Annotated in this window: 39 protein-coding genes (2 of these 39 running past the window's edge); 22 read left to right on the top strand and 17 right to left on the bottom strand. The window is 72.3% G+C overall.

What is annotated here, in order from left to right:
* Together ACFVT1_RS23635 and ACFVT1_RS23630 are read right to left on the bottom strand one after the other, a co-directional pair.
* On the bottom strand, nucleotides 1-839 hold the 5' portion of the coding sequence (locus tag ACFVT1_RS23635; protein ID WP_389798656.1) for a carbohydrate ABC transporter permease. The gene continues 4 nt to the left of window position 1, outside the view; the window shows 839 of its 843 coding nt (coding positions 1-839); it begins with the start codon at nucleotides 837-839; its stop codon lies off the left edge, out of view.
* Nucleotides 836-1,786 (bottom strand): carbohydrate ABC transporter permease, encoded by a 951-nt coding sequence (locus tag ACFVT1_RS23630; RefSeq protein ID WP_389798653.1) that lies wholly within the window; start codon nucleotides 1,784-1,786, stop codon nucleotides 836-838. Before ACFVT1_RS23630 ends, ACFVT1_RS23635 begins: the two co-directional genes overlap by 4 nt.
* Before the next feature lie 127 nt (nucleotides 1,787-1,913).
* On the opposite strand from ACFVT1_RS23630, the gene ACFVT1_RS23625 reads away from it, so the two are divergent.
* The gene (locus ACFVT1_RS23625) at nucleotides 1,914-2,780 is read left to right on the top strand and encodes a phosphotransferase enzyme family protein (RefSeq protein WP_389798651.1); all 867 of its coding nucleotides are present in this window, start codon (nucleotides 1,914-1,916) and stop codon (nucleotides 2,778-2,780) included.
* Between the two features lie 243 nt (nucleotides 2,781-3,023).
* Here ACFVT1_RS23625 and ACFVT1_RS23620 read toward each other — a convergent pair whose 3' ends face one another.
* Both ACFVT1_RS23620 and ACFVT1_RS23615 read right to left on the bottom strand, forming a co-directional pair.
* Nucleotides 3,024-3,752, bottom strand: a complete 729-nt coding sequence (locus ACFVT1_RS23620; protein WP_389798649.1) for a 3'-5' exonuclease — start codon at nucleotides 3,750-3,752, stop codon at nucleotides 3,024-3,026.
* A gap of 93 nt (nucleotides 3,753-3,845) precedes the next feature.
* On the bottom strand, nucleotides 3,846-5,078 hold the full coding sequence (locus tag ACFVT1_RS23615) for an SAV2148 family HEPN domain-containing protein (protein ID WP_362197860.1): 1,233 nt from the start codon (nucleotides 5,076-5,078) through the stop codon (nucleotides 3,846-3,848).
* Between the two features lie 358 nt (nucleotides 5,079-5,436).
* On the opposite strand from ACFVT1_RS23615, the gene glgX reads away from it, so the two are divergent.
* Nucleotides 5,437-7,611: a glycogen debranching protein GlgX gene (gene glgX / locus ACFVT1_RS23610; protein ID WP_389798647.1), complete on the top strand. Its 2,175-nt coding sequence runs from the start codon at nucleotides 5,437-5,439 to the stop codon at nucleotides 7,609-7,611.
* Nucleotides 7,612-7,712: 101 nt separating this feature from the next.
* Entirely contained in the window at nucleotides 7,713-10,109 is a 2,397-nt protein-coding gene (gene treY, locus ACFVT1_RS23605) for a malto-oligosyltrehalose synthase (protein WP_389798645.1), read from the top strand.
* Nucleotides 10,110-10,394: 285 nt separating this feature from the next.
* Here treY and ACFVT1_RS23600 read toward each other — a convergent pair whose 3' ends face one another.
* A complete protein-coding gene (locus ACFVT1_RS23600; protein ID WP_389798642.1) occupies nucleotides 10,395-10,964 on the bottom strand; it encodes an FHA domain-containing protein in 570 nt (189 codons plus the stop codon).
* A gap of 183 nt (nucleotides 10,965-11,147) precedes the next feature.
* Between ACFVT1_RS23600 and ACFVT1_RS23595 the strand changes: the two genes are divergently transcribed.
* Nucleotides 11,148-12,110 carry a GNAT family N-acetyltransferase gene (locus tag ACFVT1_RS23595; RefSeq protein ID WP_389798640.1) on the top strand — a complete coding sequence of 321 codons (963 nt, stop codon included), beginning with the start codon at nucleotides 11,148-11,150 and terminating at the stop codon, nucleotides 12,108-12,110.
* Nucleotides 12,111-12,159: 49 nt separating this feature from the next.
* Here the strand turns inward: ACFVT1_RS23595 and ACFVT1_RS23590 are convergent, their stop codons facing one another.
* On the bottom strand, nucleotides 12,160-13,281 hold the full coding sequence (locus tag ACFVT1_RS23590) for an alpha-L-fucosidase (RefSeq protein WP_389798638.1): 1,122 nt from the start codon (nucleotides 13,279-13,281) through the stop codon (nucleotides 12,160-12,162).
* 15 nt (nucleotides 13,282-13,296) lie between these two features.
* Entirely contained in the window at nucleotides 13,297-14,760 is a 1,464-nt protein-coding gene (locus tag ACFVT1_RS23585; RefSeq protein WP_389798636.1) for a GH1 family beta-glucosidase, read from the bottom strand.
* A gap of 169 nt (nucleotides 14,761-14,929) precedes the next feature.
* On the opposite strand from ACFVT1_RS23585, the gene treZ reads away from it, so the two are divergent.
* Complete coding sequence (treZ, locus tag ACFVT1_RS23580) at nucleotides 14,930-16,708, top strand: malto-oligosyltrehalose trehalohydrolase (RefSeq protein WP_389798634.1); 1,779 nt, start codon at nucleotides 14,930-14,932, stop codon at nucleotides 16,706-16,708.
* Nucleotides 16,709-16,728: 20 nt separating this feature from the next.
* On the opposite strand, the gene ACFVT1_RS23575 is transcribed toward treZ, so the two are convergent.
* The 3 genes from ACFVT1_RS23575 to ACFVT1_RS23565 form a co-directional block, all read right to left on the bottom strand.
* The gene (locus tag ACFVT1_RS23575) at nucleotides 16,729-17,856 is read right to left on the bottom strand and encodes a M24 family metallopeptidase (RefSeq protein ID WP_389798633.1); all 1,128 of its coding nucleotides are present in this window, start codon (nucleotides 17,854-17,856) and stop codon (nucleotides 16,729-16,731) included.
* Nucleotides 17,857-18,165: 309 nt separating this feature from the next.
* On the bottom strand, nucleotides 18,166-18,825 hold the full coding sequence (locus ACFVT1_RS23570) for a response regulator transcription factor (RefSeq protein WP_362197889.1): 660 nt from the start codon (nucleotides 18,823-18,825) through the stop codon (nucleotides 18,166-18,168).
* Complete coding sequence (locus tag ACFVT1_RS23565; protein WP_389798632.1) at nucleotides 18,813-20,042, bottom strand: sensor domain-containing protein; 1,230 nt, start codon at nucleotides 20,040-20,042, stop codon at nucleotides 18,813-18,815. The genes ACFVT1_RS23570 and ACFVT1_RS23565 overlap by 13 nt, the downstream gene beginning before the upstream one ends.
* 156 nt (nucleotides 20,043-20,198) lie before the next feature.
* Between ACFVT1_RS23565 and ACFVT1_RS23560 the strand changes: the two genes are divergently transcribed.
* On the top strand, nucleotides 20,199-20,936 hold the full coding sequence (locus ACFVT1_RS23560) for an ABC transporter ATP-binding protein (RefSeq protein WP_389798630.1): 738 nt from the start codon (nucleotides 20,199-20,201) through the stop codon (nucleotides 20,934-20,936).
* Nucleotides 20,933-23,596 (top strand): ABC transporter permease, encoded by a 2,664-nt coding sequence (locus ACFVT1_RS23555; RefSeq protein WP_389798629.1) that lies wholly within the window; start codon nucleotides 20,933-20,935, stop codon nucleotides 23,594-23,596. Before ACFVT1_RS23560 ends, ACFVT1_RS23555 begins: the two co-directional genes overlap by 4 nt.
* Nucleotides 23,597-23,862: 266 nt before the next feature.
* Here the strand turns inward: ACFVT1_RS23555 and ACFVT1_RS23550 are convergent, their stop codons facing one another.
* The 3 genes from ACFVT1_RS23550 to tdh form a co-directional block, all read right to left on the bottom strand.
* Nucleotides 23,863-24,795: a LysR family transcriptional regulator gene (locus tag ACFVT1_RS23550; protein ID WP_362197898.1), complete on the bottom strand. Its 933-nt coding sequence runs from the start codon at nucleotides 24,793-24,795 to the stop codon at nucleotides 23,863-23,865.
* A 55-nt stretch (nucleotides 24,796-24,850) separates the two neighbouring features.
* A complete protein-coding gene (locus tag ACFVT1_RS23545; protein ID WP_389798627.1) occupies nucleotides 24,851-26,044 on the bottom strand; it encodes a glycine C-acetyltransferase in 1,194 nt (397 codons plus the stop codon).
* Between the two features lie 80 nt (nucleotides 26,045-26,124).
* Nucleotides 26,125-27,153 (bottom strand): L-threonine 3-dehydrogenase, encoded by a 1,029-nt coding sequence (gene tdh / locus ACFVT1_RS23540; RefSeq protein WP_389798625.1) that lies wholly within the window; start codon nucleotides 27,151-27,153, stop codon nucleotides 26,125-26,127.
* A gap of 589 nt (nucleotides 27,154-27,742) precedes the next feature.
* Between tdh and ACFVT1_RS23535 the strand changes: the two genes are divergently transcribed.
* From ACFVT1_RS23535 to ACFVT1_RS23505, 7 genes are all read left to right on the top strand, one after another.
* Nucleotides 27,743-28,666 (top strand): helix-turn-helix transcriptional regulator, encoded by a 924-nt coding sequence (locus ACFVT1_RS23535; protein ID WP_389798622.1) that lies wholly within the window; start codon nucleotides 27,743-27,745, stop codon nucleotides 28,664-28,666.
* Between the two features lie 189 nt (nucleotides 28,667-28,855).
* Entirely contained in the window at nucleotides 28,856-29,857 is a 1,002-nt protein-coding gene (locus ACFVT1_RS23530) for an ABC transporter substrate-binding protein (RefSeq protein ID WP_389798620.1), read from the top strand.
* 20 nt (nucleotides 29,858-29,877) lie between these two features.
* On the top strand, nucleotides 29,878-30,960 hold the full coding sequence (locus ACFVT1_RS23525; protein WP_389798618.1) for a FecCD family ABC transporter permease: 1,083 nt from the start codon (nucleotides 29,878-29,880) through the stop codon (nucleotides 30,958-30,960).
* Nucleotides 30,950-31,822: an ABC transporter ATP-binding protein gene (locus tag ACFVT1_RS23520; RefSeq protein ID WP_389798616.1), complete on the top strand. Its 873-nt coding sequence runs from the start codon at nucleotides 30,950-30,952 to the stop codon at nucleotides 31,820-31,822. Before ACFVT1_RS23525 ends, ACFVT1_RS23520 begins: the two co-directional genes overlap by 11 nt.
* On the top strand, nucleotides 31,819-33,276 hold the full coding sequence (locus tag ACFVT1_RS23515) for an MFS transporter (RefSeq protein ID WP_389798613.1): 1,458 nt from the start codon (nucleotides 31,819-31,821) through the stop codon (nucleotides 33,274-33,276). The genes ACFVT1_RS23520 and ACFVT1_RS23515 overlap by 4 nt, the downstream gene beginning before the upstream one ends.
* Nucleotides 33,277-33,537: 261 nt before the next feature.
* Entirely contained in the window at nucleotides 33,538-35,280 is a 1,743-nt protein-coding gene (locus ACFVT1_RS23510) for a glycosyltransferase family 2 protein (RefSeq protein ID WP_389798610.1), read from the top strand.
* Between the two features lie 15 nt (nucleotides 35,281-35,295).
* The gene (locus ACFVT1_RS23505) at nucleotides 35,296-38,328 is read left to right on the top strand and encodes an SGNH hydrolase domain-containing protein (RefSeq protein ID WP_389798607.1); all 3,033 of its coding nucleotides are present in this window, start codon (nucleotides 35,296-35,298) and stop codon (nucleotides 38,326-38,328) included.
* A gap of 318 nt (nucleotides 38,329-38,646) precedes the next feature.
* Here ACFVT1_RS23505 and ACFVT1_RS23500 read toward each other — a convergent pair whose 3' ends face one another.
* Nucleotides 38,647-39,531 carry a peptidase S1 gene (locus ACFVT1_RS23500; protein WP_389798605.1) on the bottom strand — a complete coding sequence of 295 codons (885 nt, stop codon included), beginning with the start codon at nucleotides 39,529-39,531 and terminating at the stop codon, nucleotides 38,647-38,649.
* Nucleotides 39,532-40,062: 531 nt separating this feature from the next.
* Here ACFVT1_RS23500 and ACFVT1_RS23495 point away from each other — a divergent pair.
* Both ACFVT1_RS23495 and ACFVT1_RS23490 read left to right on the top strand, forming a co-directional pair.
* Nucleotides 40,063-42,540 (top strand): GTPase-associated protein 1-related protein, encoded by a 2,478-nt coding sequence (locus ACFVT1_RS23495; RefSeq protein WP_389798603.1) that lies wholly within the window; start codon nucleotides 40,063-40,065, stop codon nucleotides 42,538-42,540.
* A 161-nt stretch (nucleotides 42,541-42,701) separates the two neighbouring features.
* On the top strand, nucleotides 42,702-43,184 hold the full coding sequence (locus ACFVT1_RS23490; protein WP_389798602.1) for a hypothetical protein: 483 nt from the start codon (nucleotides 42,702-42,704) through the stop codon (nucleotides 43,182-43,184).
* Nucleotides 43,185-43,226: 42 nt separating this feature from the next.
* Here the strand turns inward: ACFVT1_RS23490 and ACFVT1_RS23485 are convergent, their stop codons facing one another.
* Complete coding sequence (locus ACFVT1_RS23485; RefSeq protein ID WP_389798600.1) at nucleotides 43,227-43,913, bottom strand: RES family NAD+ phosphorylase; 687 nt, start codon at nucleotides 43,911-43,913, stop codon at nucleotides 43,227-43,229.
* A 4-nt stretch (nucleotides 43,914-43,917) separates the two neighbouring features.
* Nucleotides 43,918-44,634: a hypothetical protein gene (locus ACFVT1_RS23480; protein ID WP_389798599.1), complete on the bottom strand. Its 717-nt coding sequence runs from the start codon at nucleotides 44,632-44,634 to the stop codon at nucleotides 43,918-43,920.
* Nucleotides 44,635-44,876: 242 nt separating this feature from the next.
* On the opposite strand from ACFVT1_RS23480, the gene ACFVT1_RS23475 reads away from it, so the two are divergent.
* From ACFVT1_RS23475 to ACFVT1_RS23450, 6 genes are all read left to right on the top strand, one after another.
* The gene (locus ACFVT1_RS23475; protein WP_389798597.1) at nucleotides 44,877-46,193 is read left to right on the top strand and encodes a hypothetical protein; all 1,317 of its coding nucleotides are present in this window, start codon (nucleotides 44,877-44,879) and stop codon (nucleotides 46,191-46,193) included.
* Nucleotides 46,183-48,303: an AAA family ATPase gene (locus tag ACFVT1_RS23470; RefSeq protein WP_389798594.1), complete on the top strand. Its 2,121-nt coding sequence runs from the start codon at nucleotides 46,183-46,185 to the stop codon at nucleotides 48,301-48,303. Before ACFVT1_RS23475 ends, ACFVT1_RS23470 begins: the two co-directional genes overlap by 11 nt.
* Before the next feature lie 19 nt (nucleotides 48,304-48,322).
* The gene (locus ACFVT1_RS23465; protein WP_389798592.1) at nucleotides 48,323-48,997 is read left to right on the top strand and encodes a 4Fe-4S single cluster domain-containing protein; all 675 of its coding nucleotides are present in this window, start codon (nucleotides 48,323-48,325) and stop codon (nucleotides 48,995-48,997) included.
* 368 nt (nucleotides 48,998-49,365) lie between these two features.
* Nucleotides 49,366-49,734 carry an FHA domain-containing protein gene (locus ACFVT1_RS23460; RefSeq protein WP_389798590.1) on the top strand — a complete coding sequence of 123 codons (369 nt, stop codon included), beginning with the start codon at nucleotides 49,366-49,368 and terminating at the stop codon, nucleotides 49,732-49,734.
* Between the two features lie 75 nt (nucleotides 49,735-49,809).
* Nucleotides 49,810-53,073: a hypothetical protein gene (locus tag ACFVT1_RS23455; RefSeq protein ID WP_389798588.1), complete on the top strand. Its 3,264-nt coding sequence runs from the start codon at nucleotides 49,810-49,812 to the stop codon at nucleotides 53,071-53,073.
* The gene (locus ACFVT1_RS23450; protein ID WP_389798587.1) at nucleotides 53,070-57,233 is read left to right on the top strand and encodes a CHAT domain-containing protein; all 4,164 of its coding nucleotides are present in this window, start codon (nucleotides 53,070-53,072) and stop codon (nucleotides 57,231-57,233) included. Before ACFVT1_RS23455 ends, ACFVT1_RS23450 begins: the two co-directional genes overlap by 4 nt.
* Before the next feature lie 70 nt (nucleotides 57,234-57,303).
* Here ACFVT1_RS23450 and msrB read toward each other — a convergent pair whose 3' ends face one another.
* Nucleotides 57,304-57,671 carry the 3' portion of a peptide-methionine (R)-S-oxide reductase MsrB gene (gene msrB, locus ACFVT1_RS23445; RefSeq protein ID WP_362197960.1) on the bottom strand. It continues 40 nt past the right edge of the window, so only the last 368 of its 408 coding nucleotides appear in the window; its start codon lies off the right edge, out of view; it ends in the stop codon at nucleotides 57,304-57,306.

Here is a 57,671-nt window from a genome sequence, read left to right as displayed (position 1 = left end):
CTCTTCACCGCCCCGGCCAGCATGGAGCCCGTGATCCGCCGCTGGATGAGCGCGAAGACCACCAGCGAGGGAAGGGTCGCGAGGAACGCGGCGGCGGCGAGCGGTCCGAGATCGGCCGCGCCCTCCGCGCCGAGGAAGTGGGTCAGCACGACCGGCAGGGTCTGCTTCTCCGGTGTCTTGAGCAGGACGAGCGCGAAGAAGAACTCGTTCCAAGCGGTGACGAAGGCGAAGAGCGCGGTGGCGACGATACCGGGAGCCAGCAGCGGTGCGGTGACCGAGACGAGCGTCCGCAGCCGGCCCGCGCCGTCGACCGAGGCGGCCTCTTCGAGCTCGGCGGGCACGGCCCGTACGTACCCGGTCAGCATCCACAGCGCGAACGGCAGCGCCCAGACCACGTACACCATGCCCAGCCCCCACAGGGTGTTGATCAGATGGAGGTTCTTCAGGATCAGGAAGAGCGGGATGATCAGCAGGACGAAGGGGAACGCCTGACTGACCACGACCCAGCCGGTGGTGGCCGTCGAGAGCCTGGAGCGGTGGCGGGCCGTCACATACGCCATGGGCGTGGCGACGAGCACCGCGACGACGGCGGCGCAGGCCGCGACGGTCAGCGAATGGGCGGCGGCCTGCACCAGCGGCTGTTCGTCGAACGCCGCGCGGAAGTTGTCCAGTGTCGGATGCTCTGGGATCCAGGTCGGGTGCAGGGAGCCCAGTTCGCGCGCCGGTTTGAAGGCGGTGGAGATCAGCCACAGGAACGGGAACGCCAGAAAGACGAGATAGCCGAGCAGGGCGGCGTACTGTCCGGCGCGCGCGGGTCTGCTGGTGCGCAGGCTGCTCACCGGTCCTCCCCTCCCCGGAGCCGTCCGACGAGATGCACCGCGAGGATCACGGAGATCACCGCGACCATCACACAGCCCATTGCCGCGGCGTAGCCGAACTGTCCGTAGCGGAATGCCTCTTCGTAGGCGAAGAGCATCGGCAGCCGGGTGCGGCCGCCCGGTCCGCCGTTGGTCAGTACGTAGACCAGGGCGAAGGAGTTGAAGTTCCAGATGAAGTTGAGCGCGGTGATGGAGAGCGCGACCGGCCTGAGCGCGGGCCAGGTGACGGTACGGAAGCGGCGCCAGGCGCCCGCTCCGTCGAGCGCGGCGGCCTCGTGGAGTTCGTGCGGGGTGTTCTGCAGTCCGGCCAGCAGGGCGACGGTGGTCTGGGGCATACCGGCCCAGACGCCCACGACGATCACGGCGGGCAGGGCGGTGGCGAGCCCGGTGAGCCAGGCCCGGCCGTCACCGAGGCCGAGGTCGCGGATGGTCTCGTTGAGGACGCCCGCGTCCGGGTTGTAGACGAGCCGCCACATGATGCCGACGACCACTTCGGGCATCGCCCACGGAATGATCGCCAGCGCCCGTGCCAGCCAGCGCATCCGCAGATTCTGGTCGAGCAGCAGGGCGAGGCCGAGCGCCAGCACGAACTGCGGCGCGGTGACGCCGGCGGCCCACAGCAGGCCGATCCGGAACGACTCCCAGAAGAGGGTGTCGTGGAGCAGGTCCTGGAAATTCAGCCCGCCCACCCACTGGGTGGAGCGGGTGCGGCCGGACTGGGCGTCGGTGAAGGCCAGGGCGATGCCGTAGAGGAGCGGGCCGACGCTGAGGATCAGGATCGGGATCAGCGCCGGCAGCACCAGGAACCAGGTGCCGGCGTTCCGGCCGGCCCGCCGGTTCTGCTTCTCGCGCGGGCCACCGGGCGGACTGTGTGTCCCGGATCGTACGGTCGCACTTACTAATGTCATAGATGCGCCCCCTTCGCGTCATTCGATCGGTTTCATACCGTTCTGGCCGCTCAGGTTGGCCCTCGTCATCGTGCTGACGGGCCATCGGTTCGTCAAGCCAACCTGCACGGATGCGAAAATCGGAGCCATGAATGAGAAGCGTGCGCGCGAGGTGCTGACCGCTGCCGGACTGTCCGGCGGCGCGGAGCTGCTCGCGCTGGGTGAGAACGCGGTGTTCGCCGCGGACGACCTGGTGGTCAAGGTCGGCCGGGACGCCGTGCGGAACCCGGAACTGCGGGACCGGGCCGAACGCGAGGTGGCCGTAGCCGAATGGCTGGCCGCCTCCGGTGTCCCCGCCGTACGGGCCGCGGAGCCCGGGGCGCGGCTGGTGGAGGGCCACCCGGTGACGCTCTGGCACCGGCTGCCCGCCGCCGTGCGCCCTGCCGGGCCGCAGGATCTGGCACGGCTGCTCACCCTGGTCCACGCGTTGCCCGCCCCGGACGGATTCGCCCTTCCGCGCCGTGAGCTGCTGGGCGGCGTCGAGCGCTGGCTGCGGCTCGCGGGCGATGCGATCGACCCGGCCGACGCAGCTTATCTGCGCGAGCGCCGCGACGGCTTCGCGGCGGCCGCGGCCGCACTGGTCCCCCATCTGCCGCCCGGTCCGATCCATGGCGACGCCCTCCCCCGCAACGTCCACATCGGCCCGGACGGACCGGTGCTGGTCGATCTGGAAACCTTCTCCGCCGATCTGCGCGAACACGATCTGGTGGTGCTCGCGCTGTCCCGGGACCGGTACGGGCTGGCGGCCGAGGCGTACGACGCCTTCACCGCCGTGTACGGCTGGGACGTCCGCGAATGGGACGGCTGCACGGTACTGCGCGGGGCTCGGGAGACGGCCAGCTGTGCCTGGGTCTCCCAGCACGCGCCGACCAATCCGAAGGCGCTCGCGGAGTTCCGCCGCCGGGTGGCGTCCCTGCGCGACGGTGACGCGGCGGTGCGGTGGTATCCGTTCTAGGACGCGGACTGCCGGGTCCGGTACGCGGACTGCCGGGTCCGGTACGCGGGCGCCCGGCGCCGCCCGGTGACCACCGCTCCGGTCTCGCACACCGGACGAGCTCGAACGACGCCCTTCATCACCGGACGGGCACGGTTCTCGCGCAGGCCGGACCGGCTCTCCGGCGCTTTCCCGCTCCGGGCGGGCACGGGATCCCCGCACACCGGACGGAGCGGGTTTCCGTCCGCCGGGCCGGCTGATTCCTCAGCCGGTGACCCGGGCCGGCTCCCGCACCGGCCAGTGGCCGTCGATCACCGCGTCCGCCGTGCCCTTGCGGCGCAGGAACTGCTGGAAGTCGGCCGCCCAATGGGCGTACCACTCCACCTGGCGCTCATGCAGTTCGGCGGCGGTCAGCCCGGCCACCGAGCCGTGCCGCTCGGCTATCGCGTACGCCACCCGGACCGCGGCCAGTGCGTCCGCCGCCGCGTCATGGGCTCCGCCGTGCACCACGCCGTACTCGACGCAGACCGCTTCGAGGGTCCGCTTGCCCTTGCGGTAGCGGTCGACAGCCCGGTCGATGGTGTACGGGTCGACGACCGGCCCGATCCCCGCCCCGTCGAGCCGGTCGCTCAGCGACGGCAGCCCGTGCCGCCGCAACTCCGCCGTCAGCAGCGTCAGATCGAAGGCCGCGTTGTACGCGACGACGGGCACGCCGCGGCGCCAGTACTCCGTGAGTGTCCCGGCGATCTCGTCGGCCACCTCGCGCACCGGCCGGCCCTCCGCCGCCGCCCGCTCGCTGCTGATGCCGTGGATCGCCGAGGCCTGCGCGGGGATCCGGATGCCCGGATCCGCCAGCCAGGTCTCCTGCCGCACCGGCTCCCCGTCCCTGCCGCCGACGCCGACGACCGCGGCTGTCACGATCCTGGCCTCCAGCGGTTCCGTGCCCGTCGTCTCCAGGTCGAAGCCGACCAGCGCCTCCCGGTGCCAGCTCATCCCGTACCTCCTTCGTGGTGCTCTCCCCCAGGTGATGACCACCCTCGCACGCACCACTGACAACGCACGGACAGCCCCTCAGGAAGCAGCCCCTCAGGAGACGGGCCGGGAGTCCGTCCACACGGACTCGAATTCCTCGCGGTACGTCTCGAACAGCCCGCGCTCGTTGTCCTGCCCCGCCCGGACCACCGCGCGCCCGCCGCCCCGCAGCACCAGCACGGGCGCCTCCATGCCGCGTGCGCGCCGCAGATACGTCTGGACGACCCCGACCGCGTCCGTCCCGTCACCGTCCACCAGATAGGCCGTGAAGCGCGGCGTCTCGTCGAAGACGTGGATCTCGAACGCGCCCGGGTCACGGAGCTTGGAACGGACCCGGCGCATGTGGAGGATGTTCATCTCCACCGACCGGCTCAGCTCGCCCTTCTTGAGGCCCAGCTCCCGCTCGCGGCGCTTGACCGCGCTGCTCGCCGGGTTGATGAAGAGCAGCCGGACCCGGCAGCCCGACTCGGCGAGCCGGATCAGCCTGCGGCCGGAGAAGTTCTGCACCAGCAGATTGAGTCCTATGCCGATCGCGTCGAGCCGGCGCGAACCGCCGAAGAGGTCCTCGGCGGGCAGCTGGCGCTGGAGCCGCACCCGGTCGGAGTGGACGGAGACCACATCCGCGTAGCGGTCGCCGACCAGTTCCTCGACGGCGTCGACCGGGAGCCGGTCGGCCGAGGGGACCGCCGCGCCGTTGCCCAGAATCTCCAGGAGCCGGGCCGAGGCGCGCTCGGCCTGGGCGAGGACCGCCTCGTTCAGCGCCCGGTTGCGGGAGACGACATTGCGGGCGACCTCCAGTTCGTCGAGCGCCAGCTCGACCTCGCGCCGGTCGTCGAAGTACGCCTCGAAGCACGGCCAGTGCTGGACCATCAGCTCGCGCAGCTGCGGCAGCGTGAGGAAGCTGAGCACATTGTCGTCGGCCGGATCCAGCAGATAGCCCTTGCGGCGGGAGACCTCGCGTACCGCGACGGCGCGCTGCACCCACTCCTGCCCGGCGGGCCCCGCGGCGGCCACCACCCAGTCCTCGCCGTGGACCGGCTCGTAGATGGGCCGGAGAACCGCGGCGACCACGGCACGCAGCCGCTGCTCCACGAGATTCAGCCAGATGTAGGCACGCCCGGCCCGCTGGGCGCGCGTACGCACCTCGCTCCAGGCGTCCGCCCCCCAGTCCAGTTCCGCGCCGATCTCCATGGGCCGCGCAAGTGAGACCGCCCCGGGCGGGGCATCGGTGGATTCCCCCTCGTGACCTGTGTCACCTGGAGGCAGCTCGAACCCTCCCGAGCTCACCTGCGCACCGCCTTCCACTCCCCCACCAACGATCAAGGAAGGGTACTCCGCGAGCGGGATCCGGTGCAGCCGGATGAGCAGGCTGCTTCGTCAACTCACCTGTGACGTAGGTATGTTCCCAGGGGCAAGTTCTGCCGTAGTGAGCGGATTCATAGTGATTGGGCCCCCTGTCCGGGGCTCCGCACAGGGCCTGCGACCGGCTCGGGCCGCCGGATTCCGATTCCGGGCGACACGGAGAGGCCCGATGTTGACCGGACCGCGCGACGTCCTAGGTAGCCGCACCTCTTTCGGGGAAGATCTGGCTCAAGCAGCCCGAAAGCCCCCAGACACCCGGATCAGAAGTGGAAGAGTCGAACCTATGCAGGTCTGGCCGGGACAGGCGTATCCCCTCGGTGCCACGTACGACGGCGCCGGGACCAACTTCGCGGTCTTCTCGGAGGCCGCCAACCGAATCGAGTTGTGCCTGCTGCACGACGACGGTTCCGAGACGGCGGTGGAACTCAGGGAGACCGACGCGTTCGTCCGCCATGCCTACCTGCCCGGGGTGATGCCCGGTCAGCGGTACGGATTCAGGGTCCACGGTCCCTGCGAACCGGAGCGCGGTGTCCGCTGCAATTCGGCCAAACTGCTGCTCGATCCGTACGCCAGGGCCGTCGCGGGGCAGATCCGGTGGGGCGAGGCGGTGTACGGCTATCCCTTCGGACGGCCCGACGCGCGCAACGATCTCGACTCGGCGCCGCACACCATGACCTCCGTCGTGGTCAACCCGTACTTCGACTGGGGCGACGATCGCAGGCCCCGTACGGACTACCACCGCACGGTGATCTACGAGGCCCATGTGAAGGGCCTGACGATGCTCCATCCGGCGCTGCCGGAGGAGCTGCGCGGCACGTACGCGGGGCTGGCCCATCCGGAGGTGATCGCCCATCTGACGGAACTGGGCGTCACGGCGATCGAATTGATGCCGGTGCACCAGTTCGTGCGGGACCACCGGCTGGCGGACGCGGGGCTGGCCAATTACTGGGGTTACAACACCATCGGTTTCTTCGCCCCGCACAACGCGTACGCCTCCTGGGGCGACCGCGGCGAACAGGTGCTGGAGTTCAAACAGGCCGTGCGGGCGCTGCACCAGGCGGGCATCGAGGTGATCCTCGACGTGGTCTACAACCACACCGCGGAGGGCAACCACCTGGGTCCGACGCTCTCCTTCCGGGGCCTGGACAATGCCTCGTACTACCGGCTCGCGGACGACCAGCGGTACTACATGGACACCACGGGGACCGGGAACTCCCTGCTGATGCGGTCGCCGCACGTACTCCAGCTGATCATGGACTCCCTGCGGTACTGGGTCACGGACATGCACGTGGACGGCTTCCGCTTCGATCTGGCGGCCACTCTGGCCCGGCAGTTCCACGAGGTCGACCGGCTGTCGTCGTTCTTCGACCTGGTGCAGCAGGACCCGGTGGTCAGCCAGGTGAAGCTGATCGCCGAACCGTGGGACGTGGGCGAGGGCGGCTACCAGGTGGGGAACTTCCCGCCGCTGTGGACCGAGTGGAACGGCAAGTACCGGGACACCGTGCGGGATCTGTGGCGGGGCGAGCCGAGGACCCTCGCCGAGTTCGCCGGGCGGCTGACCGGGTCCTCGGACCTGTACCAGGACGACGGACGGCGGCCGCTCGCCTCGATCAACTTCACCACCTGCCACGACGGATTCACCCTGCACGACCTGGTCTCGTACAACGACAAGCACAACGAGGCGAACGGCGAGGGCAACCGGGACGGCGAGAGCCACAACCGGTCCTGGAACTGCGGTGCGGAGGGCGAGACGGACCAGCCGGAGGTGCTGGAGCTGCGGATGCGGCAGATGCGGAATTTCATCGCCACGCTGATGGTGTCGCAGGGTGTGCCGATGCTGAGCCACGGAGACGAGTTCGCGCGCACGCAGCGGGGCAACAACAACGCGTACTGCCAGGACAGCGAGTTGTCGTGGGTGCACTGGCCCGACCCCGCCGAGGCCGCGGAGCACGGCGCGCACGACCCGGACGAGGACGCTCCGGCCGAGGGGGACGGCCTGGGCAGCAGCCTGCTGGAGTTCACCCGGGCGATGGTCTGGCTCCGCCGTGACCATCCGGTCTTCCGCCGCCGCCGGTTCTTCCACGGGCGGCCGGTCGAGGGCACGCACGACGAACTCTCGGACATCGCGTGGTTCACACCCGAGGGCCGCGAGATGACGCAGCGGGACTGGCAGGCCGCGCATGCCAAGGCGCTGACGGTCTTCCTCAACGGCCACGCGATCTCCGAGCCGGGGCCACGCGGCGAGCGGATCTCCGACGACTCGTTCCTGCTGATGTTCAACGCGAGCGCCGAGACGCTGGAGTTCTCCGTTCCGGTGAACCACGGGCGGCAGTGGCTGGTGGTGGTCGACACGGCCCGCCCCGCCGGGGTCCTGCCCGGCTCGGGGCCGAAGGTGTCGGCGGGCGAACGGGTGACACTGGTCGGGCGGAGCATGGCGGTGCTGCAGCGGCCCGCGTAGCTCCCGGCCGACGGCCGGACCGGTGGGCGACGACACCGCCGGTCGAGCCCTTTGCGGCGTTCCGTGACACAGAAGGCCGCGGTCTGGGTACGTAACGGCGCATGACGCCCACCGCCACCTACCGGCTTCAGCTCCAGCCGGACTTCCCGTTCTCGGCCGCCGCGCACGCCGTGCCGTATCTCGCCGGGCTCGGCGTCTCCCATCTGCATCTGTCCCCGGTCCTCGAAGCCGTTCCCGGCTCCAGACACGGGTACGACGTCGTCGACCACGGCCGGGTACGCGCCGAACTCGGCGGGGAGGAGGGCCTGCGGGAGCTGGCCCGTACGGCGCGTGCGCACGGGCTCGGGCTGGTCGTGGACATCGTGCCGAACCACATGGCCGCCGTCCCCCGTCTCAACCGCGCGCTGTGGGCGGTGCTGCGCGAGGGCGCCGAGTCCCCGTACGCCCGCTGGTTCGACATCGACTGGGCGGCGGGCGGCGGCAAGGTGCTGCTGCCGGTGCTCGCCGGGCCGGTCGGCGACGAGATCGGCAGGCTCCGGGTCGACGGGGAGGTGCTGCGCCACGGCGAGCAGGAGTTCCCGCTCCGGGCGGGCACCGCACACCTGCCCGTGCCCGAACTGCTGGATGCCCAGCACTACCGGCTCGGCTGGTGGCGGCTGGCGCGTACGGAGCTGAACTACCGCCGGTTCTTCACCATCTCCGAGCTCATCGGGGTGCGGGTGGAGGACCCGGAGGTCTTCGCCGCCACCCACGGCAAGATCCTCGAACTGGTCCGGGACGGGGTCGTCGACGGGCTGCGCGTCGACCACCCCGACGGGCTCGCCGATCCCGCGGCCTATCTGGAGCGGCTCTCGGCGGCGGCCGGCGGGCGGTGGACGGTGGTGGAGAAGATCCTCACCGGTGCCGAACCCCTGCCCGCGGACTGGGCCGTCGCGGGGACGACCGGGTACGACGCGCTGCACCGGATCGACGGCCTCTTCGTCGATCCGATGGGCGCGGCGGAGCTGATCGGCCGTTACCGGGAGTACGCGGGGCCGGCCGGTGACCGCGGCGGTGACTGGACGTCGACCGTCCGCCGGGCCGCGTACCGGGTCGTGACGCATGAGCTGGCCGCCGAGACCGCGCTGCTGACCCGGCTCGCCGTACGCATCTGCGCCGGGGACCCCGCGCTGCGCGACCACGCCCCGTGGGCGCTGCACGCCGCCGTGCGCGAACTGCTCGTGCGCGTGCCCGTCTACCGCCCGTATGTGACGGCCGACGGCCCCTGCACGGAGGCGGCCCGGGAGACACTCCCCGACGCGGTCGTACGGGACGCGAAGGCGGCGTTCTCCGTTCCGGAGGAGGCGTCGGCCGTGGATGTGGTGCGGGACCTGGCGCTGGGGCGGCTGGGCGGGGGGCCCGACCGGGCCGCGTTCTGCACCCGGTTCGCCCAGACGGCGTCGGCGTCGCGCGCCAAGTCGGTCGAGGACATGGCGTTCTACCGGTACGTTCCGCTGATCTCGGCGAACGAGGTCGGCGGCGATCCCGGGCATCCGGCGGTGGCACCGGACGAGTTCCACGCGTTCTGCGCCCGGCTGGCGCGCGACTGGCCTGCCGCGGGCACGGCACTGACCACCCACGACACCAAGCGGAGCGCCGATGTACGGGCCCGGATCGCGGTGCTGACGGAGTGTCCGGAACAGTGGTCCTGGCTGCTGGTGGAGCTGGAGCGGGTGACTCCCGCGACCGCGCCCGACGCGCACCTGGCCTGGCACGCCTGGCAGACGGCCTACGGCTGCACGGAGCTGCCGCCCCGGGAGATGGCGGCGCGGCTGGAGCCCGCGCTGCTGAAGGCGGTCCGCGAGGCAGGGCTCAGCACGAGCTGGACCGAGCCGGATCCGGCGTACGAGCGGGCGGTGACGGACTTCGTCGCCGCGGGACCGGCCGCGAGCAACGGTCCGGTGCGCGAGGCGCTGGAACGGTTCGCGGGCACGCTCGACCGGTACGTACGGGCCAATGTGCTCGGTGCGGCACTGGTGCAGCTGACCATGCCGGGTGTGCCGGACCTGTATCAGGGCACGGAGCGGGAGTACGTGGCACTGGTCGACCCGGACAACCGGAGGCCGTTTCGCCACGCACCGGAGAACGGGGCTTCCAACGAGAAGGTCGAGCTCACGGCGGTGGCGTTGCGGCTGCGGCGCGAACGGCCCGAGGTGTTCGGCGAGTCGGGTACGTACACCCCGCTGAGCGCCCGCGGTCCGGCGGCCGCGCACTGTCTGGCCTTCTGCCGCTCGGGCGAGGTGGTGACCGCGGTGACCAGGCTGTCGCTGCGGCTGGCGGAGTCGGGCGGTTGGCGCGGGACGGAGCTGGCGCTGCCGGACGACGGGCCGTGGACCGATCTGCTGGCGCCCGGCCGGAAGTTCACCGGGGCCACGGTCACGATGGCCGAACTGTTCGCCGGGAGGCCGGTGGCACTGCTCAGCCGGGTCGGACGAGAAGGGCCCGCGGCCCGCGCGTGAGCAGCCCGGTGCCGGTGCGGAGCAGCCGGGGCACGTACGGGCGGGCGGGCACACCGGGCGCGGAACCGGCGGGCAGCCGACGGCAGAACTCCTCGACGAAGTCGGCCTGTCGGCGGCCTGCGCTACGGCGTGCCGGCACGTAGGCGGTCCACCGGATCCGCTCGGCCATGTGCCGTGGCACCGGTCCGGGGCCGGTCATGTGATGTGGCACTGGTCCGGGATCGGACATGTGACGTGGCACCGGCACCGTCGGTACCGGTCCGGTCGCCTCGGGGCTCCGGCCGGCTAGCGGGCAGGAGGCCCGAGGACGGGCGCGGAGAGCCGGAAGCTCATACGGCCGAAGCTCACCTGGTCCCCCTCACGGACCGGGACCGTGCCGATGACCCGTTGTCCGTTGACACAGGTGCCGTTGGTCGAGCCGAGGTCGCGCAGCAGCCAGCTGCCGCCCTGCGCGGTGAGTTCCGCGTGGAGCCGGGAGACGGTCTCGTGGTTGAGCCGCAGTCCATTGCCCGGATCGCGGCCGATCCGCAGGGGGTACGGACTCGGGGCCGGGAGCAGGAGCTTCGGAAGCCGTTCGGTCCGCCAGACCCTGCGTACCCGGCCGGGAAAGCCGGACACGCCGCTCACGACCCGCAGTACGCGCCGTGACCAGCGGCCTTCGTGCTCCAGGTCGGCGGTGAGCGCAGCCAGTTCCTCCGAGCGCCGGGCGGTGAGGGCCAGCTCCATGCGCCGCATGAAGGTGTCGTGGGACAGCTTGCCCTGTGCCGCGCCGTCTCTGAGCACGCCGAGAACACGGTCGCGCTGGGCGTCGGACAGCCGCGCGGGGTACGTGTGGAACTCGAAGGGGGACGTCACACGGCCAATTGTCGGCCCGACCGCCCCGGGGTGTCCAGAAGAACCCCGTGTTCCGCCCGCCTGACCTGCGTGGAACGCCCGCTCGGTAATTCCGCGGCGCCGTCGGGCAGGCGTTGCTACTGTCTGCCGCCGCGGGTCCTCCGGCGACCGCCGGAAGGCTTCCGCACACCAAAAGGAGACTGTATGACCTCTGCACCACCGGAATTGACCCTCCGTCCGCTCGCCGGCGCGCAGGAGCTCGGGCTCTTCCGCCGGCTTTCGTACGTCCTCGATCACGAGCTCGTGGAGGACCTGGAGAGCGGGCGCCGCCGACCCGAATGGATGTGGGTGGCGTTGCGCGGCGAGCGGGTGGTGGCGCGGATCGCGTGGTGGAGCCGGGACGGTGACGCGCCGCAGATCCTCGACATCTTCGACCTCGACGACAGCCTGCCCGAGCCCGGACGCAGCGAGGCGGGCCTGGCGCTGCTGGAGGCGGCAACGTCGGCAGTCGTGCCGGCCGGCGCCCCGCGGCCCGAGTACGGACTCTACGTGCCGGCGGACTGGCGCGAGGACCCGGCGGCCCGCGATGCCGTCGAGGCCCGGATCCGGGTCATCGAGCGCTCCGGCGCGCGGATGCTGGTCGAGCGGCTGCGCCTGGAGTGGCGCGCCGGTACACCCGTCCCCGCCGACAGCGGCCGACTCCGGTTCCGCCCGGTCGAGGGGCGGGAGGACCTCCTCGCGCTGATGACACCGGTGATGGAGGGCACTCTCGACGCCCACGGCCGGGCCGACCTGGAGTCCGGTCTCAGCGCCCGGGAGGCGGCCGAGAAGCACTACGACGAGGAGCTGGCGGGATACACGACACCGCGGGAGTGGTGGCGTGTCGCCGAACTCCCGGACGGTCGGCCGGTCGGGTTCGTGATCCCTGCGCGCAACGACTACAACCCCATCATCGCGTACATCGGCGTGCTCCCCGACCGGCGCGGCCACGGGTACATCGACGACATCCTCGCCGCAGGCACCAGGGTGCTGGCCGCACAGGACGGTGTGGAACGGATCCGGGCCGCGACCGATCTCGGCAACGTCCCGATGGCGAAGTCCTTCGAACGCCTCGGGTATGTGAACTTCGAGCGCGCCTTCAACATGGTCTGGGACAGCAGCTCCTGACACCCTGTCGTTCCCACACCGCTCCCACATCGACGGCCTGCGGCGGCGATCACTCCCGCACCGGATCGGCGAGTCCCGGCCGCTCCGCCAGCCAGTCCAGGCGGAGCCGCTGCTCGGCGGGGATCGTCGCGTCCTCGCCGCGCGGTCCCACGTTGAGCAGCAGGTTGCCGCCCGCGGCCGCCGTCTCGCGCACCAGTGCGTCCAGCGCGTCCCGGCCCAGGAACGCTTCGGGCGGGGAGTTGCGGTTGTAGCCGAAGCTGTGGTCGATGCCGCGGGTGATCTCGTACGGGTCGGGGCCGGTGTACCGGGCGAATTCGGGGGTGCGGAAGTCGTAGTACGGCGGTCTGCGCGGGACGAAGCCCTCGCCCCGGGCGATGGTGCGGCGCTCCCACCGGTCGTACAGGGCCTTGGCTCCGGGCAGTTGCAGTGTGCGCCACATCGGGGCGTACGGGAACAGCCGGTCGTTCACGACGCCGTGCGGGACGGTGAAGCGGTAGTACTCGACGAGCCGCTGGACGTCGGTGCGTGAGGCGGGCCAGGCTATGTCGTTCCAGAGGATGTCGGGGCGGTGGCGGCGGATCAGTTCGCGCACCTGGGCGTTCGCGTACGCGGGGTAGCTGCCGCGCGGGACCGCGGAGACGGTGTCCGCGCCGGTTCCGATGGGGCGGTCGTCGAAGGTCCAGTCGAGTCCGCCGGAGTAGTAGACGCCGAAGCGCAGCCCCTCGGCCCGTACGGCTTCGGCGAATTCACCGACGACGTCGCGTGTGGTGTGCCAGCCGGAGCGGTGCGGGTTTCGGACCTCGGAGGGCCAGAGGCAGAAGCCGTCGTGGTGCTTGGTGACGAGGACGGCGTAGCGGGCACCCGCGGCGCGGAAGCCGCGGGCCCAGGCAGCCGGGTCCCAGGTGTCCAGGGCGTCGTTGAAGTCGCCCCCGAAGGCGGTGTACGGGCGGGTGCCGTACACCGCGCGGTGGTGGGCGGAGACGGGGCTGTCGGGGAAGCGGAGCGCGTTCTCGTACCACTCGGCGTACGACGTCCAGCCGAGCGGTGCCCGGCGGCCCGCCAGGGGCAGTTCGTCCGCGGGCAGGTACGGCGGGGCCCACCCCGGTACGGAGGCGGGCGTCCAGTGCACAAAGATCCCCAGTCGGGCCCGGGACCACCATGAAGCAACCATGGCGCGAAGTATTGATCACGCGGGGGGCCGCCCGTAAGGTCCGGACGCCTCCGGGGCACCGTGTCCGGTCGCGAGGGCCTTCTGCCTACGGATCAGGTCCCTGTACCAGGTGTACGAGTCCTTGGGGGTCCGGCGCAGAGTCTCGTAGTCGATGTGGACCAGACCGAACCGCTTGCTGGCGCCCTCGATCCATTCGACGTTGTCGGTGAGCGACCAGGTGAAGTAGCCGCGGACGTCGACTCCCGCGTCGATGGCCGTGTGCAAGGCCCTCAGGTGCCCTTCGAGGTACGCGATCCGGCGGGTGTCCCGGGCGGGTTCGTCGACGGCGCAGCCGTTCTCCGTGATGTAGAGCGGCGGCAGCCGGTCGCCGTAGCGGCCGTGGAGCTGGACGAGGGTTTCGCGCAGGCCGTCGGGGACGACGGGCCAGCCGAAGTCGGTCCTCTCGTAACCCTCTATCTCGCGGATGCCGAAGGGGAGTTCGGCGGGCATCCCGAAGCCGGAGAAGGAGTCCAGGGCCTGGGGATCGGGAGCGCCCACCAGGGTGGGGTTGTAGTAGTTGACCCCGTACCAGTCGACCGGGGTGGAGATGATTCCGAGGTCGTCCCCGACCGGGCCGGGCATCAGCGCGGCGAAGTTCTCGTCGGGGTAGCGGCCGGCGAGGACCGGGTCGGCGAACAGCCAGTTGGTGACCGTGTCGTACAGCTCCGCTCCCAGGCGGTCCTCGTCGCGGTCCCCGGCGGTCCAGACGGGGGTGTGCGAGACGGCGATGCCGATGTTGTCCGCGCCCGCGCCGCGCAGGGCGCGGACGGCCAGGCCGTGGGCGAGAAGCTGGTGGTGGGCGGCGGGCAGGGCGTCGAAGAGGAGGGTGCGGCCCGGTGCGTGCTCACCGAGGGCGTAGCCGAGCATCGTGACCTCGGCCGGTTCGTTGATGGTGATCCACATCGGTACGCGGTCGGCGAGGCGCTCGGCGACGATGCCCGCGTACTCGGCGAAGCGGTAGGCGGTGTCGCGGTTGAGCCAGCCGCCCTCCTCGTCCAGCGGCAGCGGGGTGTCCCAGTGGTAGAGGGTGGGGGCCGGGGCGATGCCGTGGGAGCAGAGTTCGTCGACGAGCCGGTCGTAGAAGTCGAGCCCCTGCGGATTGACCGGTCCGCTGCCACCGGGCACCACACGCGGCCAGCTGATGGAGAACCGGAAGGCGTCGGCGCCGAGGCCGGCCAGGAGGGCGACGTCCTCGCGGTAGTGCTCGTGGAAGCCGGTTCCGCGCGTGGTGTCGGTCCCGTCCTTGATCCGTCCGGGCTGTGCGGCGAAGGCGTCCCATCCGGAGGGGCCCTTGCCGTCGGTGTCGGACGCGCCTTCGGTCTGGAAGGCGGAGGCGGAGGCTCCCCAGAGGAATCCGGGCGGGAACGACGGCACGTTCGAGGGCGGCACATTCGAGGGCGGCACATTCGACGGCGGCACATTCGACGGCGGCACATTCATCTCGGCCTCCACAGCCGTAAGAGGGAGTGCGTATTGAGCAGAACCTGACGGGGCAATGATCAGAACCAGACCTTAATCGCCAGTAACGGGCTCGATCCAGTGTCGTGAGTCAGCCGTCGCGGCTACTGCCGACCATGGAGCACGGGGGCGAGGAGACGAGGAGCGTTGCATGCTGTTCGAGGTATGGGCACCGGATGCGGACTCGGTCGGACTGCGACTGGCGGGCGCGCCGCGCGCGATGGGGCGTGATCCCCTGCGGGACGGCTGGTGGACGGTCGACGCGGAGGCGTCGGACGGGGACCGCTACGGCTTCGTGCTGAACGGGGACGGCGGGGCCGGGGACGGCGGGAGCGTGCTGCCCGATCCGCGCTCGCGCCGCCAGCCGGACGGGCCGGACGGCGAGAGCGCCGTCGTCGACCACTCGGCGTACGCCTGGCGCAACGACTGGGCAGGCCGGGAGCTCCCGGGCGCCGTCCTCTACGAGCTGCACATCGGTACGTACACCGGCGAGGGCACCTTCGACGCCGCAGCGGCCCGGCTCGGCCATCTCGCCGAACTCGGCATCACCCACGTGTCGCTGATGCCGGTCTGCCCCTTCCCCGGTACCCACGGATGGGGGTACGAGGGCGTGTCGCTCTGGGCCGTGCACGAACCGTACGGCGGCCCGGAGGGGCTCAAGCGCTTTGTCGACACGGCGCACGGCCTCGGCCTCGCGGTCGTCCTGGACGTGGTCCACAACCATCTCGGCCCGTCCGGCAATCACCTCCCCGCCTTCGGCCCGTACTTCACCGAGACCCACCACACGCCGTGGGGTGCGGCGGTCAACCTCGACGCGCCGGGTTCGGACGAGGTGCGGGCGTATCTGCTGGGCAGCGCACTCGCCTGGCTGCGCGACTACCGGCTCGACGGGCTGCGGCTGGACGCCGTACACGCCCTGGCCGACGACCGGGCACTGACCTTCCTGGAGGAGCTGTCCGCGGCGACCGACGCGCTCGCCGCCGAACTCGGCCGTCCGCTCTCACTGATCGCCGAGTCCGACCGCTGCGACCCGCGGACGACGACACCGCGCGACTCGGGCGGCATCGGGCTGCACGCCCAGTGGAACGACGACTTCCACCATGCCCTGCACACCGCGCTGACCGGCGAGTCCCAGGGCTACTACGCCGACTTCGCCGTGGCCCCGCTGGCCGCGGTCGCCAAGACCGTGACGAGCGCGTTCTTCCACAACGGTACGTACTCCAGCTTCCGCGGCCGTACCCACGGCCGCCCCGTCGACATCGCCCGCACCCCGGCCCACCGTTTCGTCGGCTACGCCCAGACCCACGACCAGATCGGCAACCGCGCCCGGGGCGACCGGCTCTCCGCCACCCTCTCCCCCGGTCTGCTGGCCTGCGCCGCGGCCCTCGTACTGACCGGCCCGTTCACCCCGATGCTGTTCATGGGCGAGGAGTGGGGCGCGCGTACGCCCTGGCAGTTCTTCACCGACCACACCGACCCGGCGCTCGCCCAGGCCGTCCGCGACGGCAGACGGCGGGAGTTCGCGGCACACGGCTGGGCGGCGGACGACGTTCCCGACCCGCAGGACCCGGCCACCCGCGACCGTTCCCGCCTGGACTGGAGCGAACCCGCACAGGAACCGCACGCCCGTCTGCACGCCTGGTACCGCGAGCTGATCGCCCTGCGCCGCACCCTGCCCGACCTCTCCGACCCGGACCTGGCGTCGGTGCGCACCGCCCACGACGAACAGGCACGCTGGCTGGCGTACCGGAGAGGGGAACTGCGGATCGCCGTCAACCTCGGCGGAAAACCGGCCGCGATCCCGCTGGGCGGCCGCCGCCGGGGCGGCGCGGACCGGGTCGTGGCCGCGTGGGAGCCGGTGGAGACGCCGAGCGGCGACGGACTGCTGCATCTCCCGCCGGAGTCGTGCGTGGTCCTGGCCGACGACTGATCCACGGCCCCCGCGTCCGGCTACTCGACGATCACCAGTTCGCGCGCAGTGCTGTTCAGGCGCCGGCCGCCGTCCTCGGTCACGGTCACGATGTCCTCGATCCGGACCCCGAACCGGCCCGGCAGGTAGATGCCCGGCTCCACGGAGAAGCACATTCCGGGCATCAGCGGCTGCTCCTCGCCCTCGATCATGTAGGGCGGTTCGTGAGTGGTGACGCCGATGCCATGGCCCGTGCGGTGGATGAAGCGCTCGCCGTAGCCGAACTCGGTGATGACGGCGCGGGCCGCCCGGTCGATCTCCTGGCAGGCGACGCCGGGCCGCACCGCGTTGCAGCCCGCCTCCTGTGCCTCACGCACGATGTCGTGGACCCGCTGCTCCTCGGCGGTGGGCTCGCCGACATGGACCGTGCGGGAGGTGTCGGAGCCGTAACCGTGCTTGAGGCCGCCGAAGTCGAGGACGACCATGTCGCCCCGCTCGATGGTGCGGTCGCCCGCCTCATGGTGCGGATTGGCACCGTTCGGTCCGGAGCCGACGACAGTGAAGTCGACCTGGGAGTGCCCGAACTGCTTCAGCAGGCCGGCCAGATCGGCGGCGATGTCGGTCTCCTTGCGCCCGGCGAAACGGACCTTGAGGATCTCACCGTACGTGGCGTCCGCGGCGGCCCCGGCTGCCGCGATCCGCTCCAGCTCATGGGCGTCCTTCACCGCGCGCAGCATCGGCAGCGCCTCGGTGAGGGAGACGTACGAGGTGCCCGGGAGCGTCCGCTGCAGCCCGAGCAGATGCATCGCCCAGGCGTTGTCGCTGATCCCGAACCGGCCCCCGCCGTCGAGCAGCGGGGCGGTGACGGCGTACGGGTCCTTGCCGTCGGTCCAGTCCCGCAGGGTGAGGGCCGGGGCGCCGACGGCCTTCTCGGCGTCCGGGGCCTCCAGGGTCGGGACGACAAGTACCGGGTCCTGGCCGGCGGTGAGGACGAGGACGGTGAGGCGTTCGGTGTTCACGGGCCGGTAGCCGGTGAGGTACACCAGATCGGGACCGGGGGCGACCAGCACTCCCGCGAGCCCGGCCTCGGCCGCGGTCTCGGCGGCGCGCGCCATCCGGGCCCGGTAGTCCTCGGCGGTGAACGGTACGGGCTGGTTCGGGCTGGACATGCGGGACCTCCTGGCTACGCGACACGGCATACAGCATCCTGCCCGCGCGATCCGGTCCGCGCGAGCGGGAATCGCCAGCGGGAATCAGGCCTCCCGGTGCGGCTGCACGACAAGGTCGGCGTACGCGTCGGAGGCCTGGCCGCCCTGCCTGGGCCCCGCTCCGGTCTCCGTGCCGGGAAACACCAAGGGCGAGGGGTCGGGGCAGCCCCGGCGGTCCGCGTCCGTGCGTACAGCGGTTGGAGCTCAGGCAGTCCCGGCAGACCTGTGCCAGGCGGTCCGCGCCCGTGCGTACAGCGGGGCCGGCAGGCGTCAGCGTGTGCCCTTGCCCTCCAGATACGCCAGCACCGCGAGCACCCGCCGGTGCACGGCGCCGTCGTCCGGTTCGAGGCCGAGCTTGGCGAAGATAGAACCGATGTGCTTGCTCACGGCCCGTTCCGTCACCACCAGTTCGGCGGCGATGGTGCCGTTGGCCTTGCCCTGTGCCATCAGCTCCAGGACTTCGCGCTCACGCGGAGTGAGGCTCTGCAGGGGTTCCGCCGACGACCTGCGGGTCAGCAGCTGGGTCACGACCTCGGGGTCGAGTGCCGTGCCGCCGCCCGCCACCCGGTCGAGCGCCTGGAGGAACTGGTCGACCCGGCCCACCCGGTCCTTCAGCAGGTAGCCGATGCCCTGGGCACCCTGGGCGAGCAGCTCGGCGGCGTACGTCTCCTCGACGTACTGCGAGAGGACCAGGATCGGCAGATCGGGCATCTCCGCGCGGGCGGCGAGGGCAGCGCGCAGCCCCTCGTCGCGGAAGGTGGGCGGCAGCCGTACGTCGAGCACGGCGGCGTCCGGGCGGTGCTCCAGCAGGGCGGGCAGCACCTCGGGGCCGGTCGCCGCGTCGGCCACCACCTCGTGACCCGAGCTGGTGAGCAGCAGGATCAGTCCCTCCCGCAAAAGCGCGTTGTCCTCGGCGATCACGATCCGCACGGCAGCTCCACTTCGATTTCCGTCGGCCCCCCGATGGGGCTGTTGATGCGGGTGGTGCCGTCGAGGGCGGCGATCCGTCGCCTGATTCCGACCAGCCCGCTGCCGGCGCGTTCGTCCGCACCGCCGTGACCATCGTCGCCGATGGTCACCCGCAAGGTGCCGGGGGGCCGCTCGATCCGTACCGTCGCGGCTGTCGCGCCGCTGTGTTTGCTGATGTTGGTGAGGGCCTCGGCGATCACGAAATAGGCGGCGGCCTCGATCGCGGCCGGCAGCCGCCGCCCGTCCTCCACCCCGTCGAGTCCGGCGGTGACGGGCACACTGACATCGGCGGCCAACGCCCGTACCGCTCCCGCCAGTCCGCGGTCCGTCAGGACGGGCGGATGAATGCCGCGCACCACGTGCCGCAGCTCCGCGAGGGCCGCCTCCGCGCCGTCCTGCGCCTCGTCGAGGCGGATGCGCGCGGCGGCCGGGTCGCGGTCGAGGATCTGCTTGGCGAGGCCGATGCGCATCGACAGCGCGACGATCCTGGCCTGGGCACCGTCGTGCAGATCCCGTTCGATCCGCCGCAGTTCGGCACCGTGTGCCTCGACCGCCCCGGCCCGGCTCTCGGTCAGCTGGGCGATCCGCTCGTCGAGTGCGGTGGACCGCGAGGAGGTGAGCAGGGAACGGGTCCAGCTCGCCGACAGATCGGCGAGTACGGGATGCCAGCGCAGCACCAGTCCCTGCCGCATGGACGGCGGCGTCCCGTACTCGTCGGTGGCACGCCGGTCCAGCAGGTGCACGACGGACAGGAACACCCCGTCGACGAGGAGCCCGACCGGCCACAGCACCATCGTCAGGTAGCCGAGGGCATTGCCCATGAGCGCCTGGACGGGCAGCCAGAGCGCGTCGCGCCAGACCGTCGGGTCGGTGAGGACCCGCCGCACCCGCTCGGAGAGTTCACCGCTGTCCAGCGGCGGATACGGCGTCGGCGTGAAGGGAACACCGAGCCTCGCGGCCGCCCTGCGTCGCTCGAACTCCGCGAACCGGCGCAGCACTTTGGCGGCCTCGGGCAGCGCGGGCAGCCCTACGAGCACGGCGGCGAAGATCAGGGCCGCCACCACCAGGAACGTGCCCACATACGAGGTCAGCGCGATCGCGATACCGATGAACAGATAGCGCGAGGCATCCCAGGAACGCCGGATGGCGGCCGTCAGCGGGGCGGGAGTGGTGCTCATGACGCCTCACGTTACGGGGGTTCGTCCGCCGCAGGAGTGGGGGCCTCTCCCCAGCCCTGGTGGAGCCGGCTACACCCCGGTCGGGGAGCGCGCACTCTCGCCCGACCGCTCCCTCCCTCATAGCGTTTACCCAGGTCAGAGGGGGCGAAGTCGAGCATGAAGCGAGAGGGAACGGTGAAGTCGACGGTGGACACGATCACGGCGGTGCGGGCGGCCGCGCTGAGTCTGGAGTCGGTGAGCCGACGTTACGGGGGCCGCGGCGATCGTGGGGCGGTCGCACTCGACGCGGTGAGCTGTGCGGTCCCGGCCGGGAGCTTCACCGCGGTGGTGGGTCCTTCGGGATCGGGGAAGAGCACGTTCCTGCAGTGTGCGGCGGGCCTGGACCGCCCGACGTCGGGGACGGTACGGATCGCGGGCACCGATCTCGGTGCGCTGTCCGAGGCCGCGCTGACCCGGCTGCGCCGGGACCGGATCGGTTTCGTCTTCCAGTCGCACGCCCTGAATCTGGTGCCTTCGCTGAACATCGAGGAGAACGTCGTGCTGCCGCTGGTGCTGGCGGGCGCCGATCCGGCGGACGAGCGGGTGCTGACCCGCGGCCGGGATCTGCTGGCCCGGGTCGGCCTGGCGGGTCGCGGGGCGCAGGGCCCCGCGACGCTCTCGGGTGGCCAGCAGCAACGGGTCGCGGTGGCGCGGGCGCTGGTGACCGAGCCCGATGTGATCTTCGCGGACGAACCGACGGCGTCGCTGGACCCGGAGTCGGCGACGCTGGTTCTCGGTCTGCTGCGGGACGCGGTACGGATCGACGGCCGGACGGTCGTCATGGTCACCCATGATCCGGTCGCGGCGGGCTGGGCGGACACCGTGCTGACGATGGACGGCGGTCGGCTGCGATGAGCACGAAGACGCACACGGACACCCGCACGGGCCCGGATGCGGACGCGCAAAGGCCGCACGCCGACGTGCGGCACGGGATGCGGCGGGCGTCGGCGTTCCTCGCCCGGCGTTCGCTGAGGACCCATCGCCGGGCGTGGGCCGCGGTGTTCGCGGCGACGACGGCCGCGGCCGCGCTGGTCGGCGCGTTCGCCTTCGTCCTGGGTTCGCTGCTGCTGGCCCAGCCGCCGGTGGAACGTCAGGCCGGGGCCGACGCGGTGGTGGTGGCCGACCAGCAGGTGACGTACACGGCGAAGCCGTGGGGCAGCAAACCGCGGACCGTCACGGCGTATCTGCCGGAACGGGTCCGCCTCGACCGCTCGGTGGTGAAGAAGGCTGCCGCCGCCGACGGGGTCGCGAAGGCGGTCGCGGACGACTCGGTCCCGGTGGCCGTGGGCGGTGGGAGCGCCGGTACCGGGGCAGGTGCGGCTTCGGCTGTCGGCCGGTCCTGGGAGTCCGCCGTGCTCACTCCGTACCGGCTGACGGACGGGCGGGCGCCGAGGTCGTCCACCGAGGTGGTCGTCGACAGCGCGCTGGCGGCCGCCACCGGAAGCAGAACCGGCGACCGGGTGGCCTTGCAGATCGACGGCCCGCCCCGCCCCTTCACCATCAGCGGCGTCGCCGACACCGCGCACCGGGGGGCCGCACCCGCCGTCTTCTTCACCGAGCGGCGGCTGACCGCCCTGACCGGGCACCCCGGCACGGTCGACGCCATCGGCATCGTCGCCGAGAAGGGCGTCTCGGCCGACGCGCTGCGGGCATCGCTGGACTCCGCACTGCCCGACCGCGCACACGGCGACCGCGATGTCCGGGTCCTCACCGGCCCGGAGCGCGGTCAGGCCGAGTACGTCGAGGCGCTCGGCGCCCGCGGTGATCTCCTCCCGCTGCTCGCCTCCATCGCCGCAACCGTCCTCATGGTGGCGCTCCTGGTGATCGCGACCACCCTCTCCCAGGCGGTGCACCAGCGCTCCGGCGAGCTGGCGCTGCTGCGCGCGGTCGGGGCGACTCCCCGTCAGCTCAGGTCGGCCGTCGGACGCGAGGCGGGCCGGGTGACCGCCGCCGCGGCGGTGCTGGGCGGAATCGGTGCCGTACCGCTGGGGCTGCTGATGCGGTCGTTGCTGACCACGGACCCGTTGCCCCTGCCCGTGCCGGTGTGGCTGCCGTTCGCCGCGGGTGCCGCGGCCGCGCTGCTCGTCACGCTCGCGGCGCGTCCGGTGTCGATGCTCGCCGCCAGGTCCATCACCCGGCTGAGCCCCGCCGCGGCGCTGGGCGCGGCCCGTGCGCCCGAGCCGAACGAGCCCGGTCGGCTGCGTACCGTCGCCGGAGTGGTGCTGGCGGTCGCGGGCGTCGGTTCGGCCGGTGCGGCGACGGCGCAGGGCGGGCAGGCCGCCGCGGTGGCCGCCTCGGGGGCGGCGACCTCACTGATCATCGCGGTGGCGCTGCTCGGTCCGTGGATCGCCCGGGTGGCGATGCGGGTGCTGGGGACCCCGGTACGGCGTGCGGGCGGGGTCTCCGGGTTCCTGGCCGCCAGGTCCGCCGCCGCGCACAATCGGCGGCTCGGTGCGGCGATCACCCCGATCGTGCTGGTCGTCGCGTTCGTCTGCGTACAGCTGACGGCCGGTTCGACGATGGAGCGGGCCGCCGACCGGCAGGCCGCGGCCGCGCTCCGGGCGGACCTGGTGGCGACGGGTCCGGCCGCCGGACTGCCGGCCGATGCGGCGCGGGCGGTGCGCGCGGCCCCGGGGGTGACGGCGGCGACGGGTGTGCTGCGCTCCGGCGTCGTCCTCGCCCACCACGACATGGGAGACCCGGCACTGGACCGGTTCCCCGTGCTGGGTGTGACGGCGGACCAGTTGTCCGGCACGCTGGACCCGCAGGTCACGGCCGGTGACCTGGCGGACCTCACCGGCAGGGGCACGGTCGCGGTCGGCAAGGACCGGGCCGCCGACCTCGGCCTCGGCACCGGGGACACGGTGGAGCTCCGCCTCGGTGACGGTACGGAGGTACGGCTCCGAGTGGTGGCGGTCTACGAACGGGCCCTGGGCCTGGGCGAGTTCATGCTGCCGCGCGAAGCCCTGGCCGGGCATGTCTCGGCGCCGCGCGATCAGCTGATCCTGATCCGCTCGGCGGACGGCGGGGCGGCGTCGGCCGAGGCGGTACGGCACGCCCTCGCCCCGTACACGGGTGCGCGGGTCCGCACCGCTACGGCGGACGACGTGCGGATCGCCCCGGCAGTGTCGGACCAGGACAACGCGATGGCCGTCATCGGTGTCGGGGTGATCGGCGGCTTCGCGCTGCTCGCGGTGGTCAGCACCCTGTCCCTGATCACGGTGGGGCGCCGCCCCGAGTTCCGACTGCTGCGGATGGTCGGCGCGGACCGTCACCAGGTGAGGCGGATGCTGGTCCTGGAGACGGGCCTGGTGGTGGTGGCGGGCCTGGCCATCGGCACGCTGGTCGCGGCGGTCCCCCTGGTGGCGTTCGCGGCATCGGTGACCGGCTCGGTGCCGTATCTGCCGCCGGTGCGGTACGGGGTGCTGGCGCTGGCCGTGACCGTGGCGGCGGGCGCGGGGACGCTGTGGCCGGGCTGGTCCGGCGGCCGCTTCGCCTTCGGGCGTCGGCGGTGAGCCCGTGAGGCACCGCGGCCCGTACCCGTTGCTGCGCGGCAACGGCTGCTGACGGTACATGCGGCCCCGTGGCGACAGGGCCCAGTGGCGGGCATCCGTCGGCCGAGAACGGTCCGATGGATGCCGACTCCCGGCAGCCAGTCGAATCGGCGGAAGCGCCTTCCCGCCGCCGGGCCCACGTCACGGGAGCCGGACACCCCCACACCCCCGCCCCGGGCCCACCTCACGGGAACCGGACACCCCCACACCCCCGACCCGGTCCCACGTCACGGCGACGCCGGCAGTGGCAGTGCCCCTTCGCGTGCCGCGGCCCCGGCCAGCGCGTCAAGGACCGGTGCGATCAGCGGATGGCCCTCCGCGCCGTGCCGCACCGCGGCGAAGACCCGGCGGGTCGGTGCGCTGCCTTCCACCGGCCGGACCACCACCCCCGTGAGGTCCATGCCCCGCAGCGCCGACCGCGGCACCAGCGCCACCCCGGCGTCCGCCCCGGCCAGCGCGACCACCGCGCGGAAGTCGTCCGAGGAATGCTCCAGCCTCGGCTGGAACCCGGCGAACTCGCAGGACAGGACCACCACGTCGTGGCACGGGTTGCCGGGATAGGGGCCGATCCACGGGTCCTTCTCCAGGTCGGCGATCGCCACCTGCTCCCGGTCGGCCAGCCGATGGCCGACCGGCAGCACCGCGTCGAACGGTTCCGAGTACAGCGGCACCCGGGTCAGCCGCCGGTCGTCCTCGTCCGGCGCGCCCCGGTACTCCACGGCGACCGCGACATCGACCTGCCGGTCCAGCACCATCGGCACACTCGCATCGCCCTCGGCGTCCTGGACCCGCACCCGGATGCCCGGCGCGGTGCGCGTCAGTTCGGCGATCGCGGGGGCGAGAACCAGGCCGATGCCGGTGGCGAACGCGGCGACCGTGACCGTACCGGCATCCCCCGCGCTGTACGCGGCGAGCTCTGCCTCGGCCCGTTCCAGCTGGGCCAGCACCGCGTTGGTGTGGGTCAGCAGGATGTCCCCGGCGGGGGTGAGCCGGGCGCCGCGCGCGCCCCGTTCGACGAGCCGGTGCCCGGTCTCCTGCTCCAGTGCGGCGAGCTGCTGGGAGACCGCGGAGGGCGTGAGATACAGCGCGGCGGCCGCAGCGGTCACCGTGCGGTGGTCCGCCACCGCACGGAGAATGCGCAGCCGCCGTGCATCGATCATGTGACCCATTGTCCCAGGTCACAGCCGGAACCCCGGCGCCCGGGTGGGGCAGGTGCTACTCCCCCAGCGCGGCCCGCGCGTCGATGAACGCGTCCACGGCCCGGTTCACGTCCGCCGTGGAGTGCGCGGCGGACAGCTGGACGCGGATACGGGCCGCGCCCTGCGGGACGACCGGGTACGAGAACCCGATCACGTACACACCGCGCTCCAGGAGCAGCTCCGCCATCCGGCCTGCCTTCGCCGCGTCCCCGATCATCACGGGGGCGATGGCGTGGTCGCCGGGCAGGATGTCGAAGCCTTCCTCGGTCATCCGGGTACGGAAGAGCTCGGTGTTGTCGTCGAGCCGCTCGCGCAGGTCACCCGCCGCCTCCAGCAGGTCCAGGACCTTGAGCGAGGCCGCCGCGATGACCGGGGCGAGGGTGTTGGAGAAGAGGTACGGGCGGGAGCGCTGGCGCAGCAGTGCGACGATCTCGGCGCGGGCCGCGACGTAGCCGCCGGACGCACCGCCGAGCGCCTTGCCGAGGGTGCCGGTGATGATGTCGACGCGGTCCATCACGTCGTGCAGTTCGGGCGTGCCCCGGCCGCCGGGGCCGACGAAGCCGACGGCGTGCGAGTCGTCGACCATGACCATGGCGTCGTAGCGCTCGGCCAGGTCGCAGATCTCGCGCAGCGGGGCGACGTATCCGTCCATGGAGAAGACGCCGTCGGTGACGACGAGGCGGCGCCGGGCCCCGGACGCCTCCTTGAGCTGCGTCTCCAGGTCGGCCATGTCGCGGTTGGCGTAGCGGAAGCGCTTGGCCTTGGAGAGGCGGATGCCGTCGATGATGGAGGCGTGGTTGAGGGCGTCGGAGATGACCGCGTCCTCCGGGCCGAGGACGGTCTCGAAGACCCCGCCGTTGGCGTCGAAGCAGGAGGAGTAGAGGATCGTGTCCTCCTGGCCGAGGAACGAGGAGAGCCGCTGCTCCAGTTCCTTGTGGACCTCCTGGGTGCCGCAGATGAAGCGGACCGAGGCCATGCCGTAGCCCCAGCGGTCGAGGGCCTCGTGGGCGGCGGCGATCACCTCGGGGTGGTCGGCGAGGCCCAGGTAGTTGTTGGCGCAGAAGTTGAGCACCTCACCGGGGCGGCCGCCGGCGGTGACGGCGACGGTCGCGGACTGCGGGGTGCCGATCACCCGCTCGGGCTTGTGCAGTCCGGCGGCCCGGATCTCGTCGAGGGTGGTGCGCATGTCGTCGCGTACGGAGTCGAACATGAGGGGTGTCTCCCAGCTGTCTACGGAGGCGTCGCTGTCTAAGAGGACATCGGGTCGGCGCTGTCCACAAGGGCGTCGGGTCAGGAGGTCCAGTCGAGGATGACCTTGCCGCCACGGCCGCTCGCCGCGTCGTCGAAGGCCGCTTCGAAGTCGCGGTAGCCGTACCGGCCGGTGATCACGGGGGCGAGGTCGAGGCCGCCCTCCAGCAGTACGGACATGGCGTACCAGGTCTCGTACATCTCACGGCCGTAGATGCCCTTGATGGTGATCATCGAGGTGACGACGCGGGACCAGTCGACGGGGAACTCCTCGGACGGGAGTCCGAGCATGGCGATCCGGCCGCCGTGGGTCATGTTCGCGATCATGTCGCGCATCGCCTCGGGCCGGCCGGACATCTCCAGACCGATGTCGAAGCCCTCACGGAGTCCGAGGCGCTTCTGGCCCCCGGCGATGGTCTCCTCGCCGACGTTCAGGGCGAGGCTGACGCCGACCTTCCTGGCCAGTTCCAGCCGGGCCTCGCTGACGTCGGTGATGACGACGTGACGGGCGCCGGCGTGCCGGGCGACGGCGGCGGCCATGATGCCGATCGGTCCGGCGCCGGTGATCAGTACGTCCTCGCCGACCAGCGGGAACGACAGCGCGGTGTGCACGGCGTTGCCGAACGGGTCGAAGATCGCGGCGATGTCGAGGTCGACGGGGACCCGGTGCACCCAGACGTTGGACGCGGGCAGGGCGACGTACTCGGCGAACGCCCCGTCCCGGCCGACGCCGAGCCCGAGCGTGGAGCGGCACAGGTGGCGGCGTCCGGCCAGGCAGTTGCGGCACTTCCCGCAGACCAGGTGGCCCTCACCGCTGACCAGGTCGCCGATGTTGATGTCGACGACGTCGGCACCGGTCTCCGCCACCTCGCCGACGAACTCGTGTCCGAGGACGAGCGGGGTGCGTACGGCCTGCTGGGCCCAGCCGTCGTAGTTCCGGATGTGCAGATCGGTGCCGCAGATGCCGGTGCGGAGCACCTTGATCAGTACGTCCGAGGGGCCGATCTGCGGCTCGGGCACGTCCATCAGCCAGAGTCCCGGCTCGGCCTTCTGCTTCACGAGTGCCTTCACGGCTGTGGCTCCCTGCGCTGTACGGCGTTGAGTACCCCGGGCCGGGGGCAGCCTTGGGGAAGCCTGCGGCCCGGGGAAGAATGAGAGGGACGGCATGGCAGCGCGCGTCGATCGGCCGCCGCGCACCATCCTCTGCCGTCACGGAGAAATCTGCCGCACCCCGCGCCACAGGTCCATCGAGGTTTTCTTAAGCGCGCCCGCAGCTCCGCTTCATGCCCCGCACCGCCCGCCCGCGGGCCGGGCGCCCCCTGAGCAGGCCGGACAGGCGGCCGGCCGCCGCGAACGCGCCCGTGGTCAGTCGCCGGGCTCCTGCGGCAGGTCGTCGCGGCCCGGTGCCTCACGGGGTGCCAGGACGCGTCCGTCACGGGGGTACGGCTTGGTCCATCCGGTGGACACGCACCGCGCCCCACAAAGCAACTTAGGTTACCCTAAGTTGTGTCACGGTGGTTGATTCTTCGTCTCTGGAGGCGGTGTGGCCAGGCGCTTCTCGCTCACGTCCGCGCGTGGGTACACGGATCTCGGACGGCAGTACCGGGATTTCTACGCGGCGATCGGGAGCCGCCGCGCAGGCGGCGCGGAGGGTACCCGGGTGTATGACCTGCATGCGGGGACCGGGTCCGGGAGCATCACCGTTCATGAGCTGCTCCACGGCGTCACCCTGACGCTGTACGACCTGACGTTCCACGACGAGCTGGTCCTCGACTTCGATCTCACCAGCGACTACTTCGAGTTGGAGTACTGCCTCGACGGCCTTATGCGTCTGGAGGAGCGGACGACCGGGGCGACGGTCTTCGGGGCCAACGAACTGTCGATCTCGCATTCGCGGGCTTCGGCGGGGCGGCTCGTCCGTCCGGCGGGCCAGCGCTACCGGGGGGTGTCGATCGCGGCCCGGCGGGAGGCCACCGCCGTGTTCTTCGGGAGCCTGGGGGCGGCGGCATGGGAGGAGAGCGTCGAGGAGATGCCGGCCGAACTGCGCGACGCGCACTATCTCGGGAGGCAGGCACCGCCCGAACTCGCCGCCGCGTTCGCCGACTTGTTCACCTGTGCGCTGCCGGCCCGGTTCCGGGTGCTGTATCTCGAATCGAAGGTCATGGAGATCCTCGCCCGGATCGTCGCGGGCGCGGATTCCCCGCACGGCCCGGCTCAACCGCCCATGGCGGAGTACGAGATCGAGCGGATCCGACGGGTTCCGCAGATGCTGATGGAGAACCTCCACGAGCAGCACACGGGGGAATCGCTCGCGCGCGCCCTCGGCATGTCCCCCAAGCGGCTCAACCACGGATTCAAGCAGCTCTACGGCGACACCGTCTTCAGCCACCACCGCAACGAATGTCTGCGCCGCGCCTCGATGCTGCTGGTGGAGTCCGCTCTCAGCGTCGCCGCCGTCGCGCTCCGCAGCGGCTACTCCAGTCCGAGCAACTTCTGCTACGCGTTCAAGAAGCGCTACGGGCAGACGCCCCGGCAGTACCGGGCCGCACGGACTCCGGCCGGAGTCCAGGCGGCGCATTCCTGATCCCCGGGAGAGCGTTCGCTCCACATTTCCCGGCAGCGCTCTCCGTACATGTTCCGCGACGTTCCTTCCGAGGATGGCCGGGTGGCCCGAACGCCACGCCTTCCCCGAGAGGACATCGTGAACGTCTCCCCGCCCCCGGCCCACCCGACGCCCCGGACATCCCGAACATCCCGGATACCCCGGAATCCGATGCGCACCCGCGCGGCCCTCGCCACCGGCGCGGTGCTCCTGCTCGCCGGCTGTACGCACGTCGCGCGCCCCGCTGCCGCGCACGGCAGCGCCGACCCGGCGGCGAGGGCCTACTACCCGGTCACCGTCGACGTCATGGACGACGCCGGCAAGAAGCTGACACAGACCGTCGGGGCCGAGCCGGAGCGGGTCGTCGTGATCGGACAGGCCCTGGCCGAGCTGCTGATCGAGTTCGGGCTCGAAGACCGGATCGTGGGCGTCGGCTACCTCGACAACTCGTACTCGAAGTACGCGGACCGGATCGCGAAGCTGCCGAAGATCTCCGATCAGCTCCCCTCCAAGGAGGCGGTCCTCGCCCGGCGGCCCGACCTCGTCCTCACCATGTCGTTCGCACTGAAGCCGGACCAGATCGGCGAAGTCCCCTTCTGGAACGAGCGGGGTGTGAACGTGCTGCCCGCCGTCAACTACACCGCGGGCCGTGACTTGGACAGCTACTACGAGGATGTCCGGCACCTGGGAGAGGTCTTCGGCAGGACGGAGCGGACCGAGGCCCACATACGGGAGCAGAAGAGCCGGATCGCCGCCATCGAGCACCGGGCGGAGAAGGCCACGGATTCTCCGGAGGTTCTCCTGGTCGCCGGCGGGGGGCGCGACACGTACGACTACTACGCGCCCTCTCTGGGGCTGGTGGACGAGATGGTCGACGGCGCGGGCGGTACGTACCTGGAGCTCGCCGAGGACACCTACGCCCAGCTCTCGCTCGAATCGATCGTCGCGGCCGACCCGGACAAGATCATCGTGACCGAGTTCCAGAAGTCGGACGGCGCCGAGTCCCGCGACCGTCTGCTGCGCGACCCGCGTCTGAAGAACGTCACGGCGGTCAAGAACGGCGATGTGATGACCGCCGACTACACGACCGCGATCCGTGGCTCGCTCGCGCTCGCGGACCTCAGCGAGGACATCGCCGCGTTCGTCCGTCCCGACCTCTTCCCGGCCCCGTGAGCAGGGGCGTGTTCGCGACGGTGAGCGAGGAACGGAGGACGGCGGCAGGCCGCGGCGGCGGGGCGAAGCGGCACACGGTCCATCTCGCCCTGGTGGCCGCCCTCGTGGCGCTGCTCGCCGGCTCGGTGGTCGTATCGGTCTCGATCGGTCAGGTCGACGTCCCGCTGCGGGAGTCCTGGCGGATTCTGTTCAGCGAGCTGACGGGAATCGGCGGTCCCGCCGACCCCGTGTTCGTGGACGTGATCTGGAGCATCCGCTTCCCCCGGGTGCTGCTGGCCGCCGTTGTCGGAGCCGGTCTCGCGTTGTGCGGCACGGTGATGCAGGCGACCCTCCAGAATCCGCTCGCCGACCCCTTCGTACTCGGTATCTCCTCCGGGGCCTCCCTCGGCGCCGCCTTCGCGATCCTGGTCGGGTTCGGGGCGGCCGGGGCCGCCGGACTCGGCGTACCGGTCTGGGCGTTCATCGGGGCGTTGGCCGCGGCCGCTCTGGTGCTGGGCGTGGGCAGCGCGGGGTCGCGTACGTCACCGGTCAAGCTGATCCTCGCCGGTACCGCGGTCAACTCCCTGTGCGCCGCGGCCTCCAGCGCGCTCGTCTATTTCGCCAACAGCGCCGAGGGGGTCCGCTCGGTCACCTTCTGGACCATGGGCAGCCTCGCCTCCGCCGACTGGGCCACGCTGCCGCCCGTGAGCACCGTGGTGCTGGTCGTCATGGCCTTCTTCCTCTTTCAGAGCCGGGTCATGAACTCCTTGCTCATGGGCGACGAGGCCGCGGTCACGCTCGGTGCCGATCCCGTGCTGTACCGGCGGATCTATCTGGTACTGGCCGCCGTGGTCACCGGAATGCTGGTCGCCACCTGCGGAATCATCGGATTCGTCGGCCTGATCGTCCCGCATGTGGCCCGCAGCGTCGTCGGGCCCGACCACCGTCGGCTCCTTCCCGTCACGGTGCTGTCCGGTGCGCTCTTTCTGATCTGGGCGGACGTGGTCGCGCGCGTCGCGGTCCCCCATGCCGAGCTGCCCATCGGCATGGTGACGTCCGTCCTCGGCGCTCCTCTCTTCCTGCACATGCTGATCCGGAAGGAATACGGGTTCGGTGACAAGTAACGGCCGTCCGACGGCACATGACATCAAGGCGCGCCCCGGCACACCCGTCGGGCTGAGCGCCGAGAGCATCTCGGTCACGCTCGGCGGAGCCCGGGTCGTACGCGATCTGAGCATGCGGGTGACCGGCGGCCGATTCGTCGGTGTGGTCGGGCCCAACGGATGCGGCAAATCAACGTTCCTCAAAAGCGTCTACAAGGTCGTCACGCCCGATACGGGAACCGCGGTGCTCGGTGAACTGGACCTGCTCGCGAGCCGTCCGGGCGCGGTCTTCACCCGGCTCGCGGTGGTCGCCCAGTTCAACGAGCTGAGCTTCGACTTCACCGTGGCGGAGATGGTCGCGATGGGACGCGCCCCGCACAAGCGGCTGCTGGAGTCCACGGGAGACCGGGACCGGCAGATCGTCCGGCGCGCGCTGCACCGGGTGCACATGGGCGAGTACGCGGAACGGAGCTTCCGCAGCCTGTCCGGCGGTGAGAAGCAACGCGTGGTGCTCGCGCGGGCGCTGGCCCAGGAACCCTCCTTTCTCATCCTGGACGAGCCCACCAACCACCTCGACATCAAATACCAGTTGCAGATCTTCTCGATCGTCAAGGAACTCGGCATCGGTGTGCTCGCCGCGCTGCACGACCTGTCGATGGCGGCCGGCTACTGCGACGAGTTGTACGTGCTCAAGGAAGGCGCCGTGGTGGCCCATGGGCCGCCCCACGAGGTTCTCACGCGCGAACTCGTCCGCGAGGTGTACGAGGTCGAGTGCGAGACCTACCGGAACCCGGTGACGGGCCGGCTCGCCCTCGCCTATCTCGACGAATACAACCGGCGACTCGGCGAACACGACCGGCCGCCCGAAGGAATGGGTCCGTGAAACTCCGCAACTTCGCCCCTCTGCTCGTCGCCTGCATCGCCACCTTTCTCCTCCTCGCGTACGCCACGGTCGTGACCGTCGCCATTCCCGCGATCGCCACCGATCTGCACACCGATTTCGCAGCCCTGCAGTGGGTGGTCGACCTCTACACACTCGCGCTCGCGGCGCTGCTCATCGCCTGCGGCGCCGTGGGCGACGTCATCGGCCGGCGCAAGGTCTTCCTGGCCGGCTTCACCCTGTTCACGCTCTCCTCCCTGGCCTGTGGACTCGCGCCCGGGGTGCGGGAACTCATCGCCTTCCGGGGTGCGCAGGGCATCGGCGGCGCGGCCATGTTCGCGACCACACTGCCGCTCATCAGGGCGTCCTACAGCGGCCGGGAACAGCACAGGGCCTTTGCCGTCTGGGGCGCCGTGGCCGGGCTGGCCGCGGCCGTCGGCAATGTCTGCGGCGGGCTGCTCGCCGAAGCACTGGGCTGGCGCTGGATCTTTCTGCTCGCCGTTCCGGTGGGGGCGGCCGGCCTGGTGCTCGCGGTCGTGTTCCTGCCCCGTGATCCGGAGCGCGGGGTCCGCCGCATGGACGTCTCGGGCTCGTTCCTGTTGAGCGTGGGCATCGCCGCCCTGGTCGTCGCCTCGCTCCTCTTCGGTGAGCACGGCGCGGGGGCCGGGCCGGCCGCCGCCGCGGTCGTCGCGGTGGCAGGGATCCTCGCCTTCGTCGTACGTGAGCGCCGGACCCCGGACCCTGTCATCGACCCGGCACTGTTCCGGCACCCCAGGTTCCTGGCCGTGGTCGCGGTGGCGTTCGGCTACTACTTCGCCGCGTTCGGGCCGCTCACGGTGATCTCGTCGTGGTTCCAGGACGGCGCGGGCCTCGACGCGGTCGACACCTCGCTGCTGCTGGCGCTCCAGCCCGCGGTCTTCTTCGTCGTCTCCGCCGCGTGCGGGGCCGTGCTCCAGCGCGTACCGCTGTGGGTACCGCTGGGTGTCGGCACCGCGCTCTGCGCCGCGGGTTGTGCGGGTCTCGCCCTGCTCGGCGCCGTCTACGAACCGTCGGCACTCGTACCGTCGCTGGTACTGACCGGAATCGGTGCGGGAATGGCGTCGCCCGTGCTTCCGTCCGCGGCGATGCGGGACGCCGACCCGGCCCAGGCGGGTGCGGCGGCGGCCGCGGCCAACACCGCCCGCCAGGTGGGTCTGGCGCTGGGTACGGCGGTGTGCGGTGGACTGTTCATCAGCCTCTCCGCGCCCACGCGTCGGGAGTACACGGCGGCGATCGGCGAAGTCGGTGCCGTCGGAGCACTGGTCGCGCTCACCGCGGCGGTGTCGGCGATCGTTCTGCTGCGGCTCGCGGAGGGGCGTACGTGGACCCGCGGCTCCCGCCCGGCGGCGGTGGAGTCGGGGACACCGGGGACGGGTTCCGCCGATACGGGGGCCTCCCGGCGCGACGCCGGGCGGTAGTCCCGGGACCGGACCGGCTGCCGAGAGCGGGCGTCGACCTGGACCTGACAAATCGACACGGTCCGGGAATTGGATCACTGTTAACCCCCGCGTGACCTGCTGATTCCCGTACGACATGGAAGCAACCGATCGAATAGGTCTGGACCAGTTGCGGACGTGTCGGCCCGGTGTCTCATTTAACACTCCCTTGATGAATGGTCTATACCTTTGACGGTAGGGTGGGTCGCCTGATGCCGCCAAATGCATAGCTATGGGGGTCTTATGACGACGCATCACTTACCTCACCCTCCGTCCGACCACGAGCTCTACTGGTACTTCGGACCCCAGCGCCGCTGGGTACTGATCAGCAGCTCGCTCGCCTTCGTCTTCACGGCGGCGACCATGCTCACCTTCGCCCTGCGCACCCCGGCCCTGTGGGCCTTCCTCGCGGTGCTCGCGCTGAACCTCGTGGCCCTCGCGCTCTCCTCGGTCAACAGCCTGCGCCAGCGCAGGCTGACCAGGCGTTCGCACGAGGTACTCGTCCACGCCTGGAATCCAGGCGAACTCCCCACCGTCGACCTGTACTTGCCGACCTGCGGTGAGCCGCTCGCCGTTCTGGACAACGCCTACCGGGCGGTCTCGGCAGTCGACTGGCCGGGCGACGCGCTGACCGTGTGGGTGCTGGACGACGCCGATCGCGCCGAGGTCGCCGAGCTGGCGGCGGCGTACGGCTACCGGTACGTCGTCCGGCCCGACCGGGGACACCTCAAGAAGGCGGGCAACCTCAACCACGCGCTCACCCTGAGCAGCGCGGAGCACATCGCCATCCTGGACGCCGACTTCGCGCCCAGGCCGGACTTCCTGCGCCATCTGGTGCCGTATCTCTCGGATCCGGGCGTCGGCATCGTGCAGAGTCCCCAGTGCTTCGACACCGACGAGACGATGAGCTGGATCCAGCGCGCCGCCGGATCGGCCCAGGAGTGGTTCTTCCGCTGGATCCAGCCGTCGCGGGACGCGAGCGACGCCGCGATCTGCTGTGGCAGCAACGCGGTCTACCGCCGCAGCGCCATCGACCTGGCCGGCGGCTTCGCCAGGCTCGACCACAGCGAGGACCTGTACACCGGACTCGCGCTCCACGAGCAGGGCTTCCGCACCCTCTACGTCCCGGTTCTGGTGGCCAAGGGCACCTCGCCGGACAATCTGGCCTCCTTCGTCAACCAGCAGTACCGCTGGGCGATGGGCAATCTGCATCTGCTGGGGACACCCGTCCTCAAGCGCATGGGCGCCCCCTGGCGGATGCGGCTGTGCTTCTACGAGGGCATCGTCGGCTACCTGACAACGGTGGTGAACACGTTCGCCGCGCCGCTGCCGCCGCTGGTGATGATGTTCTGGTTCCCGGACGACGTCCGCCCCTGGCACGTACTGCCGCTGCTCGCCCCGCTCTGGCTCTGGCACGTCCTGCTGCCGCGGGTGAGCCGGACCCGCTGGCGGGTCGAGGTGATCCGGGCCAACGTCCTGACGAGCGTCGCCGCCGGGGCCGCCTTCCTGCACACCCTGCGCGGCCGCAGTGCGGCCTGGGTGCCGACCGGAGCCGAGAACGGGGGCGGGGCCGGTTCCGGAGCCCGGTCCGGAGCCGGAACCGGAGCCGGAGCCGCACGAGGGGCCGCGGGAGGAATGGCCCGCCGGGTCGTGTACGTCTCCCTCGCCTGGCTCTGCTGCTCCACCGGTGCGGCGGCCGCCGGGCTCGCCCTGTCCGTGGTCCGCAACGGCTGGGAGCCCAACTGGGGTCTGGGTCTCTACCTGCTGGTGCAGTGTCAGGTCAACGTGCCCCTGATACGCGACCTGTTGGCCGAACTTCGCCCCGCCGGAACGGCAACCCGCAGGGCCGCACGGGCCCCGCGGCCGACCGGACGCTCCATGCTGCCCAGGCGCTGGCCCGAAGCGCTGGCCGCCACGACCACTCTCCTGCTCACCGCTCTCCTCGCGTCCGGCTGGGTCAACCCGATGCTGCCCTGGCTGAGCTGAAAGGCCGTCACACCGATGTCCACCACCGTGGCTCCCGGCCTCCGCCGCAGGAGCACCACACCTCCCGGACCACCGTCCGACGGCTCCGGGCCCCCGGGCTCGCACAGGCCCGACCGCAGTACGTCCGGGCCCGGTTCGCGCCGGGCCGGATTCCGCCCCGACATCGAGGGACTGCGCGCGGTCGCGGTCCTCGGGGTCCTCGCCTTCCACGCGGCCGTCCCCGGCCTCACCGGCGGATTCGTCGGAGTGGACGCCTTCTTCGTCATCTCCGGCTTTCTGATCACCGGACTCCTGGTGCGTGAAGCCGTCACCACCGGACGCATCCGGCTAGGCGAGTTCTTCTCCCGCCGGGCCCGGCGGCTGCTGCCCTCGGCCGCCGTGGTCCTCGGTGCGGTCGCGCTGGCCGGGGCCTGGCTCACCGCCCCACTGCGCCGCACTGATCTGGAGTACGACGTGGTGGCGGCCGCGCTGTCCACCGCCAACTGGCGTTTCGTGCAGCAGCAGACCGACTACCTGGCCGCCGGGCACGACCAGAGCCCCCTGCTGCACTTCTGGTCCCTGGCGGTGGAGGAGCAGTTCTATCTGTTCTGGGCCCCGCTGCTGGCCCTGTTCGCGTTCGCCGCCGCCAGGTCGGTACGCCGGGGCCTCGCCGTGCGGTCCGCGGTGACCGCCGTCACCGTGCTGCTGACGCTCGGCACCTTCGCCCTGTCGCTGCGCTGGACGAGTGACTCCGTGTCGCTGGCCTACCTCGGAACACCCTCGCGGATATGGCAGTTCGGCATCGGAGCACTGCTGGCGCTGCTCCCCTGGCACCTGCTGCGCGGGCCCCGCCCGCTGCGCCTGCTGTGCGGGTGGTCCGGGGCAGCGGCCCTCCTGTGGTGCATGACATGGTACGACGCGTCGACCCCGTACCCCGGATGGGCGGCACTCGTTCCGGCCCTGGCCACGGCAGCGGTCATCCTGGCCGGGACACCCGACCGGTCCAGGGGGGCCGGGGCGACGGTCCCGGACACGTACGGAGTCGGCCGGCTGCTGGCGGGCCGGGGCCCACGGGCGCTCGGACGGCTCTCCTACACCCTGTACCTGTGGCACTGGCCCGTACTCGTACTCGCCGAGGCGCGTCTGGGAACCCTCGGCTGGCCGGCGAAGGCGGCGCTGACACTGGCGGCCGTACTGCCCGCGCTGGCCACCATGCGCTGGGTCGAACAGCCGCTGCGCCACAGCAGAACCGTCTCCGAGCTGCCCCGGCGCGGCCTGTCCGTGGGCGTCTCGGCCGTCGTCATCCCCGTCGTCCTGGCTCTGGTGATGGGCACCACGGCCCTGCAACTGCTGGGAGCTTCCACACCGGTTGACGTGAAGGGTCTGCCACCGGGCGCGGCCGAAGGCCCGTCGCTGCTGACACGGAACGGTACGCCGCTCAAGGGCGGCCCCGTGGTGCCCAGTCCCGCGCAGGCGCGCAAGGACTTCCCGCCGGACGGCGCGTGCGAGGTGGCGCCGCAGGCCACCAGCAGCCCGCCCTGCCTGTTCGGGGCGACCGACAGCCCGGACCGGATCGTTCTGCTCGGCGACTCGCACGCCGGACAGTGGTTCTCCCCGATGCTCGCCCTGGCGGCCGAACGCGGCTGGGCTCTACAGGAGTTGGTGAAACAGGGCTGCCCCCTGCCGGAACTGCGCGTCACCAACCCGCAGTTGGGTCGCACCTATCACGAGTGCGACACCTGGCGGGCGGACGCTCTGGCCCGGCTGCGGGAGGGGCCCAAGCCCCGCCTGATCGTGATCGCCTCCCTCAACCGATACACCGATGACGAGCAACTCCTCCTCCGGGGCTGGGAGAAGACCCTGAAGGCGCTGCGTACGCCGGGGGTTCCGATCGTGTACCTGGAGGACACCCCGGTGCCGGGGACCGACATCCCGGCCTGCGTCTCCGGCCACACCGAGGACCCGGGAGCCTGCGCCTTCGACCGCGACTCGGCCCGTTGGCCCGATCCGCTCGCGCGCCGCATCGCCGCCGGACGGGTGCCGGGAGTACACGCCGCCTCGGTGAACTCGGTCCTGTGCCCGGCGAAGGGTACGACCTGCCCGGCGGTGCTGGACCGGATCCTGCTGTACCGGGACGACGCCCATCTCACGAACGTCGCGGCCGTGGTCCTGACTCCCCGGCTCGAACGGCTCTTCTCGGACACCGGGGCACTGTCCGGCCGCACCACCCAGGAGGGGGCGGGTGGCTGGACCCGGGTCATGCACGACGACTTCGACGGCCCGGCGGGCAGCCGCCCGTCCGCCGCACGCTGGAAGTACGACATCGGCACCTGCTATCCGGGCTGCCCGGCGCCGCAGTGGGGCACCGGGGAGATCGAGACCATGACGGACTCGACCGACAACGTACGGCTGGACGGGAAGGGTTCGCTGGAGATCGTCCCCACGCTCAGGAACGGGACGTGGTACTCGGGCCGGATCGAGTCCCGGCGGGCGGACTTCGCCCCGCCTCCCGGAGGGGTGATGCGGGTCGAGGCGTCGATCGCGCTGCCGGATGTCACCGGCCCTGCGGCGGCGGGCTATTGGCCGGCTTTCTGGACCCTGGGCGGGAAGCTGCGCGACGGGTACACGGGGTGGCCGTCCGTCGGTGAGCTCGATGTGATGGAGTCCGTCAACGGACGGGACGCCTTCTTCGGCAGCATGCACTGCGGCATCCTCGGGGGCGGGCCCTGCGAAGAGCCCGTGGGCCTCACCTCGGGACCGCAGCGGTGCTCCGGCTGCCGTACCGCGTTCCACTCCTACGCGGTCGAGGTCGATCTCAAGGCCGGTGCCGAGGAGGTGCGGTGGTATCTGGACGGGCGTGAGTACCACCGGGTGAAGGCCGCGCGGATGGATGCCAGGACCTGGGACCGGGCGGTGCACCACGGGCTGTTCCTGATCCTGAACGTGGCCATGGGCGGCATGCTCCCGACCGCCGACGGCACCACCGCCGGCCCCGCCACGGAGCCCGGCCACCCGATGCGCGTCCAGCACGTCACCGTCTCGACCCGGGAGGCCACCACCCGCTCGTGACCGGCGGCGCCGACCGACCGGTCCACTCGTGACCGGAGGTGCTCCCCTCTCAGCGCCCCTGCCGGCACCGCGAGGACCACGACAACGGCAAACACTGCCTTCTTCCAGTGACGGCGCAGGACTCCCGGCGCGACCCCCCGCGCTTCCCGACCCGCTCATGGCTCCCCCTTCGCGCGCGTCTCACGCCTGACGACGCCGTGCCAATGCGTGCGCTTCCTCGTTCGGCACGACACCGCGCCGCGCACCGGATCAAGTCCGTTGCGCGGCGCGGCGGGTATCAGCGGTCAGGCGTCAGGTACCAGGCGCAGGGGCCAGGAGTCAGGACAGCGCCAGTTCGGTGACGTTGGTGGCCTCCAGGACCCACGTCGCGCTCAGGCCGCCCTCCTTGACCCGGGCGTCGCCGTCGCCCTTGAGGACGCCGATGCGCTTGCCCGACAGGGCGATCTGGATGGCGTGCTCGTACTCGTGCACCCACGTGGCGCTGAGACCGCCCTCCTTCACGTACGCGTCCCCGTGGTCCGTGAGGACGCCGATGCGGTTGCCCGAGAGTTCGAGCTGGATGACGTCGTCGTGCTCCTTGACCCAGGTGGCACTGAGGCCGCCCTCCTTCACCCAGGCGACGCCGTCGCCCGTGAGAACGCCGATGCGGTTGCCCGACAGGTCGATGCCGATGACGTCGCCGGACTCCTTGACCCAGGTGGCACTGAGACCGCCCTCCTTCACGAACGCGTCCCCGTTGCCCGTGACGACACCGATGCGGTTGCCCGACAGCTCAAGGTCCTTGACCTTGTCGTGCTCCTTGACCCAGGTGGCACTGAGGCCGCCCTCCTTCACGAACGCGTCGCCGTTGTCCTTCAGGACACCGATGCGGTCGCCGGAGAGCGCGATCTGCTTGACGTCGTCGGACTCACGAACCCAGGTCGCGCTGAGGCCGCCCTCCTTCACCCAGGCGGTGCCGTCACCCGTGAGAACGCCGATGCGGTTGCCGGAGAGGACGACCTGCTTGACGTTGTCGCGCTCCTTGACCCAGGTGGCGCTGAGGCCGCCCTCCTTCACGAACGCCTCACCGTTGGCGCGCAGCGTGCCGATGCGGTTGCCGCCGTCGCCGGAGACCGTACTGGGCACCGCGTTGGCCGTGGAGGCACCGGTGAGACCGGCGAGGGCCAGGACGGCAGCGACCGCGGAGAGAGTCTTGAGATTCATCCGAGTAACTCCTGTACGCAGAACGACCCTTGGGCCCGGATTGCGGCGCCCATGGGGGATTCATCAATCCGAAGACGCTCAACGACCGAATGGGCCAGTGGTGCTTAGGCCATTGGAGTGACGGGGGCGCGCCGGGCCCCAGCACCCTTCCCGCGCGCCGGGCGGGACACCGCCGGGCGGGACAAGGCAGGGCAGGCCGATGGCCGGCGCCCCGGTCGGCGTCGATGCGGCATCCTGCTCCGGCAGGGGGGACAAGGGTCGGCTCGATACCCGAATTCCGACGGCTCCGGGCGTACGGGCCCTGCGTACCGCCCTGTTGGGCCGAGCGCCTGGGCCGGGGTTGCACAGGTGACCTTGCGGCAGGGTACGTGCGGGGGCGGCGTGCCTTGATAGCGTCGCTCCCGCGATTGCGGACCGCTCCCCGCCGGGGTCGTCGCTGCGCCCGGACGGCCCGCCCTCGGCGGACGGCCGCCGGAGCGGGCGTGCTGACGGTACGGGGACGTTCGCGGCAAGGACGAAGAGGGCCTACGCATGAGCCTCGCGCAGTTGCACTACACCTCTGCCTCTGCGGGCGACGACGGGGGCGGGGACGGGAATGAGGACGGGGGCGGGGGCGGGAACGGCGACGGGTCCGGCGCACGGTTCACAGCAGTCACCGCCGGTATACCCACGCCGGTGCTGGCCGAGGCCGAGCGACTCCTCGGATACGAGCCGCCGACCGGGGCCCCGTACCATCCCACCAGCACCGAACTCCGGTCATTTCCCGAGGCGTTCAGTTTCAGCGCACTGTCCGACGGCAGTCATATGCTGAGCCGTACGGTGGCGCTCGGCGGGCCCGGCGCGGGCCGCTTCCACGCGCACGCGGTGCATCTCCCGGCCGGTGAACGGCTGCCGGGCGACGCGTTGCCGATCACGGCCTGGCGGTCGCCGAACTGGGCGTCCACCCCACCGGACGGCGGCGTGCCCGGCCGGCTGGCCTCCCTGCCCGCCTCCGCCGCCTCCGGGCCGGAGGCGCTCAACGACTTCGCGGTGTCCCGGAGCCCCTGGCTGGCGGCGGTCTTCGCCGACCTGCGCCGGGTGGGCGAGGAACCGTCGTCGGCGCGCGTCGTGCTCGTGGAGCGGCAGGGCGCCGATGTGGCCCGATGGATCGCCCTGGCCGGAGCCGTGCTCCCGCCGGAGAACGCGCAACGGCTGACCTTCACGACGTACACCCGCCGTCCGGAGCGATCCCCGCACCAGGTCGTCGGGGTACTGCCGGACGACGCGCCCGGCCCGGCCGGCCCCGACAGCGGGCTGCGGGTGCACAACTGCACCGGGCCGCACCCGGAGGGTCCGGTGGGCGACGTCTGGGCCGAGACCTGCGCCCGGATCTGGCGGAGCCGGTCCCCGGAGTTGTTCCGGACGGCGACGGAGCTGCCCGGCGAACCCTTCGCCGCCGGACCGCTCGCGGTCACGGCACTGTGCGCCGGCATCACGCTCGGCCCCGACGAGCGTGCGGCGGCAGCCGACTGGGCGGCCGAGCGGCCGTACGCGCTGGACGAGGAGCGGACGCGGCTGCTGACCGACGCGCTGACCGCTCCCGGCATCGACCGTACGACCGCTGAACTCTCCGCTGTGGCAGGACTGTTGACCGCCCTGGAGGGACGCTCCCCCGCCGCGGCGACCGCGTCGCTCGCGGCTCTGCTGGTGACGGAGGCGGTACGCGGTGGCGATGTCACGCTCGAACCGCCCGCGCGCCCGGCCTTCGCCGGACCGGACGGGGAACGTGCCTCCGCCGCGCTCGTCACGGCCCTGGGCGACGACCTGCGTACCGAACTCGCCACCGATGGGTCCGCCGCGCCCGGCCATGGTGTGGCGCGCGCCGTGCAGCTGCTGCGGATCGCACGGCTGCTCGATGTGGACTGCGCGGACCTGCTCCCCGATGTCGTACGCCGGATGGCCCGGTCGCTGCTGGACGAAGGGGCGGCCGACTGCGCACCGGTGCTGCTCGACCTCCTGGACGAGCAGTTCGACGTCCGTACCGCGCTGCTGGGCGAGCTTGACCGGATCGCCCCGCACGATCCGGCGGGCACGGAGCGGCTGCTGACCGGCGTCGCCCTGCCGTTCACCGGAGCGCAGGCGCTGCCGCATCTGCGCATGTGCGCGGCGGCACCGGATGCCAGGGCGGGCGGCGGCGACCGGGTGAGCATGCTGAACACGGTGCTCCGCGCCGGTGGTATGTCACCTTTCGCCGAACCGCTGGTGCTGCGGACCGGGCTGGGGCTGGTCTGGGGCGAGGACACGCCCACCGCGGGCGAGGCCCGGCTGCTGCTGAGCGGGACCACCTCGGACGCGCACCGCACGGCCGGCACCTGGTCCGCTCTCCTCGCGGCGGCGCTCGGCGCCCCCGCGGACGACGAGGACGCCCCCGAACTCGCCCATGACCTGCTGCGCGGCTTCCCGCAGGAAATCGGCGCGCGGGCGCGCAGTGCGCTTCTGCTCCTGGAGTTCGCACGGGAGCTGCGCTCGGGGGCGGCGGAACCCGGCTGGGCGGAACGGGCCCGGAAGCTGTGCGCCGGGGCGGAACCGGTGGAGCCTGGCATACGCGACCAGGCATTCGGTGTCCTGGCCGGACGGCTGCTCGCCCCGGACCGGCCCGAGGCGGAGCTGTACGCGTTCGTCCACAGCGACGACACGGACCTGATCACGGCCTACGGCAGGGCCGCGCGCCACGAGGACGTCCTGGCCAGGCTGCGGGCCGAACCTGCCCATGCGGCCGACTGCTTCACCGTCTGGACCTCGCACCCGCACGCGGGCCCGGCGTGGAACGAGACGCGGACGGCGCTGCTGGAAGAGGTGTTGCGGCCGGTGGTGCGCGCCCTGTCCACCGGCGAGGTGGCGGCGGTGGAGGAGGCCGCCGCGCGGGCCGGCAGCAGCCGCACGGCGGAGGCCTTCCGGGCGTGGAGCCGGCCGGGCGGCTTCGGCCGGCGGCTCGGCAGCAGGCTGACGGCCCGGGTGCGACGGTCATAGGGACGCCCTCCGGGGCCGCGGGCGGCCAGGGATGCCGTGGCCGGGAGTCATGGCCGGGAGTCGTGGCCGGGAGTCGTGGCTTGCCCGGAGTGACCGGTACCGTGTGACCTATCGATCTCGTGTGCTCCCGGCGGGCTGCGTGACACCCCCAGGAGGAACAGATGACGACGAACCGCGGACGCAAGGACGTCATCCGGGACCGGATGGCCGCGACCGGCGAGTCGTACAACGTCGCCGCCCGCAATCTGAAGGCGATGAAGGACATGGGCGCCACGCGTGAGGCCGTCCTCACCCAGCGCTGGCGTCCCGCCGACTCGCTCGACGTGCCGTGCCCCTGCGGTGGTACGTGCGAGCCCGGCGAACGGTGCGAGCGGTGCCACGCGCTCCACCGGCACGTGGCGCGCTACCCCGGAAGTGTCACGGACGTGGAGACCTGGGCGGACCGCTACGACTGCGTGGGCTGCTCGTCCTCGTACATCCTGACCGTGGTCCTGCCCGGCCGGCCATGGGGCGTCGCCGAGACGGTCGTCCAGGGCGGGTCCGCGGAGCCGGTCGTACGGGCCCGGGTCTTCCCGGGCGTCGCCCACCCGATGCTGCGGCCGGAGAGCGCCGAGGGCGGGGAAGCGGACGGGAGCGAGGGCTGACGTCCGGGTGCCGGCACTCCGCGCGGGCGCGCCGCAAGGCGGTCATCCGCGGACGCGGGGATGTTCGACACGGATGCGCACCGGCCCCAGGAGATCGTTCAAGTAGTCGCGGCCCGCAGGGGTGTTGAGCTCCAGCGGGTCCTCCGTCGACGGCTTGAGCAGGTCGTGGACGCCCTCGTTCGCGTACAGAACACAGACATCGGCCGGTCCGGGGCCGAGGTCCTGGCGGGACGGCCAGCGGAAGCCCACGGCCCAGGGCGCCTGGTTGCGGATCCAGGAACCCCAGCGGCGCGTGCGCGGATAGGCCGGAGCCGGTGACTGGACGAGCCAGTTGTCCTGATGGACCGCCGCCAATTTGGGGTTGTCCGTCAGGTCGACCAGCGGCAGGTCGACGGCCGCGACGACCTTGGACAGCAGCATGTCGCGCACCCGCGGCTGGGTGATCCGCCGCCGCCCGTCGGGCGAGACGCGCAGATCACGGGCGAGTGTTTCGCACACCGCGGTGAGCGGTGACAGAGCGGCGTACAGGTAGGGGACCGGAGCGGCACTCAGCCCGTCCCGGATGTCGCAGAACCGTCCGCCACCCCAGTGCAGGTCCGCCGGTACGGCCTTGAACTCGGTGCCGCCCCATCGCGCGGCATGCACACGCCACAGTTCGGTGCCGGCCGGCAGGACGTGCCGGTGCGGCTTCGCCCGGACCGTGGGGGCGGGAATCATCTGGTCAGGCACGTGCTCACCAATCCGGAATCTCGGCCCGCGCGGCGGACAACAGAGCGCCGTCCGCTCCGGTGCCCAGCAGTCTCGCGGGGGCGGCGTCGAGCCACACGTTGGAACCCAGCCACCAGTCGGCCGCACCCCAGGGATCCGCGTCGGCCGACAGCAGCCGGTTGATCTCGACGACGACCGGGTAAGGCGCCCCGGAATCCAGATCGATCTGGAACGAGGGGATCCACTCCACCTCGCGCTCGTCGGTCAGCAGGATGAGATCGCGGGCCCGGTCCGCGGCGAGGTCCACGGACACGGCGGGAACGGCGGGCTCGGCCAGCAGCCAGGCGTCGTCGGCGTCCGGGCGGTACGGGGCGGCATCCTCCTCGGCGTCCGGTGCCGTCTCGCCGGGGCCGGTGTCCGCCGGCGCCTCCGCACCCAGACCCAGCGACTGGGATTCCGTGCGCAACGCCCTTAGCAGCACGAGCAGTCGGGCGGAATCGGAGGGCGCTACCGTCGAGGGCTGGAAGCGCACCCCGGACGGAGTCAGCGCTTCCCGCGCGGGGTGACCGGGTGGAGTGAACGGTTTGACCAGCTCGCGGATGTCACGGGCGGCGGCCGTGGGGTCGGCCTCGGCGGCCGCCAGGATCTCCATGAGTTCTTCGCGGGCGGGCGGGTCCAGCAGAGCGGACAGTTCCGGCCAGTACCGATGGATCGCCCCGATGGCCGACACCAAGAACGACAAACCGGCACCCCCTCTCCGGAGGCCAAGGTAACAGCCCAGCGTTCAGGGTGAGTTGGTATCACGTCGACATGGCCGGATCGGGGGCCCGGGTGCGCACGGTGTGAGGCATCATGGACTCCTGGCATCGCCCGAGGGAGTCGGTGCACGACGTCGGGCGCCCGCCGGCCGGGCATACGGGTCAGGCCCGTTTCGACGGCGCGTCCGCTCCCCCGCGGTTCAACTGCGGCCCTGGGGGAGGGTCATTGAGCAACACCACCGTATACCGTTGGTCCTACGTGGACGTGGAGGCCGAGAGGCTCCGGCAGCTGCGCGCCCAACTGGCGCAGGAGACCACGCGCTCACGTGATCTGCGCGGACAGGCCAAGGCACTGCGCCGGGTCCACCGCACGGCCCGTATCGACGTGTCCGTCGTCACCGTGCCGTCCCGGGCCGACGCCGCGGAACTCGCCGAGGCCCTGGAGTCGGCACGCCGGATCAACGAGCGGGCGGAGTCCGAACTGAGCCGTGCCGCCGCCGGTGTCTGGTCCGTGCCGCCCGGGAGGAGCGATCCGCCGGCGGCGCCCCGAGCCGCTGTCCGAAACACCGTCCGGGCCGAGGAGCCGGCCCGCGAGGACCGTTCCGCGCGGGTCAGGGCGGCAGCGCTGGTGGAGGCCGAGGCTCTCCTCAATCGCGACGGGCCCGCCTGCGAGCCCGCCGACCTCCCCGTGTTCGCGCACCGTCTGGAGGCTCTGCGGCGGGCGGAGAGCCCCGAGGCGGCCCGGACGCTCCTCGCCGACCTGGGTGTCCTGGTGCACCGCTCGGTGTCGCGGGAGCGGGCCGCAGCCCGGACCGCCGCGCTGCGGGCCGCACTGCTGGACCGCCTGGAGGACGCCGGGCCGGAGGACCGGCAGCGGCTGGCTGCGGCCGTGGCCGAGGCGCCCGACCCGTCCGTTCATCAAGGGGAGGTCGAGCGGGCCGTCGGCCGGGCGGACGCCTCCCGGCACCGGTCGGAGGTGGCGGTCCGGCTGATGGAGGTGCTGCGGGAGCGGGACTACGCGGTGGGCGACGACTTCGCCGACCTGCTCGCCGGGGAAGGCAGCGTCGTGGTGCCCTTCGGTGCGGCGGCCGAGGCGTCGGCGGAGGCCGCTGTCCCGGACGGCTACGGGCTGCGGATCACCCTGGCCGCGGACCGGCCCGGCCTGTCCGCCACGATGGTGCGGGCACCGGAAGCGGGCACGGACGACGGCATCGACGACGGCCCGGAGGACGGCGGGACCGCCGGCCCGGGTGAGGACAGGACCGCCGGCCCGGGTGGGGAGGAGACGGACAGCCGGGTCCAGCGCTGGTTCTGCGACGGCCAGCTGCCCCAGATCGAGAACGCGATCCGCGAGCAGGGCGTGGACCTGGACCGCACCTCGGTGCTGCCGCCCGGAGTCGTACCCACGGCAGTGGCGCCCGACGCCCCGTGGCCCGAGAGCGGACGCGCCCACGACGGCCGTCCGCGGCCCCGGCGCCGCCGGAAGAACAGCAGTCCCGCGAGGCCCGCCGCGTACGGACAGGAGGGGCAGCGTGAGCGCTGACACCGGCGGTGTGAGCGCTGACCCGGACGGTGTGTTCCGCAAGACCGGCACGCCGCGGCCGGAACCCGCGCCGCCCCCGGTCCCCGCCTGGATCCGTGAGCTGGACATGGCGCTCGCGGTGTACCCGCAGATCCTGCTGACCGGCAACGTACGCGACCAGTTCCTGTTGCCCGAGGACGGCGACGGCGGAGTGGCGGCGCCGGAACCGGGCGGCACCGTGCTGCCCTACAGCCTGGAGGACGTCATCGAGTCGGTCTGCCGCGTGCGCGGCTACGGCGCGCTGGCCCGGCAGGACGGGGTGATCGACCGGGTGGTCGCCTGGCGGCTGACCGCCGACCTGTTCGCCTTCCCGCCCGCCCTGCGCCGCATGGCCGAGGAGGACGCCCGGATCGAGCGGGAGCGGGCCGAGCGGGAGCGCGCCGGGCAGGAGAACGACGGGCCGGACGCCGACCGCGAGGCGGACGAGGACGACGACGTGGAAGCGGGCGTCGCCCGGCTGCGCGACATCATGATCGGCACGGTCCGGCACACGGGCCCGGCGATCGGCCTGATCGTGCCCTACACCAACCGCCTGGGGTCGTCGCGCGGACCCGTCGCGGGACAGGCGGCCCGGCTGCTGGCGACCGTCGAGGAGCTGGGGCACACCGCGCGCCCGGTCGCCGGCGACGGGGGCGTGACGCCGTACAACACGATCTTCTGGGTGGTCGAGAGGCAGGAGGACCTGCCCCTCGAATTCGCCCTCGGCAGCCATGCGTTGCGCGTGATCAGCGTTCCCGAGCCGCCACACGACCAACGTCGCGCCGCCGGCCGGTTCGTCGTCGAACGGCTCGCCGCGCGCCAGGGGCGCGAGGGCGGCGAACCGGCCACGGACACCGAGCAGGGCCAGGCCACCGAGGCGCTGGCCCGCTCCTCGTACGGCATGGGGGTCAGGGAGATCCTGGCGGTCGGCCGGATGGCCGCGGACCGGCGGCTGCCGCTGAGCCGGCTGGACGAGGCGGCCCGGCTGTACCGGGTGGGTGTACTCGACAACCCCTGGGCCACCCAGGGCGTGCGCGAGAACATCCTCAACGGCGAGGCGTATCTCAACGCCCAGGTCATCGGCCAGCCGCACGCCGTACGGCGCACGATCGAGATCTTCATGCGGTCGGCGGCCGGGCTGACCGGCGCCCAGTCGTCCAGCTCGCCCAGCCGGCCACGCGGCACACTCTTCCTCTCCGGGCCCACGGGCGTCGGCAAGACCGAACTGGCCAAGGGCGTCGCGAAGATGATCCTCGGCGAGGACGCCCGGCCGATCCGCTTCGACATGAGCGAGTTCGCCGAGGAGCATGCCCGGGACCGGCTCATCGGGGCACCACCCGGCTTCGTCGGGCACAGCGCGGGCGGCGAGCTGACCAACGCGGTGCGCGCGCACCCGATGAGCGTGCTCCTGTTCGACGAGATCGACAAGGCGCACCCGAGGCTGTTCGACCTGTTCCTGCAGATCCTGGAGGACGGACGGCTCACCGACGGACAGGGGGCCACGGTCCACTTCACGGAGTGCGTCCTGATCTTCACCTCCAACCTGGGCGTGTCCGCTCAGGTGATCCGGTCCGCCGCCCGGCGCCGGGCGGACGGTGGCGAGACCGGCGAGGAAGGTGACGAGGAGGCGCGGGAGGGCAGGCAGCAGCCGCGGCTCACCCGGCACGACAAGCCCGAGACGGTGCGCGAGGTACTGCGCTCGGCGTTCGACACGTTCTTCAACGACCACATCGGGCGGCCCGAGTTGCGCAACCGGTTCGGCGACAGCTTCGTCCCGATGGACTTCATCCAGCCCGCGTCGGTTCCGCTGATCCTCGACAAGGCACTGAAGTCCGTGACCGACCGCGTCCGCGAGGTGCACGGCGCCGAACTGGAGGTCGCCCAGGAGTCCTGGGAGGTCCTGCGCATCGAGGCCTCCCGCCGCCTGGACCACGGCGGACGGGGCGTGGTGACCGCCGTGGAGTCGGCCCTCGTCAACTCGCTGTCCCGGGAGCTGTTCCACCAGCCGGCCCGGCACGGGGAACACCTTGAGATCGAGGCCGTGGAGGGCGACGGCGACGCGTACGCGTTGAAGGTGCGGCGGTGGATGTGACCGGATCGAAGGTGCGGCGGTGGAGGTGACCGCACAGACGCTGCGGGTGTCCGATGTCCTGGCGCCCGTCACCACGCTCGGGCCGGGCCGCCGTCTCGGCGTCTGGGTGCAGGGCTGTCCCCTCACGTGCGCGGGCTGCATGTCCCGGCACACCTGGGATCCGCGCGGCGGGCGAGACGTAGACGTCGAGCGGCTGGCCGCGCTGTGGCGCCGCGGGCTGGCCGACGGCTACGACGGGCTGACGGTCAGCGGCGGCGAGCCGCTGGAGCAGCCGCGGGCCCTGGCCGCGCTGCTGGACGCGGTCGACCGGGTACGCCACGAAGCGGGCCGTACGGACGCGGACGTCCTGGTGTACACGGGCTGGGAGGACGCCGAGATCGCCGCCTCGCCCCGGGCCGCGGCCGCCCTCGCCCGCGCGGACGCCGTGATCACCGGGCGGTACCGCGCGGGCGAACCGACCCGGCTGGTCTGGCGCGGCTCGGCCAACCAGCGGCTGATCCCCCGCACCCCGCTCGGCCACCGCCGCTACGGTCCCCATCTGCGGCGGCTCACCGACCGGCCCGAGCTGCAGATTCGGGTGACCGACACCGCCGTGCACATCATCGGTGTTCCCAGAACCGGTGATCTCAGCGCGCTGGAAAGGGACTTGGCCACCCGTGGTGTGACCTTCCAGGAGAACTCATGGCGACCGTGACCCCCCGTTATCGCTGCCCTGTGACACCGGACGAGTGCCCCTCGTCGCCCCGGCGCGGCTACTGCCAGATACACGATTTCGAGCCGCTCGTACCCGTCCGTGACTTCCTGACGGCGGAGCCGGAGGACGAGACCGCCGGGCCGGCGGAGGGGAACGACGACCAGGTGTCCCGCCGGAACACGGCCCGCGGGAGCGGCGGGAACGACAGGGGCGACGCGGCCGTCGACGGTGGCCCCGGGGCCGCGGCAGGCGGCCGCGCACCGGTCGGCCGGTCCGTCGGCGCCGACCGTGCCGCCCGTCCCTCCGGCCCAGCCGTCCCGCCGCCCGTCCCCGGTCGCCGTCCCCGCCCCGCACCGACGCCTGCACGCGTGCCTGCGTCTGCACAGACACCGGCACAGGCACCGGCACCGATCCGGCTGGCCCTGGTCCTCGCCGGGGCGCTCGTACCGCTGCGCAGCGAGGGCGAGAGGCCCACCCCGGTCGGTCGCGACGCCCCGGAGTGCGCGCATGTGCCGGGTCTGGCCGGGCTCGACCAGATCTCCCGCAGGCACGCCGAGCTGTACTGGCGCTCGGGGCACCTCTGCATCAGGGACACCGAGTCCGCCAACGGCACGTATGTCGACGGCGAGAGAATCACCGGCCCCACCCGGCTGTGGCCCGGACGCCACCGGCTCCGGCTGGCCGAGGACGTCGAGGTGACCGTCGTCGAACTCGACGAGTTCGGCGCACCCCGCTGACCGGGCCCGACAACCGTCAGCTCAACGACCGTCATCCGCGCGCACCGGATGGTGCGCCGGGGAACGAGGACCCTCATGGCCGACAAATCGACCGATGACCCGGCAGGCAACGCCGAACCACCGCGCGAGCGCGTGAGCCCGCCGACCCGCAAACAGAACTCCGGCTCGGCGCAGGCGAAACCGCCCGGTCCGCCGACCCGCGCCCAGCACTCGGACTCCGTACCACCGCAAACACCCAGCCCACCCACCCGCAAACAGAACTCCGGCTCGGCGCAGGAGAAGCCGCCCAGCCCACCCACCCGCAAACAGAACCCCGACCCCATACCGGCGAAGCCGCCCAGCCCACCCACCCGCGCCCAGCACTCGGACTCCGTACCACCGCAGCCGCCCGGCCCGTCCACGCCCGGCCGACACCCCGATCCGGTACCGCCCGATGCACCCACCCGTCCCCGGCCCCCTCGTGCCGACCCGCCCACCCGTCGCGAGGCCCGCAACACCGCGCGGGGAGAGTTCCCTCAAGGGCTGCTCGACCGCTACGAGCCCCGCGGCGTCGCGGGTACCGGAAGCGAGGGAACCGTCTGGCACGTGCGGCGGCTCGCCGACGGCACCGACGCGGCGGTGAAGGTCGCCCACCCGGGTCAGGCCATGGACATGGACACCCTCGAACACCTCGCGACACCCGAGTTCGTGCGCCACGTTCCCCGGATCCACGAGTTCGGCGAGATCGCTGTCGGGCCCACCGTCTGCGGCTGGGTGGCGATGGAGTACCTGCCCACGACGCTCGACGACCACCTCACCGGGGGTCTGCGCGACGGCAGGCGGCGCAACGACCGGACGCGGGCCGAGGAGACCGTCCGCGAACTCGCGGGTCTGCTGGATTTCTGGCAGACGCGCATCGACCGCAACCCGCTGGATCTGAAGCCCGCCAACATTCTGGTCAGGTCGCGGCCCGGCGGCCGGAGCGAGTTCGTCGTCGCGGACTTCGGCGGCATCGCGAGGTTCTCCGCGAGCCAGAGCTACCACGACTTCCAGATCACGGCTCTGTACATGGCGCCCGAACAGATCGTCAAGCAGAACCTCAGAGCCACCCCGTGGTGGACCCTCGGCCTGGTGCTGTACCAGGTGTTCACCGGCCGCCCGCTGTACATCCTCGGCGACGACGCCCAGATCACCGACGAGGCCTGGACCAGGGGGCTGATCCTCAACAACGAGGTCGACCTGAGCGCGGTCACCGACGCCCGGCAGAACCTGCTGCTCCAGGGTCTGCTCACCAAGGACCCCGACGACCGCTGGACCGCGGCCGAGGTCCAACGGTGGCTGAAGGGAGAGGTCCCGGCCGTCGTCCGGCCCGCCGCTCCCGACGAGGCACCGAGCGCCGCGCGCCACGCCAACCGGCCCATCACCTTCCGCGGCGAGGCCCACCACGAGGCGGAGAGCCTCGCCGCCGCGATGGCCCAGGAGTCCGAGGCGGCCGCGAAGTGGCTCGCCGGAGAGGGCGGCCCGCGACTGGCGGCCTGGCTCCGCGACGAGCTGGACGACACCTCGTACGACAGCGGACAACTGCTCGCACTCGAACGCGGCCGGGACCGGCCGGTCCGCGCGGCCGTCGCCGCGCTCGCGTTCGTCGCCGTGTTCGCCCCCACGGCGACGCCTCAGTACCGGGGCCGGCGCGTGGACGCGGAGGGCATCGCACGGATCGCCCAGGGTGGCGGCGCGGTGGCGTTCATCGACGAGCTCCTGGCCGCCTCCGTGCCCACCGTCGCCGCCGGGTTCGTCTGCCACCACGACCGGTGCGAAGGCGGAAGCTGCCAGGTGCTGCTCACCCTCGCGGACGAACTGCCCCGCACGGTGGCCGAGGTCCGTGCTCGGGCCCGCACGCTCGGACGTCGCGACAACAGCAGCGGCGACCTCAACACGTACGAGACGAACGCCGCGTACAGCCTGGCCGCCGCCCTGATCGTGCACCCCGAGAACCGCAAACAGGCCCTGGTCCCGCTCGCCGGGCTGCCGGGCACGCTCGCCCCACTCGCCGCCAGGGCGCCGGTGGTCCTGCTCGCCGTCCTGGCCCAGCTGGGCGCACTGCGCCATCGGGCGACCGCCGTACTGCGCCGCCGCAAGGAGGACGCCGGATTTCTCCGCCACTGGGCGGACCTGCACCGCCGGGCGTCGGGCGGTGACACGCAGACGGTGCGGGGGCGTGCGGCGCTGGTCGCCGCCACCGTCCTGCTGCCCCGGGTGCTCCGCGCCGACGCGATCGGGCAGGACCACGAGGTCACCCTTGCCGAATGGTGGACGGCGGTCCGGCCTCCCCTGCTACGACGGCTCGGCGCGGCGGCCACGATGTTCGCGGTGATCTGGCTGCTGATCCGGTCCGGCGCGATGCTCCGGGCCGTCCATGACAGCGGGCTCGGCGGGAAGGCCCTGAAGCCGGCCGACGCGATCACCGCCCCGCTCGGCCGTGCCGCCGACGCCGCGGCCGCGACCCAGACCGGGCTGTTCGCGGTGGCGCTGGCCGGGGCCCTGGCCCTTGCGGCGGCCCCCACCCGGGTGCCCGGCCGCCTGCTGCTGGCCGGGGCGGGCATCGCGTCCTACATCGGCTACGCGCGCCCGGACCTTCCCCCGCTCGACCTGCTGCACGCCCCGGAGTGGCTGGCAGAGCGCCTGCGCCACTTCGAGGGCGGCTGGCAGAGCTGGAACGGAGTCATGGCTCTGATCTGCTTCCCAGTGGCATGCCTGCTGCTCATGGGGCTCGCCCGGCGGCTGCTGCGCGCGGCACGCGGCGAGGAGCAGGAGCAGACCCGGTTGCGGCGCGAGCGGGCAGAACGGCGCCGCGCCCGCGCGGGGCTCCCGGAGCGCCCCTACCAGAACCCCGGCAGGTGGCGTACCGGGGTGGACGGCACCCGGGACCGCGTGCTGTTCGCCGCCGCCTCGCTGCTCACTCTGGTCACGGTGTTGTGGGCGGCCGTCGAGATGCGGGTCGCGCTCAGCGGGGAACACCGCACGCTCGCCTCGTGGGGAACCGGTCAGCAGGGCGCCTCCTACCAGTCGCAGTACATGCTGGCCTGTGCCGCGGTCAGCGCGGTGGCAGCGCTGTGCCGGCCGGCGATCGCCCGCCGGATGTTCTGGTGGGCCGTCGCCGTGGTGACCGTGTTCGGCCTGCTGCCGCCGCCGGTCGAGCCGGCCGAGGCGGCGAGCCTGCCCGTGCTGCGCGGCCTCTTCGCCGAAACCGCCGCGACCTGGGGGCACGCGGCCTTCTGGGCGGCGCTGCTGCTCGCCCTGCCGTTGAGCGCGTACGCGGGCGGCTTCGCCGTGCGCCGCACCCGGGGTGCCGCACGATGACGGCGGCGACGGCCATGCCCGCCCCGCCGGAACCCGCGCCCGGCACCGGGCCGCTCAAACTGCTCGATCTCGCCGAGCAGTTGCTCGAACACCATGACGAGCAGGAGCGGCCCGAGGACGCGGCCCTGTCGTGGAACCGCTGCCGCGCGGTGCTGCTGCGCGCCCGCGACGCGCTGGAGCGACAGGGTGCGGTGGCCGATCCGTACGCGCTGGCCCGCGCCCGGTTCCTGCTGGGCCTCACCCTGTCGGTGGGGTACTGGCAGGCCGCCACCGGTCAGGCGGAGCCGTACGGCATCGACGCCCCCTACGCACTGCGGCGGGCGGCGGCGCCGCTGCTCGCGCTGAGCCGGGCCACTCTCCCCGACGGGGATCCCATGTACGCCACCGCCTGCGTACGACATGCGCTGCTGCTGCACGACCGGCACGAGAACCCGGACCCCGACGACGCACCGGCTCCGAGCGCGCCCGCGACCCCGGTCCCGGTCCCGGCTCCGGCTCGGGCTCCGGACAGCACACCGGACCCCGGCAACACACCCTCCCCGGACACACACGCAGCCCCGGACCCCGGCAGCACACCACTCCCCAAGACGCACGACGACCTCGACGAGGCACTCGCCGCCTTCCAGGAGGGGCTGCGGCTCCTGGGCGAGGAAGCCCACCCGGGCCTGCTCGTCACGTACGCCTGCGCGCTCGGCGACCGCTATGTGCGCGACCGCGACGCCGACGATCTGCGGGACTCGGCGGGCGCACTGGAGGAGTTGCTCGCCGAGATACGTCCGCCCGGCTGGGCACCGGCGGCGGACGGCACCGGTTCCTGGGCGGACGAGGCCGACCAGCTGGAGCTGGAGACCCGGGTGCAGCTGGTACGGCTCCTCCAGGCGTCCCCGGAGGCCGCCGACGCCGAACGAGCCGTTCACCACCTGGAGTTGCTGGCCGCGACCGCCCCGGACGAGCATCCCGCCCGGGTGTTCGCGAGCGGCCACCTCGTCGATGTCTACCGGGAGCGGGGCGGCGGACGCGCCCTGCCCGACGACCGCCCGGCGTATCTCGCGCGGTTGCGTGACCTGCACCGCCTGATCGGCCACGACGACCCGGACCACGCCCGGGTGGCGGCGATCCTGGGGGCGGCGCTCGCGGAGCGGACCGACCCGACCGACCCGGCCGGCCCGGTCCCGAGCCCGCAGCAGGAGGAGGCGATCGGTCTGTTGCGCGAAGCGCTCGCCGGGCTCTCCGAGGAGGACGACCGGCGCCCACCCAGCCATGCGCTCCTCGGCTCCCTGCTCAACGCCCTGCACGACCGCGAGCCCGAGCGCTACGACGTCGGGGAGGCCGCGTTCCACCTGGAACGCGCGGTGGAACTACAAGCCGCCGACGACCCGTTGCGCAGCGACCTGCTCAACCAGCTCGCGCACGCCGGCCTCGCGGACGACGGCCCGGGAGCGGACCTGGAGGGCATCGACCGCACCATCGCCCTGCTGAACGAGTCGATGCTGAAGCCGTCCGACTCGCCCGGCTTCGGTTCCGAGGTGCACGGCACGTACGCCTCGGCGCTCAGCCGGCGCCATGCCCTGTCCCACTCCTCCGACGACCTCGACGCGTCGATCCGTCATCTCACGGCGGCGTTCCGCCAGACGCCGGCCGACAACGTGAACCGAATCGTCTATCTGCAGAACCTGTCGCTCGCCCTCTACCAGCGCTATCTCGCGGGTGGGGACCTCCAGGACCTTCAGACGGCACACCGCTACCTGCACGAGGTCAACGCGGCTCTGGACAACGGCGCCTCGGTGGCGCCCGCCGACCTCCGAGTGGTCGAGCGGGACCGCCCCGCGCTCGAACAGGGCCTTGTGCAGCTCCAGTTCATGGTCGCTCTCACCTTCCGGAACAAGGAGGGGACGGCAGCGGCCGTCGCCGCCATGCGCAGGCTGCGGGACTCCCTCGCGCCGGACGACCCGCTGCGTCTGCCGATCGGAGCGGACTACGGTCTGCTGCTGCTGATCCACTCCTACGACGGCGGCACCCCGCAGGACCGCGTGGACGGGCTCCTCCTCATGATCGAAACGGTCGAGGCCCTGCCGGAGGAGCACCAGGAGCGCCCCAGACTGCTGCTGCGGACGGCGGGCGCGCTGCTCATGACCTCGTACGTGCCGTACAACCCCAGCGGCATCGAAGGGGCGGAGAGGATGCTGCGGGAGGCACTGGCCCTGGTGTCGCCGGACAGCCAGGAGGGGCTCCGGTCGAACGCGATGTACGCGACCCTGCTCCTCGTCCGTTTCCGGCACGCCGGGGTTCCGGCCGACGCCGACCGCGCCGTCGACGTGGCGCGGGCGACGCGCGAGCGGATCCGTGACCGGGCCCCGTCCCCGGTGAGCACCCTGCTCGGCAATGTGCTCGCGGACGCCCTGCGCGCCCGCTCGGCACCCGGCGACGGCGCGGCCGCGCGGCAGGCGGGCATCGCCGCGTTGCGCGAGGCGGCCACCGTCGTCCTGCTCCAGGCCGCCGCCGAGTCGGCGCTCCAGATGGCCCGCACGGCGGCCGACCGGGCGTTGCAGATCGCCCGGTGGTGTCTGGCGGACGGCGACCTGGGCGGTGCCGTGGAGGCCCTTGAGCTGGGGCGCGGACAGGTGCTGCACGCCTCCACGACCACCTCCGACGTGGCCGCCCTGCTGCGTGAAGCCGGCCGGGCGGACCTCGCCGAGGAGTGGGAGGGCGGGGCGGGTGGCCGTGCGGCACCGGCGGTGACCGGCTTCGGGACACCGCTGGACGGTCCGGGCTCACCGGACGGTCCGGGCTCACTGCTCGGGACGCTCGGTCCGGGCGTCGAACCACCGCTCCCCGACGACCTGCGGCAGCGCGCGCTCACGGCCCTGGCCCGGTCGGACGCGGGCACCGCGCTGACGACCGCGCCCACCCCCGACGGGATCGCCGCCACGCTGCGGGCGGCCGGCGCCCACGCGCTCGTCTACCTCCTGCCGCCGGGCGGTGCGGAACTCCTGCCGGCCGGCGTGGGCAACAGCGGCGGCGCGGTCGTCGTCACCCGGGACGGGCGGGTCGGCACGGTCGATTTCGGCCTCCTGCGGCGCCAGAGCCTCGACGTCCTGGAGACGTACCGGGCCGCGCACCGCCACCGCCAGGCCGCACTGGACCTGCTGCCCGCCGACGGCCCCGAGCACCTGGACGCGCACGTGCGCTGGCGTACCGCGCTGGAGGAACTGTGCGACTGGGCCGGGCCGGTGGTGATGGGACCGCTCTCCCGCTCACCGCTGATCAGCGAGGCGGGCCCCGCGCCCCATCTCGTCCTGGTGCCGTTCGGCGACCTCGGCGGCATACCCTGGCACGCCGCCCTGCTCAGCAGCGGCCTGCGGGACGGCGGCCGGCCGGTCCACGCCGTCGAGCGCCTCACGCTCTCCTACGCGGCCTCCGCCCGCCAGTTCCAGGAGGCGCACAACCGTCCCCGGCCGGCGCTGGACGCCCATCCGGTGATCGTCGGCAACCCGGACGACACCCTGCCCGGCGCCGCCGCCGAGGCCCGGCAGATCCATACCGCCCTCTACCCGCGGGGCCTCCTGCTGGGCAAGGTGCGCCGTGCGAACGGCCCCGGCTCGCCCGCCGAGGTCCTGGCCGCCCTGCCCGGCCGCGAACGGGCCGGGGCGTCCGTCCTCCACCTGGCCTGCCACGCCCGCCCCTCCAGTGCCTCGCCCCTGGACGCCCATCTCCTGCTGGCCGCCCCCGACGGCGGAAGCGGCCGGGAGGATGCCGGTCATCTGTCGATCCGCGAGATCCTGCGCCAGGCCAGGGGCCGCCCGCCCGGCACCCCGGGCGGCCTCGTGGTCCTCGACGCCTGTGTGAGCGACCACGCGGGCGACGACCTGGACGAGGCCCTGACGCTGTCGACGGCCTTCCTCGCCGCCGGGGCCACCGGCGTCGTCGGCTCGCGCTGGGAGGTCCCGGACGGACCGACGGGCCTCGTGATGTACGTCTTCCACGACCGCCTCCGCAGGGGCGCCACGCCGGTACGGGCGCTGCGCGAGGCCCAGCTGTGGCTGCTGGACCCGGACCGCGAGGTCCCCGACGACATGCCTCGCGCGGTGGCCGACATCCTGTACGACGTCGATCCGGCCGCCCTGGAACTGTGGGCGGCGTTCGCCTGTCAGGGACGCTGAGGGGCCTGCCCCCCACGGACGCGGAACCGCCCGCGTCCCCACCCGGCGCCGCCCGGAGCGGGATGCGGTCTCAGCCCTCGTCGGGAGTGAGCCGCAGCGAGATCGAGTTGATGCAGTACCGCTGGTCCGTCGGGGTCGGGTACCCCTCGCCCTCGAAGACGTGGCCGAGGTGTGATCCGCAGCGGGCGCAGCGGACCTCGGTGCGGACCATGCCGTGGCTGCGGTCCTGGATCAGTTCGACCGCGTCCGTGTCCTTCGGGTCGTAGAAGGACGGCCAGCCGCAGTGCGACTCGAATTTGGTGTCGGAGCGGAACAGCTCCGCGCCGCAGGCACGGCAGGAGTAGACGCCCGTGGTCCTGGTGTCGGTGTATTCACCGACGAAGGCGGGTTCCGTGCCGGCCTGCCGCAGGACCGCGTATTCGGCGGGGGTCAGCTCCG

The sequence above is a fragment of the Streptomyces sp. NPDC057963 genome, assembly GCF_042887155.1.
Taxonomy (GTDB): Bacteria; Actinomycetota; Actinomycetes; order Streptomycetales; family Streptomycetaceae; genus Streptomyces.
This window is presented reverse-complemented; position numbering and strand designations above follow the sequence as displayed.

Coding starts and splice junctions, on each gene's coding strand:
- ACFVT1_RS23565 (WP_389798632.1), bottom strand. CDS start 20,042: ATGAGCACCACTCCCGCCCCGCTGACGGCCGCCATCCGGCGTTCCTGG.
- ACFVT1_RS23585 (WP_389798636.1), bottom strand. CDS start 14,760: ATGAATGTGCCGCCGTCGAATGTGCCGCCGTCGAATGTGCCGCCCTCG.
- ACFVT1_RS23630 (WP_389798653.1), bottom strand. CDS start 1,786: ATGACATTAGTAAGTGCGACCGTACGATCCGGGACACACAGTCCGCCC.
- ACFVT1_RS23545 (WP_389798627.1), bottom strand. CDS start 26,044: ATGTTCGACTCCGTACGCGACGACATGCGCACCACCCTCGACGAGATC.
- ACFVT1_RS23550 (WP_362197898.1), bottom strand. CDS start 24,795: ATGATCGATGCACGGCGGCTGCGCATTCTCCGTGCGGTGGCGGACCAC.
- ACFVT1_RS23450 (WP_389798587.1), top strand. CDS start 53,070: ATGACGGCGGCGACGGCCATGCCCGCCCCGCCGGAACCCGCGCCCGGC.
- glgX (WP_389798647.1), top strand. CDS start 5,437: ATGCAGGTCTGGCCGGGACAGGCGTATCCCCTCGGTGCCACGTACGAC.
- ACFVT1_RS23510 (WP_389798610.1), top strand. CDS start 33,538: ATGACGACGCATCACTTACCTCACCCTCCGTCCGACCACGAGCTCTAC.
- ACFVT1_RS23555 (WP_389798629.1), top strand. CDS start 20,933: ATGAGCACGAAGACGCACACGGACACCCGCACGGGCCCGGATGCGGAC.
- ACFVT1_RS23625 (WP_389798651.1), top strand. CDS start 1,914: ATGAATGAGAAGCGTGCGCGCGAGGTGCTGACCGCTGCCGGACTGTCC.
- ACFVT1_RS23575 (WP_389798633.1), bottom strand. CDS start 17,856: ATGTCCAGCCCGAACCAGCCCGTACCGTTCACCGCCGAGGACTACCGG.
- ACFVT1_RS23455 (WP_389798588.1), top strand. CDS start 49,810: ATGGCCGACAAATCGACCGATGACCCGGCAGGCAACGCCGAACCACCG.
- treZ (WP_389798634.1), top strand. CDS start 14,930: ATGCTGTTCGAGGTATGGGCACCGGATGCGGACTCGGTCGGACTGCGA.
- ACFVT1_RS23595 (WP_389798640.1), top strand. CDS start 11,148: ATGACCTCTGCACCACCGGAATTGACCCTCCGTCCGCTCGCCGGCGCG.
- ACFVT1_RS23560 (WP_389798630.1), top strand. CDS start 20,199: ATGAAGCGAGAGGGAACGGTGAAGTCGACGGTGGACACGATCACGGCG.
- ACFVT1_RS23490 (WP_389798602.1), top strand. CDS start 42,702: ATGACGACGAACCGCGGACGCAAGGACGTCATCCGGGACCGGATGGCC.
- treY (WP_389798645.1), top strand. CDS start 7,713: ATGACGCCCACCGCCACCTACCGGCTTCAGCTCCAGCCGGACTTCCCG.
- ACFVT1_RS23495 (WP_389798603.1), top strand. CDS start 40,063: ATGAGCCTCGCGCAGTTGCACTACACCTCTGCCTCTGCGGGCGACGAC.
- ACFVT1_RS23530 (WP_389798620.1), top strand. CDS start 28,856: ATGCGCACCCGCGCGGCCCTCGCCACCGGCGCGGTGCTCCTGCTCGCC.
- ACFVT1_RS23505 (WP_389798607.1), top strand. CDS start 35,296: ATGTCCACCACCGTGGCTCCCGGCCTCCGCCGCAGGAGCACCACACCT.
- ACFVT1_RS23620 (WP_389798649.1), bottom strand. CDS start 3,752: ATGAGCTGGCACCGGGAGGCGCTGGTCGGCTTCGACCTGGAGACGACG.
- ACFVT1_RS23500 (WP_389798605.1), bottom strand. CDS start 39,531: ATGAATCTCAAGACTCTCTCCGCGGTCGCTGCCGTCCTGGCCCTCGCC.
- ACFVT1_RS23590 (WP_389798638.1), bottom strand. CDS start 13,281: ATGGTTGCTTCATGGTGGTCCCGGGCCCGACTGGGGATCTTTGTGCAC.